We start from the raw sequence: 57,671 nt of genomic DNA, 5'->3' as shown, positions 1-57,671 counted from the left end.
AACCGTGGCTAAAGCAGGTATTGCTGTCGGGGCAGACGGAATTTTCATTGAAACCCATCCTACACCTGAAACCGCTTTATCAGACGGTGCCAACATGCTAAGATTGGATTTACTGGAAGATTTGTTGCAAAAATTAACAAGAGTTAGAGAATCAATTTTATAATTTATTAAAGCTTATTTAAATTCAAAAAATTACTTTCCGGATACTATATTAAAAAGGTAAAAACAATATTTGGAGGATTTTAACTTTCCAGAGCTGAAATGTTAAATAAAGTTTAAATAAGTTAAAATAAAATTTATATATTCACGTTTGAAATTTTAAAGCATTTCTTTTGAAAAAACTAGTTTTACCGTTGAGCCTTATGGTTCCCATGCTTATTTTCTCTCAAAACAGAAAAAGAGATACGGCAGATAAAGTAACCGATATTGAGGAAGTCGTTTTCCAGAAAAAAGTAGTCGGAAAAACGAACGACATTACCAATGTCAAAATTTCAGCAAAGGACGCTAAAGGAGCTGCTACCATAAGCGGTGGAATTGAAGGCCTTCTTAAAACACTTCCTTCCGTAAACTCCAATACCGAGCTGTCTTCACAATATATGGTACGTGGCGGAAACTATGACGAAAACCTTATTTACATTAATGATATTGAGATCTACAGACCTTTTCTGATCAGGAATTCCCAGCAGGAAGGGATGAGTATCATCAATCCTGATATGGTTTCGACGGTCAACTTCTCTGCCGGAGGATTTGAGCCGAAATATGGTGATAAAATGTCTTCAGCACTGAATATTTATTACCGTGAACCTGAAAAGTTTGAACTTTCGGGAGAAGCCAGTTTGATAGGAGGAAGACTGACAGCTGGTCTGGCATCAAAAAATAAAAAGCTGACCGCTTTGTTTTCAGGAAGATACAGAAATACCAATCTTGTCCTGAATACCCTGAATGAAGATACGGATTTTAACCCGACTTACTGGGATTTCCAGTCGTATATCAACTATCATCTCAACGATAAATTCTCCATGTCATTCATCGGATATTATTCCAAGAATGATTACGAAATGGTTCCGAAAGCCAAAAGTGTAACTTTCGGAAGCCTTCAGCAGCCGATTACGGTCAATATCGGCTATGGCGGAAAAGAGCAGGATATGTACAAAAACATGATGGGAACTTTCTCTCTGAACTTTAAGCCTTCGGATCAGTGGAAGTTTACATTGGACAGTTTTGCCTATCAGAACAGGGAAAAAGAATATTATTCTATCGCTTCAAGCTATGAGATCCAGACTTTTGATCCAATAACAGGAGATCCAGTTCCTTCTTTTGATGGGGGCGGGCAGATAGAACATGCCAGAAATGACCTGTTTGTAAGAACTTATGGAACTCAGTTCAGAGCAAAATTCTCTCCTAATATCAATACAGATATAGAGGTAGGAGTAAAATATGAAAAAGAAAACCTGAGTGATAATACCAACGAATGGAAGCTGGTAGACTCTTCAGGATACAGCATTCCGCGGCCTATTGACGATCCGAGAACCGGGGAATCCGGAGACCTGGAACTGTTCTATCAGATTGCCGGTAAAAATAAAATAGAGCCTTCAAGGCTTTCTGCATATGCCCAGTACTCCCAGAAATTTTACTGGGGAGCCAGTAAAGTATTTGTGAATGCAGGAGCAAGGGTTTCCAACTGGAGCTTTAATAAAGAAACGATCTTTTCACCAAGATTCCAGTTTGCCATAAAACCTGACTGGGATTCCGATATGCTCTTCAAGCTTTCGGGAGGAATCTATTACCAGGCGCCTTTCTATAAAGAAATCAAAGATCTGGACGGAAACTTTAATTCCAATATAAAATCCCAGCGTTCCATGCAGCTGATCCTTGGTCACGACTATGAATTCTATATGTACGACAGACCGTTCAAGCTGACTACGGAAGCGTATTACAAGAAGATGGACGACCTGATTCCATATTATATGGATAACGTAAGAATCCGTTATTCAGGGCAAAATAATGCTTCGGGATATGCTTATGGAATTGATACCAGATTGTTTGGTGAATTTGTTCCGGGAGTAGATTCATGGCTGTCTGCAAGTTATGCCAGAGTCTATGAAAATATTGACGGAAGAGGAAATATTCCGAGACCTACCGATCAGAGATTCAGGTTTGCCATGTTCTATCAGGATTATATGCCGAAATTCCCGTCTATGCGTGTCAACCTTACTTTGGTATACGCTATGGGACTTCCGAACGGAGCACCTGTTTTTACTGATCCTTACCAGTATCAGAGAACATTACCAGCTTATAAAAGAGTCGATTTAGGACTTTCAAAAGTATTCATTGATTCCAAAGACAAGAAAAAGCGTTACGGTTTCTGGGGTAATTTTGAGGAATTAACCTTAGGAGTTCAGGTTTTCAATGCATTTAATATTAACAATACGGTGGCCAACCAGTGGATCACGGATTACAATTCAAGTGTAATGTACCCGGTTCCGGTGCGTCTTACAGGACGTTTTTTCAATGTAAAACTTGAATTCAAACTTTAGAATAGAAGTTAGAAGCTAGATTTTAGAAATTAGCTGATAACTCAGAATAAAAAATCTGCTCAATCTGTAAAATCAGCGAGAGAATAGAAAGGCTTCTGAATTTCAGAAGCTTTTTATTTTGCTGAATTTTATAATAAGTACACAGAATTTTATAACACAGGTTTCAGGGATATTTTTAACTTTGCTCTATCAATGAAAAAGATTCTTGCCATATTATTCTCTGTTTTCTACTTTGGATTTTCTTCCGGAGCAGCTTTCAGCGTACATTTCTGTATGGAGGAATTTGTTTCCGTAAGCCAGAAAACCACCGATATATGTGGAAAATGTGGTGTTAAAGAAAAAAAGGATGTTGTAAAACCGAAATCAAAGTTGTAAAAGTTGATGATTCCCAGAAATCGGATTTGCTTAAAATCGACTTTTCAAGCCAGATCGCTCCAGCATTCGTACAGCATGAATTTTTCTTTATAGACAAGTCTTTTTCAGCTTCAAAATTTACCCAGATAAAAATCAACGGTCCGCCCGAATACAGGCCGGTTCCTATTTATATCAATCATTGTAATTTTAGAATTTAAAAACCGTCCGTTGTCTGGTGTAATCAGATGATTGCGCTTTCGCTGGCAACAGGTTTCTACGCATCTTGCGTTTCAATTATTCTTTATTAAAAAATTAATTCTAAAATTTTAAAACAATGAAAAAGTATATCATTACAGCAGCATTCTCTTTATTCTCTATTATTTCACTTTCTGCACAGTCTAAAAAAGATGCCCAGATTTCAAAACTGTACCAGAATTATATTGCCATTAAATCTGCTTTGGCTTCCGATGATGCTGATACAACCTCAAAAGCAGCAGCAGAATTTATCAAAACGGCTTCAACTGTTGATTACAAATTGGTTTCGGAGGGAAATCTGAATATTTTAAGAAAAGATGCCACAGTAATTTCTGATGCAAGAGATATTACAGCGCAAAGAGAAACATTTTCCAACCTTTCCGAGAACATGATCGCTTTGACAAAAGAGTTTAAACTTTCGGAAAAACCAGTTTATGTACAATATTGCCCAATGGCAGACTCCAGCTGGTTAAGTGACGAAAAACAAATCCTGAATCCATACTACGGAAAATCCATGCTTTCTTGCGGAAGTGTAAAGTCGGAAATAAAATAATTATTGTATTTCATTTTAAAACAATGTGTTGTATAGTTTAATATCTAATTTGATTTAAGCTATACATCTTTTAAAGTTCAGAATATTATGAAAAAGATAATCATGTTTCTGATGCTTTTGTTTACTGTTTTTACTTTCGCCCAAGCAACGAAAACCTATTATACCTGTCCAATGCATCCCGAAGTAGTCTCTTCAAAACCCGGAGACTGCCCGAAATGCAAAATGACTCTGGTAAAGAAAACGGTTGTGGTAAAACCGAAAGTCACGGCACAGCCACAATTGAAAGCTGAACCCAAAGCAGTACAGAAAGCAACAGAAGTTAAGCCTAAAATAAAGAAAGCTAAAATTCAGACTAAGGTTAATCCGGCTCCCAGAGCGGCAGTGGTTACTAAAAAAGATAAACCTGAAATAAAATCTTTCAAAACTTTGCCTCAGGCACAGCCTGTTTATACTTGCCCTATGCATCCGGAGGTAACATCTGCAAAACCCGGCAAATGCCCGAAATGCGGAATGGAGCTGATAGAAAAGGAAAGCAAGCAGTCCGTGCCGGCAGAAAAACCGGAAACAGGTCATACTGCATTCAAAAGAAATTCTGAAAACGGAAAAGTTACTTTTGGAGGCAAAACGGTAAGGTATGATCTGTATGTAAAAGATACGATCGTCAATTTTACGGGAAAAAACCGAAGAGCAATTGCCATTAACGGAAAACTGCAGGCACCTACCTTATATTTTACAGAAGGGGATACTGCTGAGATTTATCTTCACAATATGCTCAAAGAAAATACAGGACTTCATTGGCATGGTGTGATTCTTCCCAATGAGCATGACGGCGTTCCTTACCTTACTACAAAACCTGTAACTCCCGGAGAAACACACTTGTATAAGTTCAGGGTATCTCAGAACGGAACCTATTGGTACCATTCCCACGAGGCCCTGCAGGAACAGATTGGAATGAACGGTATTTTGGTATTCAATAAAAGAGAAGGGGAGCCCAAACCCGCTTATACGAAAGAAATCCCTGTATTATTAGGCGATTGGAGCGATGAAGACCCGATGCAGATCGCAAGAAGGCTTCATATGGCCAATACGGACTGGTATGCCATCAAAAAAAATGCAGTACAAAGCTACTGGGAAGCGATCAAATCCGGAAATTTAGGGACAAAAGCCCTGAATGAATGGAAAAGAATGGAAGCCATGGATGTAAGTGATGTTTACTATGATAAATTCCTGATCAACGGACTTCCAAGCTCTGATTATTCCAATCTGAAAGCCGGAGATAAAGTAAGGCTGAGAGTGGCCAACGGCGGCTCATCCACCTATTTCTGGCTGAATTACGGCGGCGGAAAAATAAAAGTAGTGGGAAATGACGGAAATGATGTGGTTCCGGTAGAAGTTGACCGTCTCATCATAGGGGTTTCCGAAACGTATGATATTGAAGTCACTATTCCCGAAAATAAAAGCTTTGAGTTCCGTTCCACATCAGAAGACAGGGTAGGACATGCTTCATTATGGCTGGGCTCCGGTGAAAAAGTAGAGGCGCCAAACCTGCCGAGGCTGATGCTGTTTGAGGGAATGAAAATGATGAACGGAATGATGGAAATGAGCGGGAATATGAAACCGATGAATATGACGATGGGCAACCAGATGATGGATATGAATGAAGTAATGTATCCTGAACTGTCTGAAAGCCAGAGAAAAATGACCATGAAGCATATGAATGAGATGATGGGGGTTAAAACCAAAGAAGAAGATCATTCAGCAATGGCTCCGGAAGCATCAACCGGGCATGAAAATCATTCAGGAATGGATATGAAGGAAGAAAAGCCTATCAAAAGGCTGACATACAATCTTTTAAAATCTCCTGAAAAGACCATTCTTCCCGGGGAAAATGTAAGGGAACTTAAATTTACCCTTGAAGGAAACATGAACCATTATCTGTGGACGCTGGATAACAAAACGGTAACCGAAACCGATAAAATCCTTGTGAAAAAAGGGGAGATCCTGAGAATTACCATGTACAATAACTCGATGATGCGTCATCCGATGCACCTTCACGGTCATGATTTCAGGCTGATCAACTCAAAAGGAGAATATTCCCCGTTGAAAAATGTTGTGGACATTATGCCGATGGAAACCAATACTATTGAATTTGCAGCCAACCAGGATGGTGACTGGTTTTTCCACTGCCATATTTTATACCATATGATGGCCGGAATGGGGAGAATATTCAGTTATGAAAATTCCAAGCCCAATCCACAGCTTCCGGACAGAAAACTGGCTTGGAAAAATTTCCTGAAAGACAATCAAATGATCAGCTCAATGGCCATGCTCGATGTTGCAAGCAATAAGCTGCACGCTGAAACGATGACTATGTTCGGACCGAGATGGGCCAACCTGAACGAGTTTCATTCCAACTGGGATTTTGATCATTTTGAAGGAAATGTGAAGGTGGGAAGATTTCTGGGTAAATTTCAATGGGCGCTTCCCTATGCCGGTTTCAGGTTTCAGAAAAATCATGAGATCATGGAGCGCCAGATGACAGAAGAGATGGGCATGAAATTTCAAGGTAAGAAAACTTGGTTTGGCCAGCAGAAAGCTTCAAAAGACAAATATGCATTCATAGTTGGGGTACAGTATCTTTTGCCAATGCTGATAACAGCTGATGCCAGCGTGGATCAGAACGGAAAAGTACTCCTGGAGCTGAGCAGGGAAGATATTCCGATTTCCAGAAGGATAAGAGGGAATTTTTCTCTTAATTCAGACGGAGAATTCTCAACCGGATTGAGATATATTTTACAAAAATGGTTATCCGTTTCAGGAAACTATGATAATGAAATGGGCTGGGGAGCCGGACTTACTTTAACCTATTAATGAAAAGGTTGCCAGAAATGGCAACCTTTTTTATACTTTATCCGAATTTTATAAACCAGTTCTATTTTAGAAAATATTTATAAAACTTCAGCACTTTTTTTATTTTACGCTTGGTTTTCTGTCTGTTTGTAGCTTTAATGATTTGTTCAAGACATTCTTCGCGGGAAATTCCCGATAACAATGAATATTCCTGACATATGATTTGCAGGATTTCCGGGTCATTGGTCAACCGTGAAAAATTTTTGAACCTGTCAGGAATTTCAAATTTTTCATGAAAATTCATTCGGTTTAAGTCCACCAGAAAAAAGCGGTATTCATTGTCGATTTTCTTTATTAAAAAATTACCGGGAGAGTTATCAATGAATTCAATTCCCTGTTCATGTAACTGATAGATTAATAAAGTATATCCTTTAACAATTTCCTGCCAGTCTTCAAAGGAACTTTTGTTGAGAAATACATTTTCCAATGTAAACCCGTTTTCCAGCTGCTCGCTTATATAATAGCTGTTTGTTAAACCAATGCAGTCGTGAAATTCCACATAAGCAATAGGTTTTGGGGTATAGAAGTTTTTAGAAATCAGCAGATTGGCATACTCAAAAGAACGTTTTGCTTTGGATTTACGGTAAAATTTATAAACATGCCTGTTAATTATATTATGCTGTTTAAATGATTTGAAATTAAGGGTCATATTGTTGATGATGATCCACTTTACAATATTTCTGGTTCCGGGTCCTATTAGGTTCCCTTCATTCTGAAAATTCTTTATAATGCGGAGTACATCAGCTGCGTAATGGGCGTAATCTGTTGCAACGATAAGGTTCATAGTAACATGGGGCAGTATTAATATATTCAAATTTCATTAAGTTCATGCGGCTCTATATTGGCCTGTAGTCATCATTGAAGTGTTTTTTTTATCAGATCTGATATTTCATTTTCATTGAGCTGATTGGTATCTACGGAAAAGCTTTTATCATTATAAGGTTTGTACATATTTTCATTGGTGACGGAGAATAAACCTAGCGTTGGCGTTCCTGATGCGCTTGCTAAATGCATCACTCCATTATCAGCAGCGATAAAAATGCAGGTATTGGCAATGAATCCGCCCATTTCCCGGATATCGGTACTGTAGAAAGTAGGGATTTTAAAATTTAATTTAGAAATATTTTCTACGGGCAGAAGCTCTACAAAATTATAGTCAGGAAATTCAGATTGCAGATGGTCATAAAAAGAATTCCACCAGTTTTCGGAATAGCATTTATCTCCTGTAGCATTCGTAAACAGGCAAATTGTTTTGTTGTTGTTATTGAAGATCTGGAATAACTTTTTTTACCGTCCTCTATTTCATCCTGATCTAATTTTATATTTAAATAGGGGATTTTGCTTGTGTTTTCTCCAAATCCCGATTGGGTCAGGAATTTCCTCAGATTGTAGATCACATTTTTGGCTGAGTGCTCGTAATCCGGATGTTTCAGATGAAGTTCCTCATCCCATTCACTGTAAAATTTGTATTTGGCATTGGCCAGCCGGGTGGATAGCTTTCCTGATGACGAGCCGTTTGTAGAATTGATCACCAGATCATATTTTTTCCAACGTAACGTAAACCAGCCATTTACATATTTAAATAAATTTTTAAAGGGTTTTTTGGGAAGCTGGATAATCTGGTCAACATTTTCATAATTTTTGAAAACAGTGGGAGAGATACCTCCTTTTACAAACAGATCAATCGTGGCATTTGGAAATGTATTGGTAACCTCCTGAACAATGGGGGTAAGCAATAAAAGATTTCCTAATCTGTGATTTGGACGTGAGATTAATATTTTTTTTATCGTTGTGTTTTGGGCATGTACGGTAGAAGAGCTTGATTTGCCTATATTTTTTGTAATGCTGTGCATGAATTTTCTTCTGACGGCATTAAGTTTTTTCGGTACTTTCATATAAGACCAGTATATTTATTTTGTTTTGTCAGGATTAGCGATTTTAAGTAAAAATGCCAAATTGATTTTAATATATCTTTATTGTTAAATTTTTGTTAAATCTATTTAATATATAAATCTATATTAAACGATGTTCATGTTAAAGTGATTTATTATAACTAATTTATAGACTAAACGTAAAAAATCCATATTTTAGTGATTGATAACGGCTATATTTAAATTTTGAATTGTCAATGAGTTTTATTTTAATAATATTCAATTGTTTGTGATATTTATTTGCAGCTATATTATTAATTTTACTATTTATAAGAATTTGATTAAAATTTTATCAAAATAATTGCATAAAATCCAGTGCTACTGAAACGGATGCTGTAAAAAGCTGTACAGTTGTTTCATAGTTTTATCCTAAGTATATAAAATCAATTATGGAAGAAAATCAAAATTTTGGTACGGAAGGGCTCAACTCTATGGAGCTAATGGAACAACTCAAGATCAAAACTGAATCTTTGTACAAAGAATTTCAAAGTCTGAGCTCCGGAGTATCCATTATGGATGAAAAGCTAAAACGAACAGAACACTTCGTAGAGCAAAATCTGAAAGAGATTAAGGAAAAAGTTGGAAATGTAAAGGTAGGAATTTCTCCGGAGGATCTAAGGCAGCTTGAAACGTACAAAGATTACTTCAACCACTATAAACCTATTTTATATGTCACCCTATTTGTTATTGTATCGGGCTGGGGATTGGGGATTTTCAGTGCTCTTTCCGGAGTGAAATGGTATAAGGAGAGTGTCCGGACGAAACAGGAAATAAGAACTGATGTGCTGCAGGAGATAAAAACACAGGGAAATATGATCATAGATACGACAACATTCCTTAATTATAGGAAGCAGAGTGAGGCATTAAAGGCCTGGCAGAAATCAAATCCGAAAGAAAGTGAATCATTCTCCAATTATTTCAAACAGTATCAAAAATTGAATGAAGAAAAAAATAATATTTTTGAGAAATTGCCAATAAAAAAGCTGCCTATTTCCCAGTGCCAATCCACCAATTCCTGCGCCTATTATTGATATATTGTGCACCAGAATGGGTTGTAATTTCTTTTAAAAGTTTAAAATATAATTCTCAGATACCTTTTTAAATCCATATTTACCGAAGAAATGGTGAGCTCCAGTATTGTCAATACCACTTTCCAGCATCATAAAACTGATATTCCAGTTTTTAGACTCTGCTACAGCTTTTTCCAGCAATGTACTTCCTAATGACTGTCCTCTGATCGACTGATCCAAAAGCATATCTTCCAATACCGCATAATTTTTAAATCCACGGATGATATTGAAAATCAGCATTCCGATAATCTTCCCTTCCATATTTTCAGCAATCAGAATGTTTAATTTTGAATTTTGATCAGCACTAAAACCGGACTGAAACTGTTCAGTCAATATTGTTTTAAGATCAGGATTCCAATGGCTGGAATCTAAAGCCCGTCCGGAAATAATTTCACCGTGGGAGATATAGGAATCTGTTTTGTGAGTGATAAAAAAGTTAACCAGCTCTTCTGTCCGGGTATTATCTGTAAGCCATTTTGTGGTGTAATTCATTTATTTTATATTTTTCAGTTCGCTCAATAATGCATTCTGTTTCTTGATAAAGCTTTCCAGGTTGTCTGTTTTCATAGGGTGAGCATTCTGGTATTTTTCAATCTCAGGAAGCGCTTTCCTGATTTTGAAAGCAGTATACAGATTGGTGATGTGATCATTGTTTGTATTCACTTTGTCGATCAGTCCTTTTACTTTGCTTATTTTCTGATTGTAGTTGCCGGAGCTTATTGTAATTTCTTTTTCCAGCTGCTGTTTTAAGAGGGAATCTTTAACATTGGTAGCCTGAAAATGAGCATCCTGATAAAATGACTCGGATTTATTGAGTATTTCCTCATACACTGTAAGAACCTTTCTGCTTTCTTCGTTAAGCTTGACAAGCTTTTCGTCCAGCTCCTTAAGGTTTTTATCTTTTTTCAGAAGTTCAGAGTAAATTTTATCTATCATATTCTCACTACGGCCACTCTCAAAAGAACCTTTTATGGAGGAATTTGTATCATCAACAGCATTTTCAACTGCTGCGGCATTTCCGGAATCATTTTGTTTACAGGAAAGGACTGATAAGGCTAGGGCGGAAATAAAAAGTATTTTTTTCATAATGTTTTAGATTGGTTTTATTAGATTAGTTGAAGATAGTCCAAAGATTGTTACAGTTGCATTTTAAAGTTCCTTTTGTTTTAGCTGAAGTTGAGAAAATGATGAATCCCAAGTTTTGAGCAGGTATAAAAAAAACGGAGCCTGAAACCAGACTCCGCCTACATTGTTTTGCGATAAATTTATTTACCTAAATAAGATTTCAGAATCTTACTTCTGGTATTGTGCTTCAATCTCTTGATCGCTTTTTCTTTGATCTGACGAACTCTCTCTCTGGTAAGATCGAAAGTTTCACCGATTTCTTCTAAAGTCATCGGGTGTTTTCCGTTCAGTCCGAAGTATAATCTTACCAAATCGGCCTCTCTTGGAGTCAAAGTATTCAATGCTCTTTCAATCTCAATCTGAAGAGATTCAAGCATCAGATCTTTATCCGGACTTGGAGATTCTCCTGAACGCAATACATCATAAAGATTAGAATCTTCACCTTCTACTAAAGGTGCATCCATAGACAGGTGTCTTCCGGAGTTTTTCATAGATTCTTTGATATCTTCCTCGCTCATGTCAAGAACTTCAGCCAATTCTTCCGGGGAAGGTGGTCTTTCGTTTTCCTGTTCAAGGTGAGCGTATGCTTTATTGATTTTGTTGATAGATCCAATCTTGTTCAAAGGAAGCCTTACAATTCTGGATTGTTCAGCTAAAGCCTGTAAAATTGACTGACGGATCCACCATACCGCGTAAGAGATAAATTTGAAACCTCTAGTTTCATCGTACCTTTTTGCCGCTTTCATAAGTCCTAAATTACCTTCATTGATCAAATCGGGTAGAGAAAGACCTTGATTTTGGTATTGCTTGGATACAGAAACTACGAAACGAAGGTTGGCTTTGATTAGTTTCTCCAGTGCTGCTCTGTCGCCTGCACGTATTCTTTGTGCCAATTCTACTTCTTCGTCCGCAGTGATCAGTTCCACTTTACCAATTTCCTGCAAATACTTGTCTAATGAAGCAGTTTCCCTGTTGGTTACCTGCTTAGTGATTTTTAATTGTCTCATCTATTTTTATCCTCAAAAAAGAGTTACTATATATTATACGTATGAAGTGGTAAAAAGGTTACACCAGTTTTAATTATTTTTTAAATTTGGGTAGACATCAGATGTGAGATAGCAGATTTCAGACATGGACTGAAACTTTTCAACCATAAATCTTTCAACAAAAAAAGCGAAACCGAAGTCCCGCTTTATTATTTTCGACAAGCTATCAACGGATAACCAGCAACCATTAACTATTAAAACAAATCATTCAACAGTTTTGCCAGTCTCAGACCTCCGTAAAGAAGCTGTCTTTCCAGCGTATCATTGAATTTATACTGATAATCGAAGGATAATTTTGAATCGTTTGGCGTCTGAGCATAGATTTTATTGGCTATCTTGTGAGAATCGTACAGCCAGTCTTCCACAGTTCCCATTTGAATCTGCTTTACTTCATCCTTGGATTTAATGTCTAAAAGACTTGCATACTCAGTATAGCTGTATTTTTGTGAATCTACCAGTTTCCCATCCCATACGGAGTGAAGGTTGGTTTTATCTCCAAAATAGGTTACATTGATTTTGTTTCCGCCAAGATCTTCTGCACGGCCTACATGTAGAGGCTGCGCCAGGTCTCCCATGATATGAATAAGGAAGATCAGTGCAATTTTTCTGTCTTTTTCAGAGGTTTTTTCGTCTTTGATCTGGCTGGACAAAGTGTTAACCTGAGTATAAAGACTAGGACCCGCCTGCATTTTCAGCTTCTGGTCAAATGCTTTATAGTCTGCCTGTGGATCTACATTTACATAATGCCATGATGACGCTTCTTTCCAGACACCGGTAGTGTCAGATTTGATGAAATCCGGCCAGTTTGCCCAATAGGCAAGGCGTTCTTTTCCCATTATTTTTCTTATTTCTCTTCTTGCCTTACCCGACAGGTGATTTTCTGCAATCTCTGCAATAATGCGGTGCCCCGTCAGTCCCCATGCATAAGAATAAAGGGAAGATGAAATGAATGCTAAAATCAGAATTTTAGAATAAATACTTTTCATTATAAATAACATTTTACAAGCTGCAAAGATACGGACCGCTTTTCGAACCTGTACCAATTATGATCAATTTCTTCCGCGGTATATGTTAATAAAACTTAATCTGAATAAAAAAGTGCCTGAGTAAAATTTTCAGACGGTGTTTGAAATAAGTGAAAAAATATTGTAATACCCTCCATATCAGATGATAAAATTCATTTAGCGTCAAAGGGTAAAACCTCATGAATGTAGCTGTTTACCGTATTTTTACGGAATTTGTTACAGAATATTCCTTTTACTGTCAATAAATTAGTATTTTTAGAATAAAATTATAGCCAAATTATTTTTTCAAACTTACGAGATATATTATCTTTACAAGTCATAATCACAGCAAACACTATGTATGAGAATAATATTGTAGACATGTATTACAATAAACTGCAGACCGACTTCAAAGCTGAAGCCGTAGCGGTAAATCTTTTGAAATACCATCGTGCGGTAAGCAATATATTTATAGAGCGGATCGGAATCAACGACCGTGCTTATCTTAAGGATATCAAAAGTATTTCGAGCAGTTATTTGGGATTTGATGAAGAGGTATTCACTATAGAAACCTACAGAGAAGGGATTTATGATTATCTTCCCGAAGGGCTGTTTCATCCGCCGTCTCTGGGAGCTTCAAGAAAGAATGTAGATTCTGTAGTCCGGGAAATCCGCAAGCAGAAAAAAGTAGAAGAGGATGCCCGGAAATTTTTCCGGCCTTTTGAGCTGGAAGTGTTTTTTACAGAAATCAGTTCCCTGCTTAAAGAATCTGAATTTGATATTTCAAGCGGTACGGATACTCTTCTGGAAACTGTAAGCGAGCTTTGGCCCCTTATCAAAATGCTTGACAAGCAGAATGCTTATATTTTCATCTATATTTTGCCTTTTTTTCATCAGATCAGAGGGGACAAAAGATGGTTTGAAAGGTGCATGACAGCCTTCCTTCAGGTGCCGGTAGAAGTTACCTTTGCACCGAATATTATTGACAGAATAGAACGGAATGACGATTCGATGCTGTTGGGAAATTCAAAATTAGGTGTTACCTATATTCCCAGCGGAAAGCATATGGACGGGCAGCGGAACTGGGTAGTCAATATTGGCCCGATTCCTTATACGGAAATGAAAAAGTATATTTCCGGAAGTCCTTTCAGAAATATTCTGCAGGCTTTATATAACTATTTTCTTCCGGTAACGGTAGACGTAGAAGAAAATTTTATTACAGAGAAAGAAGAATATTCCTTCAGTCTGGAAGATGATGAAAGAAATGCCAGCCGGCTTGGATACTCTACATTCCTCTAAAATAATTTATTATATTTACACCTACCAACAAAGTATAAATTTGAAAAAAAACTAATGGAAATTTCTTCAGTAAAAGGTATTTTTTTAAGGTATATTTTAATGCCTTTAATCGCAGTGATCATGATGTTTATTCTGGGGATTATCAGAAGAAACAAGCCTGCGATCAAAATTAAAGTAATTATTATATACGTTCTTCTTTGCAGTTTATGCCTGGCTTTACCGGGAATCTTTGGTTTTTCAAAAAACCTTTTTAACCCGTACTGGTATCTTATTGCACAGGTGATTTATCTTATTTTTGGTATTATTCATGTGAATCTCCTGCACAGGTATTTCAGAAAGCATATCGATTCTGTAGGAATGAGCATCTTGTTTGAATCTATTCTTTCATTAACGTGTATTGCTTTCGGGGGATATTTATTTACCCTGATCTTTAACTGGATCAGCAAAGGAAACGGAAATGCGGTAATGGCTGCTACAAGTATGGTTATCTTTATTGTTCCGATGGTTTTTTATTATTGTTATGTTCAGTTTATCAGCATTCCTTTTGATATCTACAAAACATGGAGATATTCTCCGGACCAGAGGCTGCCGGATTTTGAAGGGGTTGATTTTGACCGTTTGATGGTATTAAACGTAGAATTAAGCAAAAACCTTGAAGATGCCAACAGATTCAGGATCAAAGCAAAGACACTTCCGACAGGGGTTACTTTCGGAGACTGGTTTTACAGGGTAGTCGACGATTACAACCATAAAAACCCGAATTCTATCATTCACCTTTCGGATGCAGAAAAAGAGCCTTACTACTGGATTTTTTACACCAAAAAATCGTTTTTCAGTTTTAGAAAGTATATTGATTTCGACCAGGATATCTCATCAAACAACATTTCAGAAAATGAAGTAGTGATCTGCAAAAGAGTTATCCAGCATGAGGAAGAAGGAGTATTGAAAAAATCATAATCACAGAAAATTTAAAAAGTATTAAATATGATACAGCCTATTAAGCATTTTGCGATCAATTGGGTAGACGGGATGAAAGTTTCCCAGAAACACCTTAATGATCAGGATAATTTTTTAATTGACACGATCAGAGATTCCAGTTCATTAGGGATCACTACATATAATTACGGGCTTTTACCTATTTCCAACGAGTTTACGGACAAAACAATCTTTGATGTTCATAATACCGCTACGAATGATGTACAGCTTGTCATCAAAAGATGCAGCGCCATTACCATGGCGGGTTACCGCATCGATTTGAGCGACAGGAGAGTCAGTGTGAAATCTCTTGCAAAATCCATGAACGAAGAGCAGGCAGATGGTGAATATTATATCCTGATCTCTGTAAACCCTTTTGATAAAGTTCCTTTTGGGGATATAGACCCTGAAGAAATTCCACCGCGTCATCCTAATGCACAGCCTAACCACCATATTGAGCTTCTTCCTGTCACTTCGCTGAACAGCAGCTATTCCGGAGGAAACTATCTTATCATCGGAAAAGTGGATTTAAGGGCCAATATAGCGCAGGTAGACACCAACTTTATCCCTCCGTGTACGTCTATTCAGAGTCATCCCGCTTTACTGGATTATTACAGCAGCTATGCAAAATCTATTGGAAATCTGCAGCAGTACGCATTTAAAATTATACAGAAAGCGTCTCATAAAAACCAGAATACGGCATTGGCACAGAACGTTAAGTTTTTGTGTACTACCATGGTAAATACGTTCGGGGATATGTATTTCCAGTTCAGAAATATTATTCCGTGGCAGCCGCCGGTATTCTTAATCGAATCATTTGCGAAACTTGCTTTGCACCTTTACAACTCCACCCAGCTTCTGGTACCCGCAGAACTGGAAGAAATGCTGAATTACAGCCTTGAATGGAGCGAAATTGCCCCTCATACATTACTGAACCAGCTTTCTATTGTAGCGGAAACCAATTACGATCATCACAACTGTGGAGAACCATTATTGTATATCCAGCAGATGCTGCGCAGTTTAGAAATTATTTTCTCTAAACTGAGCGAGCTGGATTATATCGGTCAGAGAAAAGAAAACATTATTGTTAATGAACAGGAAGTGTCTTCCAATACCAATCCGAAAAGAGGCTGGAGTGTTTTAGATTAACAAAACAAATAAAAATATGAATCCCGGACTTGAAATTTCGGGATTTTTTATGCATTCAAATCAATTCCAAAATGGATACAATAGACTTCAATACTATCAGACAGGAGACGGCCGGCTGTACAGATAAAATATTTTTGAACAGTGCAGGAGGATCGTTGATGCCAAATATCGTTGCTGAAACAATGACAGATCATATTCTTCTGGAACAGCAGCATGGGGCTTATGAATCTGCCGACAGAAAGTCAGAACATCTCAACCGGTTTTATGCTGAAGCAGCTCAACTGATTAATACTCAACCCGATAATATTGCTTTTACAGTAAGTTCTACGGATGCTTATGCAAAGGCTTTATCCAGTATTGAATTCAGAGACGGAGATGTTATTATTACGACCAATGATGATTATGTCTCGAATCAGATGGCTTTCTTTTCACTACAGAAAAAGAGGGGAGTGAAGCTAATCAGGGTTAAAAATCTTTCCGATCATGAATTGGATCTGGAAGGCCTTGAAAATCTGATCAAAAAATATAATCCAAAGCTTGTGGCAGTCACCCATATTCCGACAAATTCAGGACTGATCCAGAATGTGGAAGGAGCGGGAAAAATCTGCCGTCAATATGATGTTTTGTACCTTGTTGATGCCTGCCAGTCTGTGGGGCAGATTGTTGTAGACGTTGAAAAGATAGGCTGTGATTTCCTGACCGCTACAGGCCGGAAATTTGTACGCGGGCCCAGAGGAACAGGGTTTTTATATGTGTCAGACAGAGTTCTGGAAAGAGATATGGCTCCGGTATTTCTGGATATGAACGGGGCACAATGGACAGATTTTGACGATTATACCCTGGTTAAAACGGCAAAAAGGTTTGAGCTTTGGGAAACTTCCATCAGTTCATTTTTAGGATTGACAGAAGCTTTGCACTATGCCAATGGAATCGGGATGCAGAATATTGAGAATTATAATAAAAAACTGGCAGAAACCTTAAGAAACGGATTGCTTAACAACGGCTTAAGAGTAATGGACCAGGGTCAGAATTTAAGCAGTATTGTAACTTTTGTTGACCAGAATGGGGATATTGAGAACATATACAGAATATTAAAAGAGAATAACGTATACTTTTCGGTAAGCAATAAAAGTAATGCTCTGATTGATTTTACCATGAAAGGTCTCGACAGGGCTATTCGGTTGTCGCCGCATTATTTCAATACCTCTGAAGAAATCGAGAAGGTGTTGAGAATGCTGGAATATTAGGATCTGGTGGCTTCGGGAGCCTCAGCCACCAGTTGTGGTTATGGTTGGTAAAAGTTATTATTAGTTGAAGTAAATCAAAAAAATAAGGATACAATTTCATAAGTATCCTTATCTATTTTATACGCTTAACCTATTTATGGTGGCTGAGGCTCCCGAAGCCACCAGTAGTGATTCTATTCTCTTACAGAAGCTAGTTTTTTTCAGTTTTAAATGACACCTTATATTCCTGCTCTGGAAAATAATAACCATCTTCAGATTTGGTACTCCTGTCGGTTACGTAAAAATCGTATTCAGTGTCAGGTTTTAAATCAACGGTTTCAAGGGTCAGGATTGTTTTTGTGTTGTCTAAACCTGTAATTTTTTTCAAAGGAAAATGTTCTTTGCCGAATTTTGAAAAATTAATAGAAATGTTTTCATTCATTGGTTTTGAAAACACAATTTGGATCTGTTTTATTTTTGGATCTACGTTTTGGCTGTTGTTTTCAAATTCGTTAATCCGGACAACCTTTGGCTGATTGTTTTTATAGGCAGATTTTAATTCCCTGATATCAGTGTTGTCTTCAAAGAATTTTGATTTTTCTACAAATTGGAGAATTGCTTCTTCATTATTAAAATCCAGCTCGATGATCTCTTTAATTGCCTCTTTTTTATTTTTTGAATGGTCATAATATTTCTTAGAAATAACATACCCTACGAAATAGCCTAAATCAGGACTTTTACTCGTATTACTGTTGTAAAACCAATTTCCAAAATTGCGGCTGAACATTTCATTTTTAAATTCAGATTTTACCTTATCATAATTTTTAAACCCATAATCCATATATTGTGAAGAGAACTTTTTGTTCATCGTCAGTTCTGCAATAAAATCACAGGAACCTTCATTGATGGCTTTCGACAGTACGCTGATTTCGCCAGCTTTTTGAAAGGTATGAATAAATTCGTGAACGGTAATTTGCTCCAGCTGTGAACTATTGATATACAAAAACATTTTCTGAAGGTTTTCATTATCAAATTCGGAAACTATTGTGTTTTTATCACCTACAATTTTTTCAATTCCCAAAAACAAATCTTCATTATGGGTTGTTCCTCCTGATTTTAAAGTACCGATGGTGTAATAAATATTTCCGTTTGAATTGTTGGGATAAAGCACTTTTAGTTTTTTCAGAGCTTTGTTAATTGAACTGATTTTTTTACTGTCAATCAAAGTATTTTTACGAATGGAATTCCAGAATTGAGGATATTTTTCCATTACGGTCAGATAATCATCTTCATTAAACTGCTTAATTTCCATAAAATCCTTTAACCCTTCCGTTTTTTTATTCAGAAAATAGGTTTCCAGAACTTCTTCTTTATTGTTTTCCGTTTTCCGGATATGGTCATAAGCCGTCCAAAAATTATCGATATCCGAAGTAAATATTTTTTGAGCTTTTGTAGTATTGAAAAATGCCAGAATAATTGCTGTTGGCAGAATATTTCTCATCATTAGTTATTAGTGTATATCAGGATTTTAATTTATGTATTGCAGCCATACATCATATGGCTGAAGGACGCGAAGAATGAAGTTTACTTATTTCTTCACCAAAATAATTTCCGTAGCTTTTCTGCTGAGAACTTCTTTGGTGTTTCCGATTTCGATAGTCATGGATTTGTCGAATTCTTCAATCTTAATGACCTTGATCTTGGTATTCAGTAGCAGTTTCCTTTCATTGAGGTAGCTTAAAAAACCGTCATCTGAAAGGGTAACCGAAGCAAACGTAACTGTTTCTCCTGCTGTACAGGCACTCAGTTTTTGAAGGTCCTGTGCAATGATGTTCCCGTCTTTATCGGGAATAGGTTCTCCGTGCGGATCGAATTTAGGATGATCAAGAATTTCATCCATTTTGTCGAAAAATATCTGTGAATGAACGTGTTCCAGCTGTTCTGCGATTTCATGGACATTTTCCCAGCCGAAATTCATCTTTTTCACCAGGAACATTTCAGTAAGCCTGTGCTTGCGAACTACCAGTGCTGCTTCACGCTTTCCGGTTTCTGTGACTAACAGAGGTTTGTAAGTTTCATAAATGACCCATTTCTTTTCGGCAAACTTCTTCATCATATTGTTGACGCTCGGCATTTTTACGTTCAGAAATTTGCTGAGCTCATTGATCGTCACTTTCCCTTCATTGTCAACTAAATGAAACAAAGCCTTCAGATAATTTTCTTCTGTTAATGTTGTTCTCAAAATGTTAGATGATTTTCATTACAAATCTAACAAAATAATATGTAAAATGAACCCTTGTTAGTTTAACTTTTTTTAATTTTACTCTATGAAATTTTCTTTTAAAAACGATTATTCCGAGGGATGCCACCCGAATATTCTACAGGCACTTTTACACTCTAATTTTGATCAGCAGGCCGGATATGGTGAAGACGATTATTCTCTTCAGGCAAAGAAACTGATCAAAGAAAAAATAAAAAATCCGGATTCTGAAGTTTTTCTGGTTTCCGGGGTACACAGGCTAACCTTATTGTAATTTCAGCCATTTTAAGGCCGTATCAATGTGTAATATCAGCAGCGCCGGGGCATATTCTGAATAATGAGACGGGAGCTATTGAAGCTACAGGACACAAAGTTTTAAGCATTGATACTGCAGACGGAAAACTTAAGCCGGAAGATATTGTTCCGGTTCTGGAAAATCACAGCAATATTCCGCATCAGGTGATGCCGAAGCTGGTTTATATATCAAATTCTACAGAGCTGGGAACGATTTATCTGGCTAAAGAGCTGGAAGAACTTTCAGATTTCTGCCGGGAAAAAGGATTGTATCTGTTTATGGACGGGGCAAGGCTGGGACACGGATTAATGTCTGAAATCAGTGATCTTACGCTGGAAAAGGTAGCAGAGCTAACGGATGTTTTTTATCTGGGAGGAACAAAAAACGGAGCATTGATAGGAGAGGCCATTGTCATCAATAATAAGGATCTGCAGCAGGATTTTGCCTTTAATATCAAACAAAAAGGAGCCTTATTGGCTAAAGGCCGTCTTCTCGGCATTCAGTTTATGGAGCTGATGAAAGATGATCTGTATTTTGATCTGGCAAAACATGCCAATATCCAGGCTATGAAAATCAAGAATGCTATGAAAGAAAGGGAGTGCAGTTTCTGGCCGATACCTATACCAACCAGATTTTTCCGATCATAAGCAATGAACTTATTGAAACTCTTTCAGAATATTTTGAATTTTATGTCTGGAAGAAAATTGATGAAAAATCTTCTGCCATTCGCCTTATAACTTCCTGGAATACGGGAGATGAGCCGGTGGAGCGTTTTATAGAGATTATTGAGAGAGAACTCTAACGGAAAGTAATAAAAAAGGTGGCTTCGAGATCCTCAGCCACCTTTTTAAATTATTTTAAAGCTTTTGCAACTACTTTACAGTCGGCAGGCTCCAGTTTTTGTCCATCTTTATAGCTGATCTTTTTCTCATCAGCATATTTGGACTGGCCGTCTTCTTCCTTATGTTCCCCGATTCCTTCCGTTAAAATATTATCTTTCTGAATGAAATAAATATCTCTTTTGCTTTTCGTTCCTTCAGACTGAAATTCATAGGTCAATTTCAAAGTATCTCCTGATTTAAAACCTGTTACATCTCCTTTAGAACTGTCTTTTTCACTGTTTTTATAAGCAAGTTTTCCGGTAATAGTTCCCAGGTTGTCATCGATAGATGCAAAAACGCTGTCTTTTCCGGTAACGCCTAAATAGCAGAATGATTTTGGACCTAATGTATCTACCACAGGTTCTGCGGCAGCTGTTGTGTCGCTTTCTACTTTCGGAGCAGGGGTTTCCGTTTTCTTGTTACAGTTCATTAGAAAAACGGATAACGAGCCCAGTAAGATTAATTTTTTCATATCCAAAGTTGTTATATTAAATTCAAATTTCTGTGTACTAAATTAATAATAGTATTTCAATATGAAAGAATATGGAATGTAAATAATATGTTATTTGAAAATATTGAAAAATTTTAATCCATAGGGTTTTGATAATTGGTGCTTTTTTATATCTCGCAGATGAGGCAGATTTGAGCAGATGTTTGGGTTTAATTTTGATTGGTTTGTAATCCGTTCATGTGAGGGAATTTATAGTTGATTAGATGTTCAAACTCAACTTAACTCAACTCAAAACCCGAATCCGGAACCCGGAACCCGAACCAAATCAGCACTTACACTTTCAGCATTCCCCGGAAACCTCTGGCTGCATAATAAGAATCTGCACCGTTATGATAAGTGAAAACCGTATTATAACGACGGTCACAGAAAATAGCTCCGCCCAGTTCCCGTACGTTTTCAGGTGTTTGGATCCAGCTGGAAGTTTTCAGATCGAATTTCCCGAGTTCCTGAAGATGGCGGTATTGTTCTTCCGTTAGTATTTCAATACCCATTTCCGTAGCTTTATCGATAGCGTTGCTTTCAGGTTTGTTGGCTTTACGGGCGTTCCAGGCCTGGTAATCGTAGCAAAGGCTTCTTCGTTTCGGACTTTCCGGGGAGCAGTCGAAGAAGATGTATTCGTCTGTTTTTTTATCATAGCTTACCACATCCGGTTCGCCTTCGGTTGCTTCCATTTCGTTCAGTGACCAGAGTTTTTCGGGAGCTGCTTGCAATTTTGCCTGAATTTTTTCCCAGTCAAAGCCTTTATGACGGCTCATATTTTTTTCAAAACGGTTTTTCAGGGTTTTTAAAAGCTCTGTACTTTGTTCCGCCGACAGTTTCTTTTTGCTCATATCAATTATTTTTAAGTGGTTTGATTCTTTAAAATTAAAGTTTTTACAAGCACATTTTAATGGTTATCCATAGAAATTTTCCTGTCAGCAGGCCTGAAGTACCATGAGATAATTACCAGAACCAGCAATAAAAGAGCCGGCAAAGTTCTTCCGGCAGTATCGCCAACAATAATATGCGAAACCAATGCCCCCGACATGACGAAGAAAAATCCTGCATAGGCCCATTCTTTCAGTAACGGAAGTCTTGGAATGAGAACAGCGATAACGCCAAGAATTTTCCAGACTCCGATAATGGTCATCAGGTAAGCAGGGTAGCCAAGGTTGGTAAAATTCGCGAGTTCGTCTTTATTTTTCATAAGCTGGACAATGGCTGTAGACACCATTCCCAGAGCCATCCATAAGGTGAAGATCCAGTAGATGATCTTGTTTCTTTTCTGAGATTTGTTCTGTGTTTCCATATGGTAAAGTTTTTAGTGTTAGTCGTTTAATGCTTTTCCTTCAAAAATTTGCGGAATGCATTTATCGATGCGGGCTTCCCGTGTTTTAGACTGTTTGGCAGATGAGAAGTGGAGCAGGTAGGCTCTTTGCCTTCCGGGAGTTAATGCTTCAAAAGCTTCTTTCAGTGCCGGATCGTGATCCAGTCTGGATTGAAATTCTTCAACCATTTCAAATTCTTTTGTCTTTTTCATTTCAACCTTAGCTCCGGATTCTTCAATTTCAACGGCTTCAAACATATAGGACCGGAGAATGTCTTCAAGATCATTAATTTGCTGTACGTCTGTAAAGCGGACCTGCCTTGCGGCCTGCACATTTTCAGACTGCTGGATGAGAATATGTTCAGGGTCTTTCATCAGGGCGCCTTTAAAGAACAGAAGAGCACAATATTCTTTAAAACCGTGGATCAGGAAAATATTTTTTCCTTCGTAGGTATAGCATGGGCATCCCCATTTCAGATCTTCTGTGAGTTCTGTACTCAGGGCAATTGCTCTTAGTTTTTGAAATGCTGCCTGCCATTGGCCGGGTTCGTTGAAGAAGAAATCTGTTTTTGGATTCATGGTGGTGATTGTTTGGTTATCGTGATGCATGGTGTGGGATTCGGGTTTGAGAGTATTAGAGTATTAGAGTGGGAGAGTTGTAGGATAATGAGATTTATGACCAAATTACCTACTATCTGCAACCTGTAATCTGCTACCTTTTACTCCCTAATACCTCCTGTAATCGGTTATGCGCCATATTGATTCCCTGGGCGAATGGCATTTTCAGGTGCTGATCTCTGAAGTCGACCGATTTGTAAATGGTCTGGATGGTAATTTTGCTGGTGCTGTCTGTAAGTTTTTCAAATTCCAGAAACTCGATCTGAACGGGGAAGGGCGTGTTTTCCATTTGGAAAGTCCTTATGATTTTCTCATCCTGAACGATTTCATGAATGGTTCCATTGGCGCTGAACACTACCTCTCCCTGAGGATTTGAGGTTTCGAAACGGTAGCTTCCGTGTTGTTTGTTTTCAAACTTTGTTACCTTAGTTCCCATCCATTGTTCGAAAAGTTCAGCTTCGTTATAGGCTTTGAAAAGCAGTTCTACCGGAAGATCAAATTCCCTGGTGATGAATATTTCCTGTTTGCCGTCTTCGGCGTGGATTTTTGTTTTAAGTTCCATGTTTTGGTGTTTGAGAGTGTTAGAGTGGGAGAGTTTGAGGGTTTGATGCGTGTTACGGGTTTCGGGTTAAGAGGTTCGGGTATTTTGTGGGTGAGGATTTTGAGATTTTAAACTGCTATTCATTTATGATCCCGGAACCCGCACCACGAATCTCGATAACCCGTATCTCGGATCACGTATTTTTGTTCTGATAGGCTTTCATTACACTTTCCAGCTTATTGAATTTTTCGTCCCACATTTGGCGGAAAGGTTCTATAAAATCGGCTATTTCTTTCATTTTATTGGGATTGAGGTGGTAAATAATTTCACGGCCGTTTTGTTCGGATCTCAGCAGCTCACATTCTGTGAGGATCTGAAGATGCTTTGAAACGGTAGGTCTTGCGGTATCGAAATTGGAAGCAATGGCCCCGGCAGTCATGGATTGTGCCGCCACCAGCATCAGAATCGATCTTCTGGTAGGGTCTGCTATAGCCTGAAATACATCTCTTCTTAAATTCATTGTGTAGTTATTTGACTACAAATTTAAATGAAGTTATTTGACTACGCAAGTTTTTTTTGACAAAATTTATTAAATCCTTCGCACGGGCATACTACCATGAAGTTTTCTTTCCGGAAATAAGGATTGCCGGGAAATGGGTTCAGGATTGTGGTTTTGAGGCAGGGGACAGGGTAGCGGTGATTGTGTCCAGAAACCAGATTATATTAAAAAAGGCATAATTTGGGGTTATTCCAAAAACATTTTCTTCCATTTAGTAACAGTGTTCCGGCTTAGTTTAAAATGATTGGCTAGTTCATTATTATTAAGCCTGTGCTTTTTCTGGTATTCCAATATTTTCAGAATATCAGATTTTTGGTAAGAACGGTGCTTCTGATTGAAATTTTCGGTTTGTAAATCGGAGGTCCCGAATATTATGGTGTTCAATTTAATAATATTCAGAAAAGACAGGCTTTTCTTGCTAAGCAATGCTTCACATTCTTTTCTCTTATGGGGAAATTTCTTGGCTACAATATCAGAATAAATGTTTTTATAGTTAGGATAGTTTTTCATGGGTATAAGTATTAATGTTAAACTATATTCTTTAGACTGTACAACAATTGAAATTGTTTTACAGAAATATTTAATTTTCTTTTAATTGGACAAAAAACGAACAAATTATTCTATCTGTTCCCTATGTTTTATCAGCCAACTGTACAGTGTTGTTTTTGGAATTCCATATTCTTTTATAACATCATTTCTGGTCATTTCTCCTGTGCCTATCCGTTCCAGTATAAAATCTATAATTTCTTTGGTGTAGATGTTTTTCCGGAACTGGGGAAGGTTTGTTTTTTCGGACTTGCGTTTAGCGGTCGGAGGAGCATAAAGAATAAGATGCTGCGAATAAAGACGAAAGAAATCATATTCCAGTAATTTACTCCATTTCAACAAGGTTTCGGTATCAATGACCTTTTGCTGATACATTTTTTCGATCTCTTCTTCGGTACACTTAAAAAAATTACATGCTCGTTGTAATTCTATCTCACTTTCCACAATTTTTTGTTCAATCATTTGTCCGATATGAATGCTTTTGAAATTCATATTTGTGTTTTTTAAATATTTTAAATTTATTTTTCTTCTTAAGAAAACCAGGCAGCAAAATACAGATGATGAAAAAGTCATATCAACTTAATAATTAAAAAAAACAGCTGCCTGGTCAATTTTTATAGTTTGTGCTTAAAGCCCTTTCCTATGGTAAAAAGATGCCCCCATTGATTCTTTCCCATCATTTGTGCATTTTAAAAGTGGAAATGGAGGCATTCTATTAATTACAAAAAATCGTTTAAGACGACATTCTTTGCGCTGTCATAAAGACACGTCGGATGTTATTCGCAGCATTGGTATCATTCATGTTGTCTACAGACACATACACTATTATTCGGTACCAAATTCCGTCTACAAGCAAATCTACTGTTTCAATCTCCTGGGAATCATCACTGGAGCTGGTGGCCAATACAGGAATTGAAGTACTGTTCATATTGTCTCCCCAGTTAAGATAAATTCCGTTATCGGTCTCCATATAACCTCCGGGAGCCAATAGAACATTCGAACGACGGTAGCGGTCTACACTCGATAAGGCTGCATACCACACTTTAATATTGGAAGTAGAGATGTTCACCAAACGAGGATTGTAAGTAACTGCACCGGAATTTTGATTGGAACTGTTGGTAAAATTAAGATCCAGTCTTACTTTTTGTCCTAAAATAGCATCATAACTACCGCCAATATAGGTGCTCAATAATCCAATATAAGTCGCTGGTAATGTGTAAGTAAAGAACTGATATTCTCCTGGAGCCAGTACTTTTCCAAGACCTACTGTAGCACTACAACTCTGTCCTCCGATGGAAAGATTGAATGTTGTGGTATTTGGACTGGATACCGTTGGAGTTCCGGAGATCGTATAGTTTAAAGTACCGGATCCCTGTGCAAAATTACCCTGCGGAAGTGTCGCCGTAAGCCCGTTTACAGGTCCTATTGTCTGTGCAGCGTATATTCCTGCATTTCCTCCTGTATAAGGAACCGACATTGTTCCCTGATAAGGAACACCCGCAGTATAGGAAATCGGAAACAGGGTAGCACTTGCACAGTTCAAAGCGCCTATCGTACCCGGTTGTAATGAACGTCCGTCTAAAGGTCTCCACTGGGTTCCATCCCAATAAACATATCCTTGGAAGGTAAGGGCGGCTGTTCCTAAGTTGTATACTAACAAACCAGTTGCAGGGCTAGGAATTGTAGCCGCATCGTTATATGCTGTTAGAGCTACTCTCGGACCTAAAAATCCTTTTTTGGCCGTTGCAGCAAGCTGGCTGACATTCAGCTCCAGTAAAGCAGATGCGTCGGGAGCTGCACCGATACCTGTAGATCCTGATGCGGTAACAATAAAGTCATCAGCTAATTGTGTTGCAGTAGGAGTGCCTGTGGTCGCATTGTTTTTAGCGCCATCTATATTGAAAATTCCTTGTGGATTTTGGGTATTAATACCTACCTGAGAGAATGCCAGGGAAGAAATTGTCAAGGCTATTGCTGTACATACATTTTTTTTCATTTGTTTTGTTTTTTTTAATTTAAAATGGATTAAATAGCAGAACGCTATATTTTGTTGTTGTTTTTGAATGATCATATTTGCCCTTAGCTTTTTAACCAGCGTCCCGGAACCTGTTTTTTTGAAGGTGGAGGCCGAATGCTGAAGATCACTGTATGGTAACAGGATACCATATGAGTATTGTACTCTGATAACTCATCTTTTGAAAAAACAAAAGAATTAAGGCTGAAACGGTTTGCGTTAATCAGCTGTTTATGATGGTCATTGTGTGTTGAGCAAAAGCAGGATTTGCCATCCGAAGCCAAAAGAAGGTGATTTTGGCTATTATTCGATGTATAGTAAAGGTTTATGGGTTTGGCAGGTTCACTTTTATTTACTTTAACAGGTTTTTTATATGATTTTTTAGTAATAATTTTTACTGCCTGACTCTTCACTTTCTTTTCCGGAACAATGAAAATATTCTGCGGATTATAGAGTAGTATTTCTTCCGAAACGAAAAGGATTTTGTCTGTTCTTGTTTCTTCGTCCTTCCTTGAAAAAGAGGATGAATCTTTTGCAGCAGTATGCAACTGGTCTTCATTGAAAATATAATTTCCTTCCGATACAAAAATTAAAGCGGGCTTGTTTTTTTATTACTTTTGCCATATTCGATTTGATGATGATTGTATAATGGAAGCATACCATAAGTATACACAGTTCCCAATGTGAGAACATGTATTAAAATACTTTTGGTTATGGTTGCGAAACTTTTCATCATTTATATTTCGGAGCAAAATTATATGCATAAATTCAGATCGGAAACTAAAATGGCCATACCCATCAATGAAAAATCACTTTAAATTGAAGGTTGAAAAATATCATTGTCAGTAAATAGGAAAGTAAATTAAAACCATGAAATACAATATATTATACAAGTCAATGATCACTTTTCATTGGAATTTAAGCTCAAATACCCCATAAGAAATGGATCATACGATACTAAGAGAGCAGGAAATCCAGAGGCTGAAAGAAGAGCTTTCCATAAGATATAATTATCTGATGGGGACTATTTTATTATTGTTCACCTTCATCTATTTTTTCATTATAAAAGAAAAATTGTTCGGATATTATTGTCTGGTTGGGGCTATTACCTTGCTAAGTCATGTATATTTATTAAATACTTTTTTTCCGTCACTTTCTTTAGAAAAAAGAGTGCGGAATTATCTTATTGTTGCACCCGTTTATGTTTATTTTGTTATCCTTTATTTCTGGAAATGCTCTATTTTTCAATTTTGCTGGCTGGTCCCTGTGCCGCTGGGGGCATACATTTTTCTTGGTAAAAAAGAAGGTTCATTTTTTTCAGTTTATACCTTGTTTATTGCAGTTGTAGCCATTTTTACCGGTGATATTGTTCCGCTTCATTCCAGGATAACGTCTTATGAAAATGTTTTTAGGTATAATGACCTCCTTTCATTTGGGTTTAATATTGTCATTGTTTATTTGCTTATTTATTATAAGGATAAAATAAGGGAGCAGGAACTTCTTTCGATCATAGAAAAAAGGAAACGGATCACACTTCCTATTACGGTGGATGAAAAAGAAATGCCCTTTGCCAAACCATTATTTGAAAAAATTGAAAATGAGATCGTTACCAACAAAAATTTCACGAATCCGGAATTTAATATTTCAATGTTATCCACCATTCTGAAAGTCAGCAATAATTATATTTCAAAATCAATCAGGTTGCAGGGGTATTCTAACTTCAATACCTACATCAATTCTCATAGGATTGATTACGTAAAAGACCTGATTTCTAAAAGTAACCTGGAAAAAGTAACCCTTATGTACATTTATACAGAAGCAGGATTTACCAACCAATCTACCTTTAATAAGGCTTTTAAACAATTTGTGGGCATGACTCCAAGTGAATATATTCAAAAGCAAAATACCGGAGATAAGTAATTATATTGAATGCAATCCGTCATATATCGTCTATGGAGCTATTTCGGTTCAACTGAATTGTATTCAGGATTTCCCAAAAATGCAGAAAGTATGGAAAATGCCCTTATGAGCTGTGTTTTTTCAGGCAGGTATTATGCTATCTAACTGGAAAACAACATGATAAATAGCAGGGGATCTAAGTCGGCGATTTAGTCTTATCATGGAGCATGGATAAACAGTTCAGATTTTATTCTACGTATATTTTTCCACACCAAAATATTTTAAGAGATTCTCAGCGATTATATTATTGAATAAATATTTAAGACGAATGGTGCTAACTTAACATAATATATGAATTAATAGCAAACAAATACTTTGGGAAATATAAATCGGATAAGGAAACGATTTGCTGAAAAATGGGAAAGTATGAAGTTCATGATAAAAAATAAGATGCATATAGCATTGACAGATTTTTGAATACACTAAAGATTGGTATATAAATAATCCTGGAGCTTTCTATAGAAATTTATTGATGAAATTTTTGCGGCTGTGATTCTGTTTACGCTTAGGATTTTTATAAAGCCGAATCTTTATGTAATTTAAAGAATGCTCAAAGATTTGGAGAATCAGAATACGATAATGAGAAATGTAGAAGCTATAAAGATAGCAGGAAAGGAAATTAATTTGGAAGAAGTCGTAAGCGTCTTTTTTGATGTACTCTTTTGATATTTTAAAAATCCTATAATTTATATTATGTTAAATTGTATTTGTTTCAGTGTTTCAAAATTCCAGGATTTCAGGATTATCCATCATTTTATTATTATTGACATCTGCTTTTACTTCAACGCCAATACAACAGTTCCGCTGATAATCAGCAAAGCTCCGATTATGGTTTTTAGCGTCAGCGTTTCTTTGAAAAATAATACTGCCAGAATAATGGCTATGGCCACACTCAACTTATCGACAGCTGCAACCTGTGACACATTTCCGATCTGTAAAGCTTTAAAATAAAAAAGCCAGGACAATCCGGTTGCAATTCCCGATAAAACAAGAAAAATAATATTAATCCTCGATAATGAGCCAATTTCCTTTGCTTCGCCCTTTAAAAATACAATGCTCCAGACAATCACAAGAATAACAATTGTTCTGATTGCCGTTGCAAGATTAGAATTGATATTAGACACTCCCATTTTAGCAAAAATAGCTGTAAATGCCGCAAATAAAGCCGAAAGTAATGCATAATAGAACCACATATCCTTATTTTTTTGAGGTTACCTAAAAAGTTTTAACTAAACCAATCCCTATCCTTTTGTCCTGGTAAAAAGGCATTACCATTGCAGCCGTATTTTTGTTTTTACCGCCCAGCATCGTATTGATTTTTGGATACAGCCAATAAGCCAGCTCTGTTGAAAGAATCCCAAATCCGGCTCCTGCTACCACATCCCCTACCCAATGCTTATCGTTCAGCATCCTGTAGATCCCTGTAAAAACAGCCAGAGAATATCCGGAAATTCCCAGCAGGAAATTGGTGTCTTTATACTCCCTGAACATAAACTGTGCAGAAGCAAAAGCTATTGCCGTGTGCCCCGAAGGAAAAGACAGATTATTTGACTCGTCGGGCCTTTCCTCTTTTACAATATGCTTCAAAGGAATGGTAATAGCAGAGGTAATCAGCATCGATGTCCCGTAGATAATCGTTCTGTCTCTAAAATTATGCTTTCCTTCCACACCAATGGCATTCAGACCATATACCAAAGCTGCAGGAGCAAACTGGGTGTAGCTATCCAGTTTTATATGATCAGGTTGATGTTCATTAATTTCATCTCTGGTAGAAAAATTCAGCCGTTTTAAATCTTTCACCGTTAAACTGGCAATCCCATAACCTATAAATGCCCCGGGAATGATCAGTCTTTTATAATTAAAACGTTCTTTTTTAGTATTTAATATAACAGTACTGTCTTTTGTGTTCTCGGGAACCTGAATGCTGTCACTGTTGCTTTGTGCAGCTACTTTCCCGTAAAATGAAATTAAAACGAGAAAGCTGAGAACTATTTTTTTATAATGTTTTGATATCATGATAAGTATAATGTGCCTGAATTTTATTTTAGATAAGGTACAACTGAGTATTAACGTCTTTAAACCTGCTTAAGATTTCCCGGCCATAATCTGTAAAATATTGATGTTCAGTAAGAAATTGACAGTTTTTAATTTGCCATTCTTCATCCGTATAAACCAGACCGAGGTAAATTTCAAATTCCTGCCGTATGGCTTTGCTATATTGTAGATAATTGGGTTTGGTTAAATGATACATATCTGCATCGCACATCACTTTTTCCAGTAAAGAAGCAGGTTTTGGAGGATATTTTGTAGATTCGATACACTTTAAAACAGCTTCGGTAAATTCTTCATCACATCCGCAATTGTCAAGGAAGTTCTTTGCTAATTTTTTACTTTCTTCCTCATGACCCATGTAGGTATTTGTGTACCCACAGTCATGAAACCATGCTGAAACCTCTACGATATGCATTTCTTCTTCAGAGAGACTTGCTTGCAAACCTATTTCACGTACAGCATCTGCCACTTCATAAGTATGTCTGATATTGTGAAAAGAAAGCTGATCTGAAAGATTTTCCGAAAGAAAAACAACCACATAATTCCTGACAGCCTCAATTAAATTATCCATGGCTAATTATATTTTAAAACTTATAGCTACACCCCGGTATCACTGCATTTGGAAATTCTTTGAATATATTTCAATTTCTACTACAATATTGAATAATGATTTAGAAGAAATTTTGAATTTTCGAATCTTCAAGCATAAAATTTCAACCATTGGGTTGAGTTCAGAATTTTTCTTCATTGGTTAAATTGATTTTGTTGAGTAACGTTGGTAAAACGATCAGTAAAAGCGGTAATGCAATGATAAAACCGCCGATGACAGCAATGGCTAAAGGCTGGTGCATCTGCGCTCCTGTTCCTATTCCCAGTGCCAGTGGCATTAATGCGATAATGGCCCCCAAAGCAGTCATTAATTTCGGTCGAAGTCTTGTGCTTATGGCATAAATAACGGCTTCTTCTTTAGTTTTTGTGGTTAAACTTTCGTGGAATTGTAAGTAGGTAAAAATTGCATTTTCTCCAATAATTCCGACCATCATGATAAGTCCTGTATAGCTTCCAACGTTCAAAGGAGTATTGGTAAAATACAATAGCAGGATGCCTCCTGAAAGACCCAATACTGAAATGCCTAAAATGATAAGGGCAACCAGAACATTTCTGAACAGAAACAGCATCACTGAAAAAACCAATAAGCTGGAAACCAGTAAAATGATCAATAGTTCTTTAAATGATTGCTGCTGTTCCGCATAAGCACCTCCATACACTACAGAATATCCACTCGGCAACTTGATTTTCTGATCGATCTGTTTCTGAATTTCCTGTATTGTGCCGCCCAGATTGCCATTGTCTAATCTTGCAGTTACAATTCCTAAAGTCTGAAGATCTTCCCTGTTGACTTCCGCAGAACCGGTGGTTACATTGACGGTCGCAAACTCGCTAAGGGGTTTCAGGGTTCCATTGGGCAAAGCAATCATACTGTTGTTGATGTCGCTTAAAGACTGGTTGCTTTTTTCGTTATAGAACAATCGTATTGGCGTATACTGAACATTATCAAAAATATTTCCGGCTACATTACCATCCAGGTTGGCCTGCAGCTGGTTCTGAAAATCAGGCAGAGAAATATTATATTGCGCTAAAACAGGAAGTTTAGGCGTCACAACCATGGATGGACCGGCAATCACAATTCCGTCGAAAACATCGGCTGTACCATTAACTTTGCTTACAATATTAGCAACCTTTTTCGAATAGTCTTCAATAACTTTCTGGTCTGTTCCGAAAATTTTAATCTCAATCGGCTGAACGCTGCTCATCAGATCGCCCAGCATATCAGAAATCACCTGCCCAAAATCTACAGTGAGCGGCAATCCTGAGGCATCAATTCTGGAACGGATATCGTCGGTAACTTCATTTGTGGTTTTGCCTCGATTTTTCTTTAATTGAATTAAATAATCACCCCGGTTTGGTTCAGTGATGAAGAATCCCATCTGGGTTCCGGTTCTTCGGCTATACGCCTGAACTTCGGGTGTAGATGTGATAATTTTCTCGACTTCTTTCAGTTCCCTGTCTGTTTCTTCAAGGGACGTTCCCGGAGGTGAATTATAATCCAAAACAATACTTCCTTCGTCCATATCCGGAAGAAATCCGGTGCTGATATTCGGAAGAATTATGGCGGTCAAAACAATAAGAATTCCAATAAATAAATAGCTGTACAATGGTTTTCTGATAAAAAATCCCACCCATTTTCTTTCCTTTACATCGTGATGCTGAAGTTTTTTTCTTTTCCCTTTCCTGAAGAAAGTAGCAGATAAACGATGGGCAGTAATATCCAGGTTGCAAAAAACGAACAGACTAAGGTGATGATCATCGTGTCTGTCATTACTTTAAAATAAGCTCCCGCAACACCGCTCATCAGCATGAAAGGCAGAAAAATCACAATGGTACTGAGTGAGGAACCTACCATTGCTTTCAAAAGGTAATTAATTGCTTTTTGCACCAATGTTTTTGAAGATTCCTCGGGATGTTCCTCGTGTGTGCGATGGATTTGCTCTACGACGACAATCGTATCATCAATGATTAATCCGATGGCGGCAGCAATCGCTCCCAATGTCATAATATTAAACGTCTGCCCCATGGTATACAGAACAAGCATTGTAAGGCTTAACGTGATGGGAATTGTAATCAGAATAACGGCACTCGCCTTCCATGAACGGAGAAAAATAATTGCCACGATAATTGCCAAAACCAATCCTATCCATAAAGCATCCGTAACACTTTTAATAGAATCATTGACAAAGTCTGCCTGAACATAATAGGGTTTTAATACGATATCTTTTGGTAATGTTTTTCGCAGTTCAACAATTTTGACTTCCATTGCTTTACTTAAATCCACCACATTGGCATTGGGTTGCTGTATAACTGCAATCAGGATACTTTCCTGTCCGTTAGCATTGACTTTTATGTATTGTTTTGCATTGTGAACAGTGATTTGGGCTATATCACCCAACAAAACGATCCGGTTTCCGTTATTGCTTACAACAAGATTTTTCAACTGTCCTTCGTTACGGATCTGGGCATCAGTAAGCGTCAGATAGAGATACCTGAAATCTGAAGAATATCCGTTTGACTTAATAAAATTGGTATTGTTAATTGCCTGCTGAACCGTAGCGGGCGTAATTCCCAGTCTCGCCATCATCGGCTGATTCATCACGACACGGAATTCCTTGTCCTGTCCGCCGATAATTCTCACTTCACTTACTCCCGGAACCTGTGAAAGAAAAGGTTTGATCGTGTAAAGTGCCAGTTGCTTCAGTTCAATCGGGTCTTTTGAAGTGGAATTCAATGAATATCCCATGACCGGAAGAATCGACGGATTCATTTTTTCAACGGAAATATTGATATCCGGCGGTAATTGGTTTCGAACTTCATTCACACTGCTTTCAATCTGCTGTTTGGCTAAATCTACATTCACATTCCAATCCATAAAAGCAGAAATTTCACAGCTTCCCCGGCTGGTTGTGCTTTTTAAAACCTGTAAGTCAGGTACTCTTTTTACGGCATTTTCCAGGACTTTGGTTACTCCTACAGTCATCTGATTGACAGGTTGCTGCCCTGCATCCGCAATGATCTTTATTTTGGGAAAAGTGATCTGCGGAAATAATGCTGACTGGATTTTGGTATAAGAATAAATTCCGCCTGCCAGTATCAGGAAAATTAAGACCAGCAAAGGGCTTTTATAGGTTACAAAAAATGACTTTTTCATCAAGCTAAGGTTTTTGTATTTTCACAGTTGCAGTATCGCTCAATCCGAAATTTCCTGAAACAATTACCCTATCTTTTGTGGTTAAATTACCCGATTTTATCTGGATATATTTATCTGTTTCCACCCCTTTTGTAATGTCTGTTTTTACGGCTGTTGTATCATTGATTAATTTCATCACCCAAAAAGAAGATTGGGTTTCATCACTTACTACCGCCATTTTAGGAACAGAAAGTCCATAAGCGGAAGTTGTGGAAAAGCTGATCGTACCAATCAGGTTTTCAGGAATATTGCTGCTGTTGGCAACCTGCAGTAAAACTTTTACAGTTTGGGAAACGGCATCAACCGAAGGCATTACTTTTGCGATTCTTCCCTGCAAGACTGTATTGTCAGGCAAAGTAATTGCTAAAGTACCTTTGTTTCTTATAATTTGAAGGTATTCGTAAGGCACATCGACCACAAAACCGAAACTGCTCGCATCGGTAATGGTTGCCAATACTTCCCCATCCTGCACATAATCTCCGATCTGGTGGTTCACCATGGCGACGTAGCCTGTTGCAGGGCTTGTTACCGTTGTTGCTCCATTGAAACGAAAGGATTTATCCAGTTTATTGATTGTATTTCCCAATGCTCTGGCTTCTTTGGTCTGTAATCCGAAAAGTATGGCTCCTTTCCCGACATGATCTGCCAGCTTAATGGTCATTTTTGTAATATAACCTGTGCTGTTGGCTTTTACATCGGATTTTAACAAATACATTGCCGTTGCATTAAGCGTAATTGTATTATCAAGCTGAGCGGTATCGGAAGGATAAGCTATGGTGACAAGTGTCTTAGGCTTTGCTTCAGGTTCAGGAGATGTGGGAACACTTTCGCTGGTTTTGTTACAGCTGGCAACAATAAGGGACAGGATAAGGAAGGCGATTATTTTGTTCATGATTTATTGAATGATTAAATATTGCAGTTGATTTTTCAGGTTGAATAACATGGTATTGTACTGAATGATATTCCCTTTAAGACTGAGTAAATTATTAATAGATAAAATAAAGTCTACCATCCTCACATCACCCGTTGGAAGCTGTTTTGCATTGGCTTCAACCAGGGTATTAGCATAAATAATCTGTTGATTGGCAGTCTTGATCATTCTGTCGTATTGTTCCATCTGGTTGGTAATCTGGAGAATCTGCTGTTGGTATTGTCTCTGGATCTGTTCCAGATATTTCCAGCGGGTTTGCAGCGAGAGCTGATTTTGTTGTAAAAGCATTTTTTTCTGGTGTCCGTCGTAAATTAGAATAGTAACGCCAATTCCCACGCTCACTCCAAAATTTTTATAGGGAGTTGTGGTAAAAGAAGACTGATAACCGCTGTCTGAGAAAGCTGTAACCTTAGGTTTATAATCATACTGGATGATCTCTGCGTTATTGGCCAGTTTTAAACTGTCAGCCTGAAAAGCTTTGGCATATATACTTTGATCAAAAGAGGCTGGACTAAGCGTCTCACTGAAGAATGGTTTTTCAACAGGCTCAAAAGTATCATCAACAATGCCCGATAAATATTTCAGCAGGGAATAATTGTTCTGCCAGTCGGCTTTTTGCTGTTCCAAGGTCAGTTCATTCTGTTGAAGCGTTACTTTAAATGTCAGATAGTCTGTTTGTTTAAAGACAGCGGCCTGGGTCAGCTTTTTCAGGACGATATCTTCCTGGTCCAGCAAATGAATTATTTCTTTGCTTACATTATATTGCTGCTGGCTTGCATAAGTTGCGATGTACTGATCTGTAATTTGCTTGTTAAGCGTTTGAATACTGATATTTTTCTGTGCTAAAACCTGTGCAATGCTTGCGTTAATCCCTGCCAGTCTTGTATTCAGATTATTTCGGCTGATGAATTCTTTGGCAACTCTTACTCCTGCAAAAAGAGATTGTCCGTTAGTGATTGCGTTATCATATCCCCATCCTTTTATATTGGGAGCATAGCCTGCAGTTCCTTCTCCGGTGACAATAAAACCGTAAGTTGCTCTCAGTTTTAAACTGTCAATTCGATTGAACATTACCTGATTGTTGAAATCATTTAAAACCGGACTGTTTGTTTTTGCTGTTTCCAGGAAATATGATAACGTGTTTTTTGACTGTGCTTTTATAGTAAAACCACTGAAAAGCAGAGCCGAAAACAAAAAACTTCGAATAACACAGGCACACAAGGAATCCATATTCTATAAATTATCCGGTAAAGATGGAACCTGATTTTGTAGAAATTTAGAATAGTCCGGTTGTATTTTGGGGATAAGTTTTTTTACGTAAAATCAATATCAGGATAATTTTAAAGAAAAAACATGAAAATTATTTTCAAACTGATAATTGATTTTCCAGTCGTGGAATTTGCCTATTTCGTTAATAATTGCCAAGCCCAAGCCACTGCCGTTACTGTCAGTCGATAGCTTTGAAAACCGTTTAAACAGTAAATCTGTATTCAATTTTTCTGTTCCGGAATTGGCTATTTCAAATGACGAGTTTGCCAGTGTAATTGAAATCACACCGTTAGCCGGAGTATGCCGGATTGCGTTGAGTATAAGGTTATTGATCAGAACTTCTATTAAACTTCTGTTTCCGCATACTTCTATATTGGGTAAAATATTTTCTTTCACGGAAATATTCTTCTGCTCAAAATGTTCCCGGAATGTTTCCATGCTTTGGTGAAGCAACTCGTCGAACCGGACGGCTTCAGTTTTATCAAACTGGCTGTTATCAATTTTGGCCAATAACAAAAGATTTTTGTTGATTCTGGAACTTCTTGTCAATGCCCGATGCATTTCTTCTGCAATCTGATATTGTTTTTCAGTCAGGTTTTCATTTTGAAGTAAAATATCCAGCTTGTTCTTCAGAATTGCCAAAGGAGTCTGCAATTCATGAGAGGCATTTTCAGTAAATTCTTTCTGGGTTTTAAATGCAGAGACAGTATGCTCAATCAGTTTGCTCAGAGATTGGTTTAGCTCTTCAAATTCTGTAATATCCGTTTTGTCAAATTCAATTTGGGTTTGCTTATTCAGGTTGAATGTTTTAAGCTGATCCAGGGTATTCCGGAACGGCTGCCAGATGGATGTTGAAAGCTTTTTATTTAAAAATAATAATCCTACAACGATAAGGACGAAGAAAAAAATGGTTATTACAGCAATTGCAGCAACGGTTTCCTGAGATTCCTCAATATTGGTTTCTATAGTAAAAAGAAAAGGTTTTTTATTGATATAAACTACTTTTCTCAAACATCTGTACCGTTCTATTTCAGTTTTGGGAGTAAAGGCATTTTGCTTATCAACCGTAAAAAATGAGTCTTTCTTTGCATAACCGGACGGAATTTTCTCAATATCCGTCCCCGGCTGAATTTTATTCCAAAGATGAATGCTTTTTTCCAATTCTGCATCAGAAAGTTTCAGGCTGTTGAATTCATACGCTGTTTTCTCCGCTATTGTTATATTATGCTCATCCAGCTCACCTTTCCATATCGTATCCACCACAAAATAATATACCGGAATACTTATCACCAGAATAATCAGGACATAAATAATAAACGGTTTTGTTGTTTTGCTTAATAACGGTTTCATTGGTAGATTTTAATTGCTTTCCCATTTATATCCGGTTCCATATACCGTTTTCAGGTAATGTTCGCATCCTGCATCGTAGAGCTTTTTCTTTAGATTTTTTACATGGGCATATACAAAATCATGATTATCCAGCATATCTGCAAAATCACCGGAAAGATGCTCTGCCAGTGTACTTTTTGAGATTACTTTGTTTTTGTTTCCAATAAAATAGATGAGAAGATCGAACTCTTTTTTGTCAGAATAATCACTGTATCATTGATGCTTACAGATTTGGCCAAAAGATCAATCTGCAGTTCATTCTGCTTGATAATATTGGAATTGTTAAACTGCTTTCTCCGGATAACAGAATAAATCCTTGCCATCAGTTCCGAAAGATGAAAAGGTTTGGTAAGATAATCGTCGGCACCTAACTGTAAGCCTTTTATTTTATCATCCAATGCATTTTTTGCAGAAATAATGATGACGCCATCCTGTTTGTTCTGTTTCTTCAATTCTTCCAGAATGGTAAGGCCGTTTCCGCCTGGAAGCATAATATCAAGCAAGATGCAGTCGTAGTTAAAAGCCTCTATCTTGTCCATCGCCTCACCAAATGTTGCTGCAAACTCACACAGGTAGCTTTCTCCTGAAAGATATTCGGAGATACTTTTTGCCAGTTCTTTTTCGTCTTCAATGATGAGGATTTTCATGTTGCTAATTTATACATTCAAATTTGAAGAAATTCTGAATTGACAGATAAAAATGAACAGATCTGTATTTTCCTGTTTCATAATAGTTGTAAATAAAATTAAGCATTTAAAATTCATAAAAAAAACCGCTCTTTTCAGAGCGGTTATAATTTTACTACACATTATTTTTCTAGCAGGTAGATCCGCATGAAAGCAACTGGATATGCACTACCCCGTTGATCACGCACTGTACGTTGCACAATGTAGTGCCTACAAGCTGCCCTGTAGCATTTACTGCGCCACCAACGGTATTGCCTACACCGGTTACGACACCACCAACGATAGTGCCCACGCCGCCTACTGCTCCGGTAACTACTCCACCAAGACCGCCGATAACACCACCGATGTTATCGAAGATACCATTACCTGAAATTGTTTTCAATTCGTTTCTGTTCAATTTTTTTAAGTTTTTCATGATAATAAAATTTTGTGATTATTACATCACTAATTTAGGAATAATTATAATATGAAATGATAATTGCAATAAAAAATATTTATTAATTTATATTTAATTAACATAAAGGTTATTTAATGTATATATAATTATTTAAAAAACCTGATTATTTGCAGAATTAATGCTGATGTTACCATGATGAGTCCGGAAAGTCAGATTGCTAAATTCGCTTTCAGATAAAGATTAATTTAATATTGAAAAAGAGTTATGAACCCTGAAATTACTTAAATGGCTTAATTTTAGATTGGGAATAATTAATTATTGTTATCAAATACGTAATAAGAATAACAATCAAAATTATGACTCATGGAAAGGTTTAAAAAAATAATTTTGAAGATTCTGAAATGGACAGGAATTTCAATAGCATCAATTCTGTTTTTAATGTTTATTCTTCCTATTCTGTTTCCGGGAACCATTTCCCAGCAGGTAAAAATATTTGCCAACAAACACCTTGCAGGTAAATTGGATTATAAGAAAACACACCTTACTTTTTTCCGGCACTTCCCTTCCCTTACGGTTTCTGTGGACAACCTTGTTTTGCAGGGCTCAAAACCTTTCCAAAATGACACTTTACTTACAGCGAGAGAAGTTGCCGTGGGAATTAATCTGAAAAACCTGATCTTCGACCGTGAAGTGAAAATCGATGAGATTTATGTAACCGACGCCAACGCCAACGTTTTCGTAAACACGAAAGGAGAAGCCAATTATAATGTATATGTATCAAAACCTTCGGGCAAACCCAAAGACAGTACAGAAGCCGGAGCCTCTGTAAAGCTGGATCTTATTAAATTTAAAAACTGGAATATCAAATACAATGATCACTCTGCCAGGGTCCTTGTTGATGCCAAAGGCCTGAATTATACCGGAAAAGGAGGTTTAAGCCAGGATATTTTCGATCTTCAGACCAATCTTGATATCAATAAGGTAGATTTTAGCCTGAACAGGATCTATTACGCCAAACAGAAAACCTTACATGCAGACCTGATCACCAGAATCAATACCAATGCCCTGACTTTTGTCCTGAAAAAAATGAACTAAGAATCAATGAACTTCCTTTAAAGTTTATTGGTTTTATCAGTATTTTGAAAGACGGGTATAATATGGATATCAAGGCGGCTTCCGAAAATACTACCATCCGGGAAATGATCTCCGTCCTGCCCCCGCAATACCTGGATTGGGCGAAAGATACCAAAATTGAAGGCAACAGTGACCTGTATTTTCATATTAAAGGCAGATTCAGCGAGCAGAAAAGAATTAAGCCGAGAGCCAAAGTACGCCTTCTGGTCAAAAACGGCTTTGTTTCGAACGGAAAAGCACCTGTTCCGATGAATAATCTTAATATGGATCTTAACATAGACCTGCCTTCACTGGATACGAACCAGCTGGGTGTAGATTTAAAAAAGCTAAGCTTTGATCTGGGCCCGAATAATAATTTCCGGGCTTATGTACACACAAAAGGCCTGAACGAAATGCAGGTCAATGCCGATATAAAAGGAGCTGTGGATCTTCAGACGCTTGATCAGGCACTGGGTTTAAAAGATATTGACATCCGCGGGCTAATGGATACCAACATCAAAGCCAATGGTCTATTCAGTCTGGATAAAAAATTATTCCCAAAAACCAACGGGTATCTTAACCTTAAAAACGGTCTGGTTAAAACGAAATATTACCCCAACCCTATCCAGAATATTAATTTTATCGCCAATATTGTCAATACTGACGGTACTTTCAGGAGTTTGGGCGTTAAACTGGATCCTTTCAGCTTCGATTTTGAAGGAAACCCGGTCTTTGTGAATGCCGATCTGCAGGATTTTGAAGATCTCTTGTATAAAGTCCGGGCAAAAGGAGTTTTAAATGTAGGGAGAATTTATAAAGTCTTTGCCAAAAAAGGATTCGATATCAGCGGATTGATTATGGCAGATCTATCCTTAAACGGCAGACAGAGTTACGCGACTACCGGCCAGTATAGCAAGCTTGATAACAAAGGAACCCTGATCCTAAAAAACATCAAAGCCACTACAGAATACCTTCCGAAATCATTTTTCATAAAGGAAGGAAACTTCAGGTTTGAGAACGAAAAAATGTGGTTCAGAAAATTCCTGGCTACCTATGGAAAATCTGATTTTGCCTTAAATGGCTATCTCCTGAATACCATCAATTATTTCATTGAAAGAAAAGGAACCCTTCACGGAAAATTCGGACTGAACTCCAATTATATTCTGATTGACGAATTTATGGCTCTTAAAAACGGTGATAATACAGACAAATCCATTGAAGTGGAATATGCAAAGGTGGAAAATCCGAAAAGCAGCGGAGTTGTCATTGTTCCTAAAAACCTTGATGTTTCCCTCGAAGCCAACGCAAAAAAGTTGAGTTCAAAGGATTAACCCTCAATCATCTTAAAGGAAATGCCTCTGTGAATACAGGTCAGGTATATCTTAAGAACACTTCATTTGATATTATCGGAAGCCGTATGAATATAGATGCCCGTTATCAGGACGAATCTCCCCTTACTGCTAATTATGATGTATCCCTTAAAGTTCAGGATTTTGATGTACAGCGGGCTTATAAAGAAATTGATATGGTCCGGGAAATGGTAACTGCAGCAAAGAATGTTAAAGGAATCGTCTCGCTCGACTATAAGCTGAAAGGTGATTTTGATAAGAATATGAGCCCTATTTATCCGTCTTTGGAAGGCGGTGGAATTGTTAACCTCCGTGATGTGGAAGTAAAGAATTTAAAAATGCTTTCTGCCGTAGGAGATAATATCGGGGCTAAAGCATTCGATAATCCTGATATGAAAGGAGTGAATATTGAGACCCACATCAAGAACAACCTGATCCATGTGGATAAATTCACCTTTAAAGTATCTGTTTTAAGGCCTTCTATAAGCGGAACAACAAGCTTCAACGGATTACTGGATTTAAGGGTAAGAGTCGGATTGCCTCCGGGCGGATGGATCGGATTTCCTATTGTAGTAACCGGAACCCATGCCAAACCTAAAATTAAAATCTTCAGTAAAACCGGTCAGGGAATCATCGATGCTTTATACAATAAAAAATCCAATAAAGTGATCCGTGAAGAAAGACGTGCTGAAAAGAAAACAAGGCGTCAGCAGCGTAAAGAAAAGCAAGCTCAGGAGCAGAAAGCCAAAAATGCAGAAAACCGCATCAATAAAGAGCTTAAAGAGAAGTGATTAGATAAAATGTCAGGTTTTAACTTATAAATTAGACGTGTTTTTTAGTCAGAATTTGTATTTTTGTTGATATATTTTGTATCAATGTCGGTTTTTTCAAATAATCTTCGCTTCTTAAGAGATAAAAGAAGCCTCTCTCAGCAATCTGTAGCCAACGAACTTGCCATTTCCCGGGTACGGTATTCCAAATATGAAAACGGAGTGTCCGAACCGCCAATCGGATTGCTTGTGAAAATAGCCAAGTACTTCCACGTAAGTATTGATCTGCTGGTCTCTGTAGATATTTGTAAATACCCGGTGGAAGACATGCTGAAGCTTCCGGATAACAGGATCGTCCTGCCGGTAGCCGTAGATGAGCTGGGAAACGATACCATAGAAATCATTCCACAGAAAGCATCAATGGGATATCTTGAAGGTTATAGTGACGTGGGTTATATAGAAAGCCTTCAGAGGATTGCCTTACCCTTCCTGACTAACGGTAAATACAGGGCATTCCCGGCAGACGGGGATTCTATGCCGCCTTTTAGAAACGGTTCCTATATCGTAGGAAAATATGTGGAGGGAATTGATGAACTTAAACCTGGAAAAACCTATGTATTCATTACTTTAAATGACGGAATTACCTATAAGCGTTTTAAAGAAAAAAAGGCAACAGCATCTGTGTAAGTGCAGATAATTCATTCTACGAACCTTACGACATTCCTTTCGAAGAAATTGTCGAGATCTGGCAATATGCATCGGGGATTTTCCCGGAAGATTTTGAGCCCGGAGATTATGACAATTATAATTTTAAAGAAATGTTCCGTGAACTGAAACAGGATATCAAGCAGCTTGATAAAAAATTGTCCGGCCGCCGTAAATCTTAAGAATATTAATGTCAAAAGGTATGGACCAGCTAAGTTTATTTAATGCAGACGAATATTTCCGGTTTCCGGAAGAACTGCTTGAATATACACCGCATTTCCTGCCCGAAGACAAAGCTTCTGAACTTGAGGAGCTTCTTCTTCACACCGTTCCGTGGAAGCAGAGAACCCAGAAAATGTACGATAAAACAGTACTGACACCGCGGTTGACAGCATGGTATGGTGATGAAGCCAAAACATACAGGCTTGGCGGAAACTCCTTCAATGTCAATCCGTGGCTGCCGGAATTGTTTGCTTTGAAACAGCAGATCGAAAAATCATCCGGCTATCAGTTTAATTCCGTATTGCTGAATTTATACCGTGACGGAAATGATTCTGTAGTATGGCACCGCGATAAGGAAAGTGAACTGGGAAACCGTCCTGTAATTGCTTCCATAAGCCTTGGACAGGTAAGGAATTTTGATTTCCGGAAAGCAGATCAGCACCAGAACAGGTACAGCCTGCCACTTCAGCATGGTTCATTGCTGATTATGAAAGGAGATTTGCAGGAACATTGGGAACACCGCATTGCCAAATCTGCGAAAACAATGAAACCACGGATCAATCTTACCTTCCGGATGGTTCATGAAATATAAAATGTTTTACTTTTCCAGCTGAATCCATACAGGGGCATGGTCACTGCTTTTCGTCCATCCGCGGACATGTTTGTCGACTCCTCCCGATTTCAGACCTGCATGAAGGTACGGGCTTAAAAGAATATGATCCAGTCTTATCCCTGCATTCCGGTCGTAGGCTTTATACAGGTAATCCCAGAAGGTATAGATTGTTTCATCAGGATATAAGGTCCGGATTGAATCAAGCCAGCCTTTACTTAATAAATCCTTGTACGCTTTTCTCACTTCTGTCCTGAATAATGCATCATTTTCCCAACGCTCAGGCTTATATACGTCTCTGGCTTCAGGAATAATATTAAAATCCCCGATGAGTATGGCGGGCAGTTCCATTTTGATAAGCTCATTGGTCCGTTTTTTCAAACGCTTGATCCAGTCCAGCTTATAATCAAATTTAGGCCCCGGATAAGGATTACCGTTGGGAAGATAAAGACAGCATATAACCATCTGATCAATAATAGCTTCTAAGTAACGGCTCTGTACATCTTCAGGATCTCCAGGCAAACTTCGCTGAACTTCTGTAATTTCCAGATCTTTGGCAAGAATAGCCACTCCGTTCCAGCTTTTCTGCCCTTTCCATATGGCCTGATATCCTGCCGCGTTGATTTCTGCTAAAGGGAAACGTTCCTGCGGAGCTTTTAACTCCTGAAGGCAGACAATATCCGGTTGCGCTTCTTTCAGCCATTGCAGCAGAACCGGTAACCGGCCGTTGATTCCGTTCACATTATAGGTTGCTATTTTCATATTGGGTGGATTTAAAGGGCTGTATTGTAATTTCCATACCGCAATAAGTATTCCATCATACTGATCATCAATATAATATTATGAAAGTAAAAGGTATATTTTCAAATTAAAATTAAATTCAGATTTATATTGGCATAATTTATTCATTATGCTAAAAATAAAACCTTATCCCATGTTAAATAGAAATTTTACAAAAGCGGAATTCGTATTGAATGATGAAAATCAGTATCAGTTAGAATTTACCATTCAGGAAATCGGTCAGGGATCGAATCTCACGGTTGAAAGAAAAAAGAAAACGGCGAGTATGAAACCATTCAGGCCATGATTACCAGGCTGAATGATCAGATTTTTATAAAATGGAGCGAACCTTTTGACGGCAGACTAATTTTCGAAAAATAAATATCTTATGAAATACACCGAAGCATTGGAATATAAAAAAGAAGCTGTAAAAAAGCGGATGAGTCTGTTATCCAGAATTATCATATTATTATTACACCGGCTGATACCGCGGAAAGTGCAAAATATATCGAGGATTTTTCTAAAAATCCTGATGATTTTAATGACAGCAGCTGTAAAAAATACTGCTCAAATGATGAGTATGAAGTGGTAAGTTTCAGAAAAGAACAGGAAGATTAAAAGCTCCCCATCCTTTACAGACATCTGAATACTACTTCCCTGCTACCACACAAATACCCGAAATTGCAGGCTGGTCCTATAATTGCACCTACCAGAGGATAAAAATCAACACTAAATTATATTATTATGGAAACTAAAAAAACAGCAAGGAAAACAACGTCGAAAACTGTGGCGAAAAAAACAGCAAAAACTCCTGCGAAAAAAGATGCAGCCAAACAATTGAAAGATTTGTTTGAAGATTCACTGAAAGATATCTATTGGGCAGAAAAAGCTCTTGTAAAAGCACTTCCTAAGATGCATAAAAATGCCACAGACAAAAAGCTGAAAACAGCTATTGAACAGCATCTTAATGAAACGGAAATCCATGTGAAAAGACTTGAAGAATGCTTCGCTTATCTCGGAAAAAAAGCCCAGGCTAAGAAGTGTGATGCGATGCAGGGATTGCTGGAGGAAGGAAAAAGCATTATGGAAGAAACGGAAGCAGGTCCTGTAAGAGATGCAGGAATTATCGCTGCAGCACAAAAAGTAGAGCATTATGAAATTGCAACTTATGGCTCACTTGCCGCATATGCCAAAGTTCTTAAAGAAAAAGACTGCTTAAAGAACCTTCTGGCAACTCTCAATGAAGAAAAAAATGTGATCAGCTGTTAACTAAAATTGCCGACACTGCTATTAATACCAAAGCTAAATAAAAATTACAGCAATACTTAAAGAGCCCTGTCAAAGGGCTTTTTTTATGCATATCATTTAAGATACTAACGCTTTATATAAAAAGCAGATGTTTACCTTTGCAGTAACTTTAAGTCTGATCAAAAAAATGAAATCAAAGCTTCCCTTTCCTATTACCACAATCAGGATGTTATTTTTCTGGCTAAAGATCTTTTGGGAAAAGTACTTTTTACCGAAATTAACGGAGATGTTACGGCAGGCATCATCGTGGAAACCGAAGCCTATTTCGGGGTGCTGGATAAAGCTTCCCATGCTTACGGAGGCCGACGTACCAGCCGTACAGAAACATTATACCATCCCGGCGGTGTTTCCTATGTTTACTTATGTTACGGGATTCATCATCTTTTTAATATTGTAAGCTCCGTTGAAGACGAACCGCATGCTGTATTGGTGAGGGCTGTAGAACCTTTAATCGGAACCGATATTATGGAACTGAGACGCAATATGCCTGCTTCCAAACCTGCTATTTCATCCGGGCCGGGCTCAGCGGCTAAGGCTTTAGGTATTGACCGTTCCTTCAATAAAAAAGACCTTACTGAAAATGAAATTTGGATTGAAGACCACGGCATCAGATACTCTCCTGATACCATTATAGCCGGTCCGAGAATCGGGGTTGCCTATGCCCAGGAAGATGCCTTGCTGCCATGGCGTTTTTATGTAAAAGGAAATAAATATGTGAGCAAACCAAGATCCTGATCACTTTTGTTTTTGATTTATTTAAAGTTTGCTTATTTATATCTGTCCCGCTTTCAGCATCAGATAATGCAGGTCTGTATTTTTAATAAAAGGCGGTAAAAGCTCTTTCCCCGGTCCATACACTGCAACTTCAACATAGTCCCCGGAATGATCCATACTGATCCAGCCGACAGAATTATGTTTTTTCTGAATTTCCGAATAGGCTTTGAAAGGGAGTTTTTTATAATTGTAAATTCCTGTTTCCTGTTTTTCAAGCCCTGAATAAAAGCTGAGCAAATGTTTAGCTTCATCATCAGCAAGACTTATTTTGTTGGTTTCATAGATCCAGTCTTTCATCTGCTGAAGATTAAAATCTGAGTGAATAGCATTCAGGATATATTCGTTTGTAAACCTGTAATTGGAAATGCTGTTGAAATTTCGGGTAGCATCAGCACCGTAAATTGTTCCGGGATTGGCATTGCCGTGATCTGTAGTAATGATTACCAACGTATTCTGGTCTTTTTCTGCAAAATCAATTACCGTTTTTATCGCTTCGTCAAAAGCAAGCTGGTCATGAATTAAAGCCGAAATATCGTTGGCATGCGCCGCCCAGTCCACTTTTCCGCCTTCGATCTGTAAAACAAAGCCTTCTTTATGATCTTTCATCTGGTCAATTGCAGTTTGAGCCATTTCAGCAAGGGATGGGGTTTGCTGCAGTTCAGCAATGTTTTTTCTGTCGATGGAATATGGTAAAGCTCCGGAATTGAATATTCCTAAAACTTTCTTACCCTTTTCTGCTTTATTAAGATCAGCTTTACTTTTAAGGATCTGGTAGCCTTTCTGCTGGTATAGACTATAAACATCCTTATTATCTTTTCTTTTTAAAGGATTAAAAAACTCATCCCCGCCGCCCATCATCACATCAAAACCTATTTCAGCATATATTTCTGCGATTTCATTTTCTACATTCCTGCTGTCGGAATTTACACAGAAGCCTGCAGGAGTGGCATGGGTAATCGTTACCGTTGTTACACAGCCCGTTTTTTTCCTGCTTTTTTGAATTTTTGCCAGATCGGGACATGCTTTTCCCCATTAGCTCCTATATTAAGGACACCATTCTTTACCCGGTATCCTCCCCGAAAGACGAACTGGCTGCTGCAGAATCTGTGACAATGGAACTTGCGGAAGCAGTATCCATCAATGCCCGGGAAACTTTATTTTCAAGATACAGGCTCATCCACTTTCCGTTCTTACCCAGGATATTCTGGGAATACAGGTTGGCCATAGCCAAAGTTCCGGAACTCATTCCGTCACTGATCATAAAAATAATGTTTTTTGCCTTCTTTTTGGATCAGGAATTTCTTTTGTTCCGTTGGCAAAAAAGTCAACTGGGCTTAAAGTAAACAGGCCGGACAGCAATGCTGAGCCTTTTAAAAACTTACGTCTGTTCATCTTGGTAAAATTTCGTTTGGCAAGTTAAAAGGTAATTTTAATTAAAGAAACAATGTTGCATTAATTAATTGTGAATTTTCAAAATATTTCATCCGCTAATATCTGCTGAAATTATTAGTGCTTATGATTCTTGAAATTAATGATATGACCTATGATTAATCCTGCTGCTCCTGCATAGATCAATGGAATATGAACTTCAAAAATCAGGTCCGCCAGCACGGAAACAGCAATCAGGGCGATGGAAATCCAGAACAGGAATTTCAGCCGGTTCCAGGGCATATTTTGTGTAATTCTGTACACCACTACAGCACCAATAATAAGAAAGATAAGATCAATAAACGGATTGTGGGAAATTCCCAAAGGAATGATCATCAGGAGCGGAAAAGCAATACAGTGAATAAGACACAGAACTGCTGCGGAAATTCCTACAGCATCAAGAATTTTTGATTTCATAAAAGATTGGGATTTAAATTTCTTATTGTAACTTTGTTGCAAAAGTATTGATAAATTTTAATTAACGCAACTTTGTTGCATTAAAAAATGAAACAGATCAGAAATACCCAGGCCAAAACTGAAATTTTAAACGTTATAAATCACTCTGACGTAGCACTCTCCCAACCTGATATTCAGAAAAAACTGGGCGATCTTTGCAATAGGGTGACCATTTACAGGGTTTTGGAAAGACTTGAAAATGAAGGACTCATTCATAAAATTGTGAATATAGACGGTGTTGTGAATTTCGCCAGATGCAGCGGAAAATGCAGTACAGAAAAACATGCTCACAATCATGTTCACTTTAACTGTAAAGAATGCCATTCCGTAACATGCATTGAAAACGCGGTTCCTGATATCAGCCTGCCTCCCGGCTTCACAGCACAGGAATACAATTTTATAGTGAGCGGAATATGCCCGAAATGTTCCGGAGTTTAAAATTTTAATGTTTGGAAAAGCAAATAAAAGTACTATTTTTATTTTCAGAAAAGAAAACATCAACTATGCCGACTGAAGCTTCCCACAAGCTGATTCCGATGACAGACTTTGTTATTGAGTATTACTCTAACGAAGGATATGCTGACCTTCAGACTTTGCGTCTGATGAAAAACTATGCCAATCTTCTAAGAAAACCTTTGACTCTTGGAATGTTTGTTCCTGTAGATCCACAGGGAAATGTATTGAAAGAACCTAAAAATTACACCTCCTGGAAATCATTGGATCATAATACCGTAAAAAGAAATGATACAGCCGGATTTGAGGAATATGCCGAATATCAAAAAGCCGAACGTAATTGTCTGTTTGAAGGCTTTACCATTGCATACAATGGATATTCTGTGGTAAGGATCGTAGCTTCCTACGATCAGAGCATTGAAATTTCTTTTAATAAAAACGACCTGCTCTCAACAGCTTTTGCAGACATTGAAGCATTGACTGTTTTCGATGATATTTATCTTACGGCAAATGCTTTGAAATCTATTGGGATTAAAAAGTAGAATTCAACCTAAGAGTTTAGGGAAGTGAATTTTAGATGGATATATAAAAAGGAGACCTTTTACGATCTCCTATTTTTATTTCATATACTTATCAAAAAAAGCGATCATCTTTTCAGGGTATAATCCGAAATAATTGTAAGCATCAAATCTTCGGTTTGTACCTTCAATCCAAAACAATTCTTTTTCAGCTGAGCCTATCAAATCAAATATGGCCTGTGCATCATTTGGATTGTCTGTCCAGGCATCGTCTAAAACTTCTGACATAAAATACGGTACTTTTACAGCGGGTGCAAATGGTTTTGGGTCCATTTCGTAATGAGTAAAACCTCCTAATTTCAATTGTTCAAAAGCCATTAGTTCCATATACTGACCGACCCCTGCATATCCTGCAAATTTTTTCATCATTGCTGTCATACACAAAGTCATTGGTCCGAAAAAACAAACGATATTCTCAAACAATTCGGGGTATTTGTACATTGCTTCATAAGCTGCATTTCCACCTGTACAACGGTTGTACAAGGCAACTTTCATCTTACTTAATTCAGGATGGTTGTTTACATAATTTTGTGCTCCAACCACATCACGCCATTCGTAACGCCCGATTCCACATATATTGTTGTTCGCTGTTCCACTATTGCCATGATTTCGTAAGTCATAGGCCAAAATATTATATCCTGCATCAGATAAATGTTTCATTTCAATAACAAAATCAATTTCCAAATCGTCTACACTCGAAAACGGCTCACCAAAATGCCCGGTAAATCCGGAACGGCTCATCGGTAACGGATGATTCATAATGATAAGCTTGTCGGATTTGCCTTTTAAGGAAGGAATGTACCAACCTTCGAGAGGAATGCCATCGCTGGAAGGAAAATAAATATCTTCCCAAACATCCATTCCATGATCGGCAGGTGTTTTGTGGATTGGCGTTCTGAACGGTGGCCGAATAGCTCTTTCTCCCAAAAATTTAATGGTAGCATAATCCTGCTCGGATATAATTTTTTGTTGTTCTATGGCTTTTTCATAGATATCTTTACCCAAACGTCCTGCAAGAGTATGATCTAGTTGATAGTCTAAGGTTTTTTCAAATGGCATTGTATTAAATTTTAAATGAGTTAATGGTACAAATTTCATTGAAAAACTCTGACAGCTATGAAAACAAATCAAGGCAGTTTGGATACAAATTACTGATTTTGAAAATTTGAAGGCGATTTTCCGGTTACTTTCTTAAACAAGCGAGAGAAGTAATTAGGGTATTCAAATCCCAATTGATAGGCAATCTCTGAAACAGTATGTTTATTGCTTTTTAAAAGGCTTTTTGATGTATCAATTATTTGCAGATGAATATGCTCCAAAACAGGTTTACCCGTGTGAAATCTTATCAGGTCGCTCAGATAGTTAGGAGTGATATTTAGTTTTTTAGCAAAATAGGTCACGGTCGGTTGGGTTACATTTTGATTATTGTTGTTATAATATGTGTTTAAGAGTTCGAAGAAATCATTAACCAACCTATTATATTTTTCTTTTCTTTCGCCAAACTGCCGCTCATAAAATTTTGAAACATGGGCAAACATCAGATTGCAATAAGCCAGCAATAAATTCATCGAAAAATCAGAACTTTCATATTCTCGTAAAGTGTCCTTAAATATCTGAGTTATGACCATTTCTTCTTCTTTTTCTAAATAAAGCGGCTCATGCAGTCCATAAGTAAGAAACGAATATTCTAAATGCTGATAGTTGGCAATAATATCTTCGGTGATTTGCATGTAATATCCTTTGAAAGGCTTTTTCACATCCCATTCTACAGGTTGATTGGGACTTGAAAAAAACATAAGACTTTTGCCATTTTCACCCTCCAGTTCCAATTTAATTGAAATGCGATAGAAATCAGGACAAACAGAAGGGCTGGTCAAAATGAAACTATCAGGATAAAAACCAATATCTATCCAATCATGTTTTGGCATTTCAGCTCTAACATATTGATTAAACGATTTAATGCCGTGTATCTTTTGAGGGAAATGTTTATTCATAGTAATTTTAGGTGTTTTCTCACATTTGTGTTATTTTGGTTGGAAGTAAATTTTACTCCTGCTTATCCAGTAATTCTTCCAATTCTGTGATAAAGGCAGCCTGCGCCGGATTGATTTTTTCTGAGCTTCTTCCGATTCGAACCATTCCCACTGGTCTACCTCAGGAATTTCGATCATTTTAGAAGACCTTGGAGGCCATTCTATCTGTAATGTATTGCTGTAAAGCCCGGATGTTTCAATATCACTTTCCAGAGCCCAGGCATAAACAGTTTTACCGCCTTTCTGCTTAATCGGCGTAAGAGCTGTAAACTTCCCATTTATTGTTTGTCCGGTTTCCTCCTTAAACTCAGTTACAGCCCGGTCCAGAGGGTTCTCATCTGACGGTACCTCTCCTTTCGGGACAGACCATGCCCCTGTATCCTTATTTTTCCAGAAAGGTCCGCCCGGATGAACCAGAAAGTAATACAGTTTATTTTTCTGTTTTTTATACAATAAAATGCCGGCACTTGTTTTCATAACTTTAAGATAAGGTTTTAAGAATAATAATCGGTCATGCAGTTAGTTATTTTTCCTGAATACTGATGGCGGCATGTTTTTATAGCTCCGGAAGATCTTATTAAAATGGCTGGCATCATTAAATCCAAGCTGATCTGCAATTTCATTGATATGATAATTACTCTGCTTCAACAGCTTTTCAGCAGCCTTTATTTTCTGATGCATCACGTGCTGTTGTATGGAAAATCCGGTCTGTTTTTTAATGTAAATACTGATATAATTCCGGGAAAGCGTGAATTCTTTTACAAGATTTTCGAGCTTCATTTTATCAGCATCCATTGCATTCACACTAATGTAATAAAGGATTTTTTCCGCCTGGCTGGTTCCTTTCGATACCCGCTCCTTTCCTCCGCTGTTCATCGTATTCCTGATCAGAATGGTGATCATTGAAGAGAAAAGGTCTGCCGATGTTTCCTTGCTGTAGATACTTTTATTATTGAATTCATAAAGAAGAATTCTGGCAAGCTGCAGCATATGTTCCCTGTCTGCCTTGTTCCTGATGGCCGATTCATAAACGAAAGAGCTGTCTTCCATCATCAGTCGGATTACTTTATTGAGCTCACTTTTCTTATCCGTATGAAGACTTTCCCAGATATAATTTTCTGTAAATTTTATATAAATGAACCTGGTTTTTCTTTGGATAGAAGATTCATGAGCATCGCTGGGTCTCAACAGAAAAACATCCCCTTTCTGATAGGCAAATGTAACTCCGTTCAGATGATGAGTACCCTTTCCGCTCTCTATAATAATCAGCTCGTAGAAATTATGATTATGGTATTCAATATCCCAAACCTCTTTCTCAATACTGAAAACATTGAAAGAACTGAAGTTAACAATACGCTTCATGGATGAATGGATTTTTACAAATTTAGCATAAATTTTTACAATATAATCCAACTGGATATTGATCAATTTTGTGGAACAAAACTTTTTAAAATGAAGCATTTAAAACAATCTGCCTTCCTGATCGCATCCGTAATGATGCTGGCTTCCTGTATCGATAAGAATAGGAAGGACACCAATGAACAATCTGAAAAGACAGAATCAATATCAAGAAAATACTGGCCCAACGGTGCTCGCCTGGTCATTTCGGTATCCATGCAGTTTGAAACCGGAGGGCAGCCTGAAGGAGCAGAAAGTCCTTTCAGCGGAACTCCCCTTCCCAAAGGTCATCCGGATCTTGCTGCAGAAAGCTGGTACCGTTATGGAGCAAACGAGGGAATTTACCGTATGCTGGATCTGTGGAAAAAGTATAATATAAAAGTCACATCCCATGTTGTAGGGACGGCCGCTGAAAAATACCCGGAAATTGCAAGGGCCATTGCCAATGGAGGTCATGAAATAGCTGCTCACGGCCTAGCTTGGGATAACCAATGGAACAAAAACTACGCTGATGAACTACATTTTGTAAAAGACGGTGAAGATGCGGTAGAAAAGATTACAGGACAGAAAGCTTTGGGCTACAACTGTAACTGGCTCAGAAGAAGTCCTAATACTTTAAAGGTCCTGCAGGAGCTTGGTTTCCTTTATCATATAGACGATCTTAGCCACGATGAACCTGTTATTACCAAAGTTAATGGAAAAAATTTTGTTGTGATTCCTTATACCCTCAGAAATAACGATATTGTGAATATTGAAGGGAAACACTGGAGTCCGGATCAGTTTCTCGCCCAGCTGAAATTCGAATTCGACCGCCTGTATGAAGAAGGGGCTACCAAAAGAAGAATGATGAGCATAAGCTTCCACGACAGGATTGGCGGCACTCCGGCAATGGTTCATGCTATGGAAGAATTTATCAGATATACTAAACAAAAGCAGGGAGTCGTTTTTATGCGTAAGGATGATATCGCAAAAATGGTGGTTAATGATCCTGCAACTCCTGTAGATAACAGTGAAGAAAAATACAATAACTAAAAATAAATATTATGAATAAAAATGCAGCCTATTTCCTTTTACGTATTTCCATGGGAGTAAATCTTCTGGGACATGGTCTTGCCCGAATTTCTAAACTTTCCGTTTTTGCGGAAGGAATGGCAAAGGGTTTTGAAAAAAGCTGGCTTCCCCAACCTTTTGTACACCTATTCAGTACAACTCTCCCATTTTTGGAATTTATAATTGGCGCTCTTCTTATTATTGGTTTAAAGACTCGCCTGGCAAGCATGGCAGGAGCCGGACTTATCATCATGCTTCTTTTTGGAAGCAGTACTGTAGAAAACTGGGATGCAATGGGAATACAAATGATTTATGCCCTTTTCTTTTATATTCTGATCAGTAAAGCAGAAGATAACTGCTATGCCCTGGACCTGAAAACTTTATAAAAGAGCATTTCAAATTCTTTAGCTTTTAATTTTTATTTCAGGTTATAATATACTGTAAATGATAATGTTATTAATTTGAATAATCCTGTGATTGATTAAATTTATTTTTGTTATAAATATAGTATAGATACCACATTTTAGATATTATTGAAAATTTTATTACATAAAGGCACAGAATGTGTATTAAACAAGGAAATAACATTAAAAATTTAAAGTCATGAGAAATTTATTATGGTTAGTCGCTGTCATTTGTATTATTGTTTGGCTTCTTGGAATGTTAGGTGTCATACCGGGAATCAGTACCGGTTACTTAGTACACGTACTTTTGGTCATTGCCATTATTGTGGTACTTTACAATATCATTACCGGTAAAAGACCTCTCTGATAGAAAATTGAAACTTGCTTACATAAAAAACAGGTCAGGAATAATTTTTCTGACCTGTTTTTTTGATGTTATACCCTGCCGGAACTAAAATGCAGCGCATTAATTTTCCAACATTCGGATATGAAATATTTTATATATTTATTATAGTAAATAAACCAAAGCAAATCAATACCATGGAAGAAGAATTCCAGCCCGATGCTATTATCGTGGGAGCAGGATTAGCAGGACTTACCGCTGCTATGGAAATTACCAATGCAGGAAAAAAAGTACTTCTCCTCGATCAGGAAACGGAACAGAACATAGGAGGCCAGGCATTCTGGTCATTTGGAGGTCTTTTCCTGATTAATTCGCCCCAGCAGCGCAAAATGGGAATTAAGGATTCTTATGAGCTCGCTCTCCAGGACTGGAAAGGCACAGCAGGTTTTGACCGTAAGGAAGATTACTGGCCCAGAAAATGGGCGGAAGCCTATCTGAAATTCGCAGCCTATGAAAAGTATGCTTATGTTTCTAAGCTGGGAATTAAGTTTATGTTTATGGTTGGATGGGCAGAACGTGGTGATGGGTCGGCAACCGGCCATGGAAACTCAGTACCGCGCTTCCATGTAAGCTGGGGTACCGGAACCGGAGTGGTAAAACCTTTTGTAGATAAAGCCTACAAAGCAAAAGAGAACGGACTCCTACAGATGAAATTCAGGCACAGGGTAACTGAGCTGATTATAGAAAACGGCAAAATCAAAGGTTTAAAAGGCGATATCCTTGAGAATGACGATAAAGAAAGAGGTGCTGAAACCAACCGGAATGTCACCGCCCAGTTTGAATATCATGCTTCCCATATCATCATTGCATCCGGTGGTATAGGAGCCAACCATGAACTCGTAAGAAAAAACTGGCCGGAAAGATTGGGAAAAGCGCCGGAAAATATGGTGTGCGGTGTACCTGCCTATGTGGACGGAAAAATGATCGGTATTGCTGAAAATTCAGGAGCTCACATTATTAATCCGGACAGGATGTGGCATTATACCGAAGGAATACAGAACTGGAACCCGATATGGCCGAAACACGGCATCAGAATACTGCCTGGCCCCTCTTCTTTATGGTTTGATGCGAAGGGAAACCGTCTCCCCGCTCCTTTCCTGCCGGGATTTGATACTTTGGGAACCCTGAAGCATATCCAGGATACAGGATTTTCTTACTCCTGGTTTATTTTGACCCAGAAAATCATTAAAAAAGAATTCGCCCTTTCAGGATCAGAGCAGAATCCGGATATTACCAATAAGGACTACGCCCTTTTTCTGAGCAGGATCTTTGGTAAAAAAGCACCGGGACCTGTGGAAGCATTTAAGGAACACGGAAAAGATTTTATTGTTTCGGATGATTTAAAAGATCTGGTGGAAAGAATGAATGAGCTTTCCGGTGCCCGTCATTTGAGCTATGATAAAATAAAGGAACAGATAGAAGCCAGAGATCGTGAGCTTGACAATAAGTATTCAAAAGATACCCAGGTGAATTATATAAGGAATACAAGGAATTATCCTGGAGATAAATTAGGCCGTGTTGCGGCTCCGCATAAAATACTGGATCCTAAAAACGGACCTTTAATCGCCGTACGGCTTCATATTCTTACCCGGAAAACATTGGGAGGAATTAAAACCAACCTGAACGGACAGGTACTGAGAGATGACGATACTGTAATTGACGGTCTGTATGCAGCAGGAGAAGCCGCAGGCTTCGGCGGTGGCGGAATGCATGGATACCGTGCGCTGGAAGGAACCTTTTTGGGAGGATGCATCTTTTCCGGAATGAAAGCAGGAAAATATATAGCAGGACTTTAAACGTCAATAATCAAAAGCAAACACTAAAAAAGATGAAAAATTATTTCGATAATAAAGTAGTTTGGATTACAGGAGCTTCCTCAGGAATCGGAGAAGCTTTGGTTAACGAACTGGCAATGAAAAGCAGCGCAAAAATCATTCTTTCATCAAGAAATAAAGATCAGCTGGATGCTGTTGCCCAAAAGGCAGGGCTCGAAGCAAGCCGTTTCACTGTATTGCCTCTGGATCTGGAGGATTACAAAAAAATGCCGGATATAGTGTCAGAAGCCGTAGACAGATTTGGAAAAATAGATATTCTGATCAATAACGCAGGGCTTTCCCAGCGTTCATTGGCTATAGAAACCGATATAGAAGTGGATAAACGCTTAATGGATATTGATTTTATAGGAACGGTAGCCCTTACCAAATCTGTTCTTCCCTACATGATCAGAAACGGTGGCGGCCATATTGCCGTAGTTTCCAGCCTGATGGGAATTTTCGGGGCACCTATGAGAAGCAGTTATGCCGCTGCAAAACATGCACTGCACGGTTTTTTCGACAGCCTGCGTGCCGAATTGTATACAAAGAATATTACAGTAACAATTATTTGTC

At 37.8% G+C, this 57,671-nt stretch carries 61 protein-coding genes and 3 pseudogenes (2 of these 64 running past the window's edge); 28 read left to right on the top strand and 36 right to left on the bottom strand.

Going from position 1 to position 57,671, the window contains the following annotated elements; translation table 11 throughout:
- From kdsA to N4G44_RS10195, 5 genes and pseudogenes are all read left to right on the top strand, one after another.
- A protein-coding gene (kdsA, locus tag N4G44_RS10215) for a 3-deoxy-8-phosphooctulonate synthase (protein WP_474926529.1) crosses the window boundary here: on the top strand, positions 1-163 show its final stretch. 647 nt of this gene lie to the left of the window's left edge; the window shows 163 of its 810 coding nt (coding positions 648-810); the start codon falls outside the window, past its left edge; its stop codon occupies positions 161-163.
- 169 nt (positions 164-332) lie between these two features.
- Positions 333-2,537, top strand: coding sequence for a TonB-dependent receptor plug domain-containing protein (locus N4G44_RS10210; RefSeq protein ID WP_474926527.1), 2,205 nt, complete (start codon positions 333-335; stop codon positions 2,535-2,537).
- Positions 2,538-2,729: 192 nt separating this feature from the next.
- Positions 2,730-3,109, top strand: a pseudogene (locus N4G44_RS10205) (HYC_CC_PP family protein).
- Positions 3,110-3,225: 116 nt separating this feature from the next.
- Positions 3,226-3,699 (top strand): DUF3347 domain-containing protein, encoded by a 474-nt coding sequence (locus tag N4G44_RS10200; protein WP_474926525.1) that lies wholly within the window; start codon positions 3,226-3,228, stop codon positions 3,697-3,699.
- An 87-nt stretch (positions 3,700-3,786) separates the two neighbouring features.
- Positions 3,787-6,570, top strand: a complete 2,784-nt coding sequence (locus N4G44_RS10195; RefSeq protein WP_474926522.1) for a multicopper oxidase domain-containing protein — start codon at positions 3,787-3,789, stop codon at positions 6,568-6,570.
- A gap of 61 nt (positions 6,571-6,631) precedes the next feature.
- Here N4G44_RS10195 and N4G44_RS10190 read toward each other — a convergent pair whose 3' ends face one another.
- The 3 genes from N4G44_RS10190 to N4G44_RS10180 form a co-directional block, all read right to left on the bottom strand.
- Complete coding sequence (locus N4G44_RS10190; protein WP_474926520.1) at positions 6,632-7,423, bottom strand: lipopolysaccharide kinase InaA family protein; 792 nt, start codon at positions 7,421-7,423, stop codon at positions 6,632-6,634.
- A gap of 41 nt (positions 7,424-7,464) precedes the next feature.
- Entirely contained in the window at positions 7,465-7,677 is a 213-nt protein-coding gene (locus tag N4G44_RS10185; protein WP_474926519.1) for a glycosyltransferase family 9 protein, read from the bottom strand.
- A gap of 74 nt (positions 7,678-7,751) precedes the next feature.
- Positions 7,752-8,504: a glycosyltransferase family 9 protein gene (locus tag N4G44_RS10180; RefSeq protein ID WP_474926518.1), complete on the bottom strand. Its 753-nt coding sequence runs from the start codon at positions 8,502-8,504 to the stop codon at positions 7,752-7,754.
- Positions 8,505-8,929: 425 nt separating this feature from the next.
- Between N4G44_RS10180 and N4G44_RS10175 the strand changes: the two genes are divergently transcribed.
- Entirely contained in the window at positions 8,930-9,571 is a 642-nt protein-coding gene (locus N4G44_RS10175) for a hypothetical protein (protein ID WP_474926516.1), read from the top strand.
- 33 nt (positions 9,572-9,604) lie between these two features.
- Here the strand turns inward: N4G44_RS10175 and N4G44_RS10170 are convergent, their stop codons facing one another.
- The 4 genes from N4G44_RS10170 to N4G44_RS10155 all read right to left on the bottom strand — a co-directional run bounded on the left by N4G44_RS10170 (position 9,605) and on the right by N4G44_RS10155 (position 12,767).
- Positions 9,605-10,102, bottom strand: coding sequence for a GNAT family N-acetyltransferase (locus tag N4G44_RS10170; RefSeq protein WP_474926513.1), 498 nt, complete (start codon positions 10,100-10,102; stop codon positions 9,605-9,607).
- Positions 10,103-10,696, bottom strand: coding sequence for a hypothetical protein (locus tag N4G44_RS10165; RefSeq protein WP_474926512.1), 594 nt, complete (start codon positions 10,694-10,696; stop codon positions 10,103-10,105).
- Positions 10,697-10,875: 179 nt separating this feature from the next.
- On the bottom strand, positions 10,876-11,742 hold the full coding sequence (locus tag N4G44_RS10160; RefSeq protein ID WP_002979276.1) for a sigma-70 family RNA polymerase sigma factor: 867 nt from the start codon (positions 11,740-11,742) through the stop codon (positions 10,876-10,878).
- A 233-nt stretch (positions 11,743-11,975) separates the two neighbouring features.
- Positions 11,976-12,767: a S1/P1 nuclease gene (locus tag N4G44_RS10155; RefSeq protein ID WP_474926504.1), complete on the bottom strand. Its 792-nt coding sequence runs from the start codon at positions 12,765-12,767 to the stop codon at positions 11,976-11,978.
- Between the two features lie 375 nt (positions 12,768-13,142).
- Here N4G44_RS10155 and N4G44_RS10150 point away from each other — a divergent pair, with 375 nt between their 5' ends.
- From N4G44_RS10150 to N4G44_RS10135, 4 genes are all read left to right on the top strand, one after another.
- A complete protein-coding gene (locus N4G44_RS10150; protein ID WP_474926501.1) occupies positions 13,143-14,084 on the top strand; it encodes a type VI secretion system baseplate subunit TssG in 942 nt (313 codons plus the stop codon).
- A 54-nt stretch (positions 14,085-14,138) separates the two neighbouring features.
- Positions 14,139-15,041 (top strand): TssN family type VI secretion system protein, encoded by a 903-nt coding sequence (locus N4G44_RS10145; protein ID WP_474926500.1) that lies wholly within the window; start codon positions 14,139-14,141, stop codon positions 15,039-15,041.
- A 27-nt stretch (positions 15,042-15,068) separates the two neighbouring features.
- Positions 15,069-16,208, top strand: coding sequence for a hypothetical protein (locus N4G44_RS10140; protein WP_474926497.1), 1,140 nt, complete (start codon positions 15,069-15,071; stop codon positions 16,206-16,208).
- 71 nt (positions 16,209-16,279) lie between these two features.
- Complete coding sequence (locus N4G44_RS10135; protein ID WP_474926496.1) at positions 16,280-17,455, top strand: aminotransferase class V-fold PLP-dependent enzyme; 1,176 nt, start codon at positions 16,280-16,282, stop codon at positions 17,453-17,455.
- Between the two features lie 190 nt (positions 17,456-17,645).
- Here N4G44_RS10135 and N4G44_RS10130 read toward each other — a convergent pair whose 3' ends face one another.
- Positions 17,646-18,938: a DUF2268 domain-containing putative Zn-dependent protease gene (locus tag N4G44_RS10130; RefSeq protein WP_474926494.1), complete on the bottom strand. Its 1,293-nt coding sequence runs from the start codon at positions 18,936-18,938 to the stop codon at positions 17,646-17,648.
- Between the two features lie 84 nt (positions 18,939-19,022).
- Positions 19,023-19,676, bottom strand: a complete 654-nt coding sequence (locus N4G44_RS10125; protein WP_474926491.1) for a metal-dependent transcriptional regulator — start codon at positions 19,674-19,676, stop codon at positions 19,023-19,025.
- A gap of 85 nt (positions 19,677-19,761) precedes the next feature.
- Here N4G44_RS10125 and N4G44_RS10120 point away from each other — a divergent pair.
- Positions 19,762-20,791, top strand: a pseudogene (locus N4G44_RS10120) (threonine aldolase family protein).
- Positions 20,792-20,841: 50 nt separating this feature from the next.
- Here N4G44_RS10120 and N4G44_RS10115 read toward each other — a convergent pair.
- The 6 genes from N4G44_RS10115 to N4G44_RS10090 form a co-directional block, all read right to left on the bottom strand.
- On the bottom strand, positions 20,842-21,342 hold the full coding sequence (locus tag N4G44_RS10115; RefSeq protein WP_474926489.1) for a hypothetical protein: 501 nt from the start codon (positions 21,340-21,342) through the stop codon (positions 20,842-20,844).
- A 311-nt stretch (positions 21,343-21,653) separates the two neighbouring features.
- Positions 21,654-22,211, bottom strand: coding sequence for a DUF4256 domain-containing protein (locus N4G44_RS10110; protein WP_474926488.1), 558 nt, complete (start codon positions 22,209-22,211; stop codon positions 21,654-21,656).
- Between the two features lie 56 nt (positions 22,212-22,267).
- Positions 22,268-22,669 (bottom strand): DoxX family protein, encoded by a 402-nt coding sequence (locus N4G44_RS10105; RefSeq protein ID WP_474926487.1) that lies wholly within the window; start codon positions 22,667-22,669, stop codon positions 22,268-22,270.
- 18 nt (positions 22,670-22,687) lie between these two features.
- Positions 22,688-23,266 carry a YdeI/OmpD-associated family protein gene (locus tag N4G44_RS10100; RefSeq protein ID WP_474926486.1) on the bottom strand — a complete coding sequence of 193 codons (579 nt, stop codon included), beginning with the start codon at positions 23,264-23,266 and terminating at the stop codon, positions 22,688-22,690.
- Between the two features lie 133 nt (positions 23,267-23,399).
- Entirely contained in the window at positions 23,400-23,867 is a 468-nt protein-coding gene (locus tag N4G44_RS10095; protein WP_474926485.1) for an SRPBCC family protein, read from the bottom strand.
- Between the two features lie 172 nt (positions 23,868-24,039).
- Positions 24,040-24,366, bottom strand: coding sequence for an ArsR/SmtB family transcription factor (locus tag N4G44_RS10090; protein WP_474926483.1), 327 nt, complete (start codon positions 24,364-24,366; stop codon positions 24,040-24,042).
- 56 nt (positions 24,367-24,422) lie between these two features.
- Here N4G44_RS10090 and N4G44_RS10085 point away from each other — a divergent pair, with 56 nt between their 5' ends.
- Complete coding sequence (locus tag N4G44_RS10085; protein ID WP_474926481.1) at positions 24,423-24,584, top strand: SymE family type I addiction module toxin; 162 nt, start codon at positions 24,423-24,425, stop codon at positions 24,582-24,584.
- 7 nt (positions 24,585-24,591) lie between these two features.
- Here N4G44_RS10085 and N4G44_RS10080 read toward each other — a convergent pair whose 3' ends face one another.
- From N4G44_RS10080 to N4G44_RS10070, 3 genes are all read right to left on the bottom strand, one after another.
- Complete coding sequence (locus N4G44_RS10080; protein WP_474926478.1) at positions 24,592-24,915, bottom strand: helix-turn-helix domain-containing protein; 324 nt, start codon at positions 24,913-24,915, stop codon at positions 24,592-24,594.
- A 105-nt stretch (positions 24,916-25,020) separates the two neighbouring features.
- Positions 25,021-25,443: a transposase gene (locus N4G44_RS10075; RefSeq protein WP_474926477.1), complete on the bottom strand. Its 423-nt coding sequence runs from the start codon at positions 25,441-25,443 to the stop codon at positions 25,021-25,023.
- 241 nt (positions 25,444-25,684) lie between these two features.
- Positions 25,685-26,947 carry a hypothetical protein gene (locus tag N4G44_RS10070; RefSeq protein ID WP_474926474.1) on the bottom strand — a complete coding sequence of 421 codons (1,263 nt, stop codon included), beginning with the start codon at positions 26,945-26,947 and terminating at the stop codon, positions 25,685-25,687.
- A gap of 960 nt (positions 26,948-27,907) precedes the next feature.
- Between N4G44_RS10070 and N4G44_RS10065 the strand changes: the two genes are divergently transcribed.
- Positions 27,908-28,885, top strand: a complete 978-nt coding sequence (locus N4G44_RS10065; RefSeq protein WP_474926471.1) for a helix-turn-helix domain-containing protein — start codon at positions 27,908-27,910, stop codon at positions 28,883-28,885.
- An 815-nt stretch (positions 28,886-29,700) separates the two neighbouring features.
- Here the strand turns inward: N4G44_RS10065 and N4G44_RS10060 are convergent.
- The 10 genes and pseudogenes from N4G44_RS10060 to N4G44_RS10015 all read right to left on the bottom strand — a co-directional run bounded on the left by N4G44_RS10060 (position 29,701) and on the right by N4G44_RS10015 (position 39,468).
- Positions 29,701-30,117: an EamA family transporter gene (locus tag N4G44_RS10060; RefSeq protein WP_474926468.1), complete on the bottom strand. Its 417-nt coding sequence runs from the start codon at positions 30,115-30,117 to the stop codon at positions 29,701-29,703.
- Positions 30,118-30,139: 22 nt separating this feature from the next.
- Positions 30,140-30,940 (bottom strand): phosphatase PAP2 family protein, encoded by an 801-nt coding sequence (locus tag N4G44_RS10055; protein ID WP_474926465.1) that lies wholly within the window; start codon positions 30,938-30,940, stop codon positions 30,140-30,142.
- A 28-nt stretch (positions 30,941-30,968) separates the two neighbouring features.
- Positions 30,969-31,547, bottom strand: coding sequence for an HD domain-containing protein (locus N4G44_RS10050; protein ID WP_474926461.1), 579 nt, complete (start codon positions 31,545-31,547; stop codon positions 30,969-30,971).
- A gap of 160 nt (positions 31,548-31,707) precedes the next feature.
- Positions 31,708-33,216 carry an efflux RND transporter permease subunit gene (locus N4G44_RS10045; RefSeq protein WP_474926459.1) on the bottom strand — a complete coding sequence of 503 codons (1,509 nt, stop codon included), beginning with the start codon at positions 33,214-33,216 and terminating at the stop codon, positions 31,708-31,710.
- A 14-nt stretch (positions 33,217-33,230) separates the two neighbouring features.
- Complete coding sequence (locus tag N4G44_RS10040) at positions 33,231-34,739, bottom strand: efflux RND transporter permease subunit (protein ID WP_474926458.1); 1,509 nt, start codon at positions 34,737-34,739, stop codon at positions 33,231-33,233.
- A gap of 4 nt (positions 34,740-34,743) precedes the next feature.
- Positions 34,744-35,670: an efflux RND transporter periplasmic adaptor subunit gene (locus N4G44_RS10035; protein ID WP_474926456.1), complete on the bottom strand. Its 927-nt coding sequence runs from the start codon at positions 35,668-35,670 to the stop codon at positions 34,744-34,746.
- 3 nt (positions 35,671-35,673) lie between these two features.
- Entirely contained in the window at positions 35,674-36,780 is a 1,107-nt protein-coding gene (locus N4G44_RS10030) for a TolC family protein (protein ID WP_474926454.1), read from the bottom strand.
- A 258-nt stretch (positions 36,781-37,038) separates the two neighbouring features.
- The gene (locus N4G44_RS10025) at positions 37,039-38,328 is read right to left on the bottom strand and encodes a sensor histidine kinase (protein ID WP_474926452.1); all 1,290 of its coding nucleotides are present in this window, start codon (positions 38,326-38,328) and stop codon (positions 37,039-37,041) included.
- 9 nt (positions 38,329-38,337) lie between these two features.
- Positions 38,338-39,014 (bottom strand): annotated as a pseudogene (locus N4G44_RS10020) (response regulator transcription factor).
- 169 nt (positions 39,015-39,183) lie between these two features.
- Positions 39,184-39,468, bottom strand: coding sequence for a bacteriocin-like protein (locus N4G44_RS10015; protein WP_040995064.1), 285 nt, complete (start codon positions 39,466-39,468; stop codon positions 39,184-39,186).
- 369 nt (positions 39,469-39,837) lie between these two features.
- On the opposite strand from N4G44_RS10015, the gene N4G44_RS10010 reads away from it, so the two are divergent.
- The 5 genes from N4G44_RS10010 to N4G44_RS09990 all read left to right on the top strand — a co-directional run bounded on the left by N4G44_RS10010 (position 39,838) and on the right by N4G44_RS09990 (position 44,201).
- Positions 39,838-40,545, top strand: a complete 708-nt coding sequence (locus N4G44_RS10010; protein ID WP_474926450.1) for an AsmA family protein — start codon at positions 39,838-39,840, stop codon at positions 40,543-40,545.
- A gap of 62 nt (positions 40,546-40,607) precedes the next feature.
- Positions 40,608-41,894 carry a hypothetical protein gene (locus N4G44_RS10005; RefSeq protein WP_474926449.1) on the top strand — a complete coding sequence of 429 codons (1,287 nt, stop codon included), beginning with the start codon at positions 40,608-40,610 and terminating at the stop codon, positions 41,892-41,894.
- A 29-nt stretch (positions 41,895-41,923) separates the two neighbouring features.
- Positions 41,924-42,703: a hypothetical protein gene (locus N4G44_RS10000; RefSeq protein WP_474926448.1), complete on the top strand. Its 780-nt coding sequence runs from the start codon at positions 41,924-41,926 to the stop codon at positions 42,701-42,703.
- Between the two features lie 84 nt (positions 42,704-42,787).
- A complete protein-coding gene (locus N4G44_RS09995; protein WP_474926445.1) occupies positions 42,788-43,369 on the top strand; it encodes an XRE family transcriptional regulator in 582 nt (193 codons plus the stop codon).
- A 220-nt stretch (positions 43,370-43,589) separates the two neighbouring features.
- The gene (locus N4G44_RS09990) at positions 43,590-44,201 is read left to right on the top strand and encodes an alpha-ketoglutarate-dependent dioxygenase AlkB family protein (protein ID WP_474926443.1); all 612 of its coding nucleotides are present in this window, start codon (positions 43,590-43,592) and stop codon (positions 44,199-44,201) included.
- Between the two features lie 6 nt (positions 44,202-44,207).
- Here the strand turns inward: N4G44_RS09990 and xth are convergent, their stop codons facing one another.
- Complete coding sequence (gene xth, locus N4G44_RS09985) at positions 44,208-44,981, bottom strand: exodeoxyribonuclease III (RefSeq protein ID WP_474926440.1); 774 nt, start codon at positions 44,979-44,981, stop codon at positions 44,208-44,210.
- Positions 44,982-45,153: 172 nt separating this feature from the next.
- Here xth and N4G44_RS09980 point away from each other — a divergent pair, with 172 nt between their 5' ends.
- The 3 genes from N4G44_RS09980 to N4G44_RS09970 all read left to right on the top strand — a co-directional run bounded on the left by N4G44_RS09980 (position 45,154) and on the right by N4G44_RS09970 (position 47,042).
- A complete protein-coding gene (locus tag N4G44_RS09980) occupies positions 45,154-45,306 on the top strand; it encodes a hypothetical protein (RefSeq protein WP_474926439.1) in 153 nt (50 codons plus the stop codon).
- Positions 45,307-45,743: 437 nt separating this feature from the next.
- Positions 45,744-46,268 carry a YciE/YciF ferroxidase family protein gene (locus tag N4G44_RS09975; RefSeq protein ID WP_474926437.1) on the top strand — a complete coding sequence of 175 codons (525 nt, stop codon included), beginning with the start codon at positions 45,744-45,746 and terminating at the stop codon, positions 46,266-46,268.
- Positions 46,269-46,439: 171 nt separating this feature from the next.
- Complete coding sequence (locus tag N4G44_RS09970; protein WP_474928320.1) at positions 46,440-47,042, top strand: DNA-3-methyladenine glycosylase; 603 nt, start codon at positions 46,440-46,442, stop codon at positions 47,040-47,042.
- Between the two features lie 36 nt (positions 47,043-47,078).
- Here the strand turns inward: N4G44_RS09970 and N4G44_RS09965 are convergent, their stop codons facing one another.
- The 3 genes from N4G44_RS09965 to N4G44_RS09955 form a co-directional block, all read right to left on the bottom strand.
- Positions 47,079-48,083 carry an alkaline phosphatase gene (locus N4G44_RS09965; protein WP_474928319.1) on the bottom strand — a complete coding sequence of 335 codons (1,005 nt, stop codon included), beginning with the start codon at positions 48,081-48,083 and terminating at the stop codon, positions 47,079-47,081.
- Positions 48,084-48,141: 58 nt separating this feature from the next.
- Positions 48,142-48,342: a hypothetical protein gene (locus tag N4G44_RS09960; protein ID WP_474926435.1), complete on the bottom strand. Its 201-nt coding sequence runs from the start codon at positions 48,340-48,342 to the stop codon at positions 48,142-48,144.
- Between the two features lie 245 nt (positions 48,343-48,587).
- Positions 48,588-48,926, bottom strand: a complete 339-nt coding sequence (locus tag N4G44_RS09955; RefSeq protein ID WP_474926434.1) for a MerC domain-containing protein — start codon at positions 48,924-48,926, stop codon at positions 48,588-48,590.
- A gap of 87 nt (positions 48,927-49,013) precedes the next feature.
- Here N4G44_RS09955 and N4G44_RS09950 point away from each other — a divergent pair, with 87 nt between their 5' ends.
- Together N4G44_RS09950 and N4G44_RS09945 are read left to right on the top strand one after the other, a co-directional pair.
- Positions 49,014-49,403 (top strand): Fur family transcriptional regulator, encoded by a 390-nt coding sequence (locus N4G44_RS09950; RefSeq protein WP_474926433.1) that lies wholly within the window; start codon positions 49,014-49,016, stop codon positions 49,401-49,403.
- Positions 49,404-49,414: 11 nt separating this feature from the next.
- Positions 49,415-49,960 (top strand): hypothetical protein, encoded by a 546-nt coding sequence (locus N4G44_RS09945; protein ID WP_474926430.1) that lies wholly within the window; start codon positions 49,415-49,417, stop codon positions 49,958-49,960.
- A gap of 75 nt (positions 49,961-50,035) precedes the next feature.
- Here the strand turns inward: N4G44_RS09945 and N4G44_RS09940 are convergent, their stop codons facing one another.
- The 4 genes from N4G44_RS09940 to N4G44_RS09925 form a co-directional block, all read right to left on the bottom strand.
- Positions 50,036-51,055, bottom strand: coding sequence for an alpha/beta hydrolase family protein (locus tag N4G44_RS09940; protein WP_474926429.1), 1,020 nt, complete (start codon positions 51,053-51,055; stop codon positions 50,036-50,038).
- A gap of 89 nt (positions 51,056-51,144) precedes the next feature.
- A complete protein-coding gene (locus tag N4G44_RS09935; protein WP_474926426.1) occupies positions 51,145-51,990 on the bottom strand; it encodes a helix-turn-helix domain-containing protein in 846 nt (281 codons plus the stop codon).
- Positions 51,991-52,020: 30 nt separating this feature from the next.
- Positions 52,021-52,506 carry an NUDIX hydrolase gene (locus N4G44_RS09930; RefSeq protein ID WP_474926424.1) on the bottom strand — a complete coding sequence of 162 codons (486 nt, stop codon included), beginning with the start codon at positions 52,504-52,506 and terminating at the stop codon, positions 52,021-52,023.
- Positions 52,507-52,548: 42 nt separating this feature from the next.
- Positions 52,549-53,391, bottom strand: a complete 843-nt coding sequence (locus N4G44_RS09925; RefSeq protein WP_474926420.1) for an AraC family transcriptional regulator — start codon at positions 53,389-53,391, stop codon at positions 52,549-52,551.
- 90 nt (positions 53,392-53,481) lie between these two features.
- Between N4G44_RS09925 and N4G44_RS09920 the strand changes: the two genes are divergently transcribed.
- The 5 genes from N4G44_RS09920 to N4G44_RS09900 all read left to right on the top strand — a co-directional run.
- Positions 53,482-54,459: a polysaccharide deacetylase family protein gene (locus N4G44_RS09920; protein ID WP_474926419.1), complete on the top strand. Its 978-nt coding sequence runs from the start codon at positions 53,482-53,484 to the stop codon at positions 54,457-54,459.
- A gap of 11 nt (positions 54,460-54,470) precedes the next feature.
- Positions 54,471-54,863, top strand: coding sequence for a DoxX family protein (locus N4G44_RS09915; RefSeq protein ID WP_474926418.1), 393 nt, complete (start codon positions 54,471-54,473; stop codon positions 54,861-54,863).
- Positions 54,864-55,080: 217 nt separating this feature from the next.
- Positions 55,081-55,248, top strand: coding sequence for a lmo0937 family membrane protein (locus N4G44_RS09910; protein ID WP_474926414.1), 168 nt, complete (start codon positions 55,081-55,083; stop codon positions 55,246-55,248).
- Positions 55,249-55,421: 173 nt separating this feature from the next.
- Positions 55,422-57,080 (top strand): FAD-binding dehydrogenase, encoded by a 1,659-nt coding sequence (locus tag N4G44_RS09905; RefSeq protein WP_474926411.1) that lies wholly within the window; start codon positions 55,422-55,424, stop codon positions 57,078-57,080.
- Positions 57,081-57,112: 32 nt separating this feature from the next.
- Positions 57,113-57,671: the 5' portion of an SDR family oxidoreductase gene (locus tag N4G44_RS09900; protein ID WP_474926409.1), read on the top strand. It continues 245 nt past the right edge of the window; 559 of the gene's 804 nt are visible here — the first part of the coding sequence; its start codon is at positions 57,113-57,115; the stop codon falls past the right edge of the window.

Source organism: Chryseobacterium sp. GTID13 (genome assembly GCF_056172655.1).
Note: the sequence above shows the minus strand (reverse complement) of the source record. Positions and strands in the feature narration are given on the sequence as shown.

Excerpts from the sequence above, each read along its gene's own strand:
- N4G44_RS10050 (WP_474926461.1), bottom strand. The coding sequence starts at position 31,547 with ATGGATAATTTAATTGAGGCTGTCAGGAATTATGTGGTTGTTTTTCTT.
- N4G44_RS10025 (WP_474926452.1), bottom strand. The coding sequence starts at position 38,328 with ATGAAACCGTTATTAAGCAAAACAACAAAACCGTTTATTATTTATGTC.
- N4G44_RS10155 (WP_474926504.1), bottom strand. The coding sequence starts at position 12,767 with ATGAAAAGTATTTATTCTAAAATTCTGATTTTAGCATTCATTTCATCT.
- N4G44_RS09995 (WP_474926445.1), top strand. The coding sequence starts at position 42,788 with ATGTCGGTTTTTTCAAATAATCTTCGCTTCTTAAGAGATAAAAGAAGC.
- N4G44_RS10040 (WP_474926458.1), bottom strand. The coding sequence starts at position 34,739 with ATGAAAAAGTCATTTTTTGTAACCTATAAAAGCCCTTTGCTGGTCTTA.
- N4G44_RS10140 (WP_474926497.1), top strand. The coding sequence starts at position 15,069 with ATGATACAGCCTATTAAGCATTTTGCGATCAATTGGGTAGACGGGATG.
- N4G44_RS09920 (WP_474926419.1), top strand. The coding sequence starts at position 53,482 with ATGAAGCATTTAAAACAATCTGCCTTCCTGATCGCATCCGTAATGATG.
- N4G44_RS09935 (WP_474926426.1), bottom strand. The coding sequence starts at position 51,990 with ATGAATAAACATTTCCCTCAAAAGATACACGGCATTAAATCGTTTAAT.
- N4G44_RS10015 (WP_040995064.1), bottom strand. The coding sequence starts at position 39,468 with ATGAAAAACTTAAAAAAATTGAACAGAAACGAATTGAAAACAATTTCA.
- N4G44_RS10180 (WP_474926518.1), bottom strand. The coding sequence starts at position 8,504 with ATGAAAGTACCGAAAAAACTTAATGCCGTCAGAAGAAAATTCATGCAC.
- N4G44_RS10170 (WP_474926513.1), bottom strand. The coding sequence starts at position 10,102 with ATGAATTACACCACAAAATGGCTTACAGATAATACCCGGACAGAAGAG.
- N4G44_RS10165 (WP_474926512.1), bottom strand. The coding sequence starts at position 10,696 with ATGAAAAAAATACTTTTTATTTCCGCCCTAGCCTTATCAGTCCTTTCC.
- N4G44_RS10135 (WP_474926496.1), top strand. The coding sequence starts at position 16,280 with ATGGATACAATAGACTTCAATACTATCAGACAGGAGACGGCCGGCTGT.
- N4G44_RS10030 (WP_474926454.1), bottom strand. The coding sequence starts at position 36,780 with ATGTTCAATCGAATTGACAGTTTAAAACTGAGAGCAACTTACGGTTTT.
- N4G44_RS10055 (WP_474926465.1), bottom strand. The coding sequence starts at position 30,940 with ATGATATCAAAACATTATAAAAAAATAGTTCTCAGCTTTCTCGTTTTA.
- N4G44_RS09910 (WP_474926414.1), top strand. The coding sequence starts at position 55,081 with ATGAGAAATTTATTATGGTTAGTCGCTGTCATTTGTATTATTGTTTGG.
- N4G44_RS10195 (WP_474926522.1), top strand. The coding sequence starts at position 3,787 with ATGAAAAAGATAATCATGTTTCTGATGCTTTTGTTTACTGTTTTTACT.
- N4G44_RS09960 (WP_474926435.1), bottom strand. The coding sequence starts at position 48,342 with ATGATCAGTGACGGAATGAGTTCCGGAACTTTGGCTATGGCCAACCTG.
- xth (WP_474926440.1), bottom strand. The coding sequence starts at position 44,981 with ATGAAAATAGCAACCTATAATGTGAACGGAATCAACGGCCGGTTACCG.
- N4G44_RS09940 (WP_474926429.1), bottom strand. The coding sequence starts at position 51,055 with ATGCCATTTGAAAAAACCTTAGACTATCAACTAGATCATACTCTTGCA.
- N4G44_RS09955 (WP_474926434.1), bottom strand. The coding sequence starts at position 48,926 with ATGAAATCAAAAATTCTTGATGCTGTAGGAATTTCCGCAGCAGTTCTG.
- N4G44_RS10065 (WP_474926471.1), top strand. The coding sequence starts at position 27,908 with ATGGATCATACGATACTAAGAGAGCAGGAAATCCAGAGGCTGAAAGAA.
- N4G44_RS10160 (WP_002979276.1), bottom strand. The coding sequence starts at position 11,742 with ATGAGACAATTAAAAATCACTAAGCAGGTAACCAACAGGGAAACTGCT.
- N4G44_RS09930 (WP_474926424.1), bottom strand. The coding sequence starts at position 52,506 with ATGAAAACAAGTGCCGGCATTTTATTGTATAAAAAACAGAAAAATAAA.
- N4G44_RS10005 (WP_474926449.1), top strand. The coding sequence starts at position 40,608 with ATGGATATCAAGGCGGCTTCCGAAAATACTACCATCCGGGAAATGATC.
- N4G44_RS10105 (WP_474926487.1), bottom strand. The coding sequence starts at position 22,669 with ATGGAAACACAGAACAAATCTCAGAAAAGAAACAAGATCATCTACTGG.
- N4G44_RS10175 (WP_474926516.1), top strand. The coding sequence starts at position 8,930 with ATGGAAGAAAATCAAAATTTTGGTACGGAAGGGCTCAACTCTATGGAG.
- N4G44_RS10185 (WP_474926519.1), bottom strand. The coding sequence starts at position 7,677 with ATGGGCGGATTCATTGCCAATACCTGCATTTTTATCGCTGCTGATAAT.
- N4G44_RS10095 (WP_474926485.1), bottom strand. The coding sequence starts at position 23,867 with ATGGAACTTAAAACAAAAATCCACGCCGAAGACGGCAAACAGGAAATA.
- N4G44_RS10150 (WP_474926501.1), top strand. The coding sequence starts at position 13,143 with ATGTATGAGAATAATATTGTAGACATGTATTACAATAAACTGCAGACC.
- N4G44_RS10115 (WP_474926489.1), bottom strand. The coding sequence starts at position 21,342 with ATGAAAAAATTAATCTTACTGGGCTCGTTATCCGTTTTTCTAATGAAC.
- N4G44_RS10145 (WP_474926500.1), top strand. The coding sequence starts at position 14,139 with ATGGAAATTTCTTCAGTAAAAGGTATTTTTTTAAGGTATATTTTAATG.
- N4G44_RS09915 (WP_474926418.1), top strand. The coding sequence starts at position 54,471 with ATGAATAAAAATGCAGCCTATTTCCTTTTACGTATTTCCATGGGAGTA.
- N4G44_RS10100 (WP_474926486.1), bottom strand. The coding sequence starts at position 23,266 with ATGAATCCAAAAACAGATTTCTTCTTCAACGAACCCGGCCAATGGCAG.
- N4G44_RS10090 (WP_474926483.1), bottom strand. The coding sequence starts at position 24,366 with ATGAATTTAAGAAGAGATGTATTTCAGGCTATAGCAGACCCTACCAGA.
- N4G44_RS09975 (WP_474926437.1), top strand. The coding sequence starts at position 45,744 with ATGGAAACTAAAAAAACAGCAAGGAAAACAACGTCGAAAACTGTGGCG.
- N4G44_RS10035 (WP_474926456.1), bottom strand. The coding sequence starts at position 35,670 with ATGAACAAAATAATCGCCTTCCTTATCCTGTCCCTTATTGTTGCCAGC.
- N4G44_RS09905 (WP_474926411.1), top strand. The coding sequence starts at position 55,422 with ATGGAAGAAGAATTCCAGCCCGATGCTATTATCGTGGGAGCAGGATTA.
- N4G44_RS10080 (WP_474926478.1), bottom strand. The coding sequence starts at position 24,915 with ATGAAAAACTATCCTAACTATAAAAACATTTATTCTGATATTGTAGCC.
- N4G44_RS10060 (WP_474926468.1), bottom strand. The coding sequence starts at position 30,117 with ATGTGGTTCTATTATGCATTACTTTCGGCTTTATTTGCGGCATTTACA.
- N4G44_RS10110 (WP_474926488.1), bottom strand. The coding sequence starts at position 22,211 with ATGAGCAAAAAGAAACTGTCGGCGGAACAAAGTACAGAGCTTTTAAAA.
- N4G44_RS10070 (WP_474926474.1), bottom strand. The coding sequence starts at position 26,947 with ATGAAAAAAAATGTATGTACAGCAATAGCCTTGACAATTTCTTCCCTG.
- N4G44_RS09925 (WP_474926420.1), bottom strand. The coding sequence starts at position 53,391 with ATGAAGCGTATTGTTAACTTCAGTTCTTTCAATGTTTTCAGTATTGAG.
- N4G44_RS10075 (WP_474926477.1), bottom strand. The coding sequence starts at position 25,443 with ATGAATTTCAAAAGCATTCATATCGGACAAATGATTGAACAAAAAATT.
- N4G44_RS09990 (WP_474926443.1), top strand. The coding sequence starts at position 43,590 with ATGGACCAGCTAAGTTTATTTAATGCAGACGAATATTTCCGGTTTCCG.
- N4G44_RS10200 (WP_474926525.1), top strand. The coding sequence starts at position 3,226 with ATGAAAAAGTATATCATTACAGCAGCATTCTCTTTATTCTCTATTATT.
- N4G44_RS10130 (WP_474926494.1), bottom strand. The coding sequence starts at position 18,938 with ATGATGAGAAATATTCTGCCAACAGCAATTATTCTGGCATTTTTCAAT.
- N4G44_RS09980 (WP_474926439.1), top strand. The coding sequence starts at position 45,154 with ATGTTAAATAGAAATTTTACAAAAGCGGAATTCGTATTGAATGATGAA.
- N4G44_RS09950 (WP_474926433.1), top strand. The coding sequence starts at position 49,014 with ATGAAACAGATCAGAAATACCCAGGCCAAAACTGAAATTTTAAACGTT.